Origin of the sequence: Kitasatospora cystarginea (assembly GCF_039533515.1) — a bacterium.
In the GTDB taxonomy this organism is placed as follows: domain Bacteria; phylum Actinomycetota; class Actinomycetes; order Streptomycetales; family Streptomycetaceae; genus Kitasatospora; species Kitasatospora cystarginea.
Genome location: NZ_BAAATR010000006.1, coordinates 1 through 43,417 on the forward strand (window position 1 = coordinate 1; position 43,417 = coordinate 43,417).

38 protein-coding genes, 1 pseudogene and 1 riboswitch are annotated in these 43,417 nt (G+C 71.3%); of the genes and pseudogenes, 18 read left to right on the forward strand and 21 right to left on the reverse strand.

The features are described from left to right. Positions 1 to 306 precede the first annotated feature (306 nt). The 3 genes from ABD369_RS08910 to ABD369_RS08920 are packed head-to-tail and all read right to left on the reverse strand — an operon-like array spanning position 307 to position 3,556. Positions 307 to 1,395 carry a threonine aldolase family protein gene (locus tag ABD369_RS08910; RefSeq protein ID WP_344635957.1) on the reverse strand — a complete coding sequence of 363 codons (1,089 nt, stop codon included), beginning with the start codon at positions 1,393 to 1,395 and terminating at the stop codon, positions 307 to 309. After that, a complete protein-coding gene (locus tag ABD369_RS08915; protein ID WP_344635727.1) occupies positions 1,392 to 2,138 on the reverse strand; it encodes an SDR family NAD(P)-dependent oxidoreductase in 747 nt (248 codons plus the stop codon). Before ABD369_RS08915 ends, ABD369_RS08910 begins: the two co-directional genes overlap by 4 nt. Next, entirely contained in the window at positions 2,135 to 3,556 is a 1,422-nt protein-coding gene (locus ABD369_RS08920; RefSeq protein WP_344635728.1) for a DUF6421 family protein, read from the reverse strand. Before ABD369_RS08920 ends, ABD369_RS08915 begins: the two co-directional genes overlap by 4 nt. Positions 3,557 to 3,989: 433 nt before the next feature. On the opposite strand from ABD369_RS08920, the gene ABD369_RS08925 reads away from it, so the two are divergent. From ABD369_RS08925 to ABD369_RS08950, 6 genes are all read left to right on the forward strand, one after another. After that, positions 3,990 to 4,892 carry an ABC transporter substrate-binding protein gene (locus ABD369_RS08925; protein WP_344635729.1) on the forward strand — a complete coding sequence of 301 codons (903 nt, stop codon included), beginning with the start codon at positions 3,990 to 3,992 and terminating at the stop codon, positions 4,890 to 4,892. Positions 4,893 to 4,915: 23 nt separating this feature from the next. Continuing rightward, a complete protein-coding gene (locus tag ABD369_RS08930; protein WP_425557571.1) occupies positions 4,916 to 5,800 on the forward strand; it encodes an amino acid ABC transporter permease in 885 nt (294 codons plus the stop codon). Continuing rightward, a complete protein-coding gene (locus tag ABD369_RS08935; RefSeq protein WP_344635731.1) occupies positions 5,797 to 6,552 on the forward strand; it encodes an amino acid ABC transporter ATP-binding protein in 756 nt (251 codons plus the stop codon). Before ABD369_RS08930 ends, ABD369_RS08935 begins: the two co-directional genes overlap by 4 nt. A gap of 243 nt (positions 6,553 to 6,795) precedes the next feature. Further along, positions 6,796 to 7,377: a DUF5134 domain-containing protein gene (locus ABD369_RS08940; RefSeq protein ID WP_344635732.1), complete on the forward strand. Its 582-nt coding sequence runs from the start codon at positions 6,796 to 6,798 to the stop codon at positions 7,375 to 7,377. A 595-nt stretch (positions 7,378 to 7,972) separates the two neighbouring features. After that, positions 7,973 to 8,929, forward strand: coding sequence for a M56 family metallopeptidase (locus ABD369_RS08945; protein ID WP_344635733.1), 957 nt, complete (start codon positions 7,973 to 7,975; stop codon positions 8,927 to 8,929). A 332-nt stretch (positions 8,930 to 9,261) separates the two neighbouring features. After that, positions 9,262 to 9,900 (forward strand): TetR/AcrR family transcriptional regulator, encoded by a 639-nt coding sequence (locus ABD369_RS08950; protein WP_344635734.1) that lies wholly within the window; start codon positions 9,262 to 9,264, stop codon positions 9,898 to 9,900. 127 nt (positions 9,901 to 10,027) lie between these two features. Here ABD369_RS08950 and ABD369_RS08955 read toward each other — a convergent pair whose 3' ends face one another. After that, positions 10,028 to 10,894: a helix-turn-helix domain-containing protein gene (locus ABD369_RS08955; protein WP_344635735.1), complete on the reverse strand. Its 867-nt coding sequence runs from the start codon at positions 10,892 to 10,894 to the stop codon at positions 10,028 to 10,030. 418 nt (positions 10,895 to 11,312) lie between these two features. On the opposite strand from ABD369_RS08955, the gene ABD369_RS08960 reads away from it, so the two are divergent. Further along, the gene (locus tag ABD369_RS08960) at positions 11,313 to 11,846 is read left to right on the forward strand and encodes an ATP-binding protein (RefSeq protein ID WP_344635958.1); all 534 of its coding nucleotides are present in this window, start codon (positions 11,313 to 11,315) and stop codon (positions 11,844 to 11,846) included. A gap of 426 nt (positions 11,847 to 12,272) precedes the next feature. Here ABD369_RS08960 and ABD369_RS08965 read toward each other — a convergent pair whose 3' ends face one another. After that, positions 12,273 to 12,509 carry a DUF397 domain-containing protein gene (locus ABD369_RS08965; RefSeq protein ID WP_344635959.1) on the reverse strand — a complete coding sequence of 79 codons (237 nt, stop codon included), beginning with the start codon at positions 12,507 to 12,509 and terminating at the stop codon, positions 12,273 to 12,275. Between the two features lie 449 nt (positions 12,510 to 12,958). Between ABD369_RS08965 and ABD369_RS08970 the strand changes: the two genes are divergently transcribed. The 3 genes from ABD369_RS08970 (at position 12,959) to ABD369_RS08980 (ending at position 16,156) form a co-directional block, all read left to right on the forward strand. Further along, positions 12,959 to 13,876 carry a sirohydrochlorin chelatase gene (locus tag ABD369_RS08970; RefSeq protein ID WP_344635736.1) on the forward strand — a complete coding sequence of 306 codons (918 nt, stop codon included), beginning with the start codon at positions 12,959 to 12,961 and terminating at the stop codon, positions 13,874 to 13,876. Between the two features lie 522 nt (positions 13,877 to 14,398). Further along, a riboswitch (cyclic di-AMP (ydaO/yuaA leader) is annotated at positions 14,399 to 14,571 on the forward strand. 5 nt (positions 14,572 to 14,576) lie between these two features. Further along, a complete protein-coding gene (locus ABD369_RS08975) occupies positions 14,577 to 15,707 on the forward strand; it encodes a transglycosylase family protein (RefSeq protein ID WP_344635737.1) in 1,131 nt (376 codons plus the stop codon). Between the two features lie 248 nt (positions 15,708 to 15,955). Beyond that, positions 15,956 to 16,156 (forward strand): hypothetical protein, encoded by a 201-nt coding sequence (locus ABD369_RS08980; RefSeq protein ID WP_344635738.1) that lies wholly within the window; start codon positions 15,956 to 15,958, stop codon positions 16,154 to 16,156. Between the two features lie 7 nt (positions 16,157 to 16,163). Here the strand turns inward: ABD369_RS08980 and ABD369_RS08985 are convergent, their stop codons facing one another. The 6 genes from ABD369_RS08985 to ABD369_RS09010 form a co-directional block, all read right to left on the reverse strand. Beyond that, a complete protein-coding gene (locus ABD369_RS08985) occupies positions 16,164 to 16,730 on the reverse strand; it encodes a hypothetical protein (RefSeq protein ID WP_344635739.1) in 567 nt (188 codons plus the stop codon). A 326-nt stretch (positions 16,731 to 17,056) separates the two neighbouring features. Then, positions 17,057 to 18,100 (reverse strand): LacI family DNA-binding transcriptional regulator, encoded by a 1,044-nt coding sequence (locus ABD369_RS08990; RefSeq protein WP_344635740.1) that lies wholly within the window; start codon positions 18,098 to 18,100, stop codon positions 17,057 to 17,059. 1 nt (position 18,101) lies between these two features. After that, complete coding sequence (locus tag ABD369_RS08995) at positions 18,102 to 19,811, reverse strand: glycoside hydrolase family 13 protein (RefSeq protein WP_344635741.1); 1,710 nt, start codon at positions 19,809 to 19,811, stop codon at positions 18,102 to 18,104. A 75-nt stretch (positions 19,812 to 19,886) separates the two neighbouring features. Beyond that, positions 19,887 to 20,792 carry a sugar ABC transporter permease gene (locus ABD369_RS09000; RefSeq protein ID WP_344635742.1) on the reverse strand — a complete coding sequence of 302 codons (906 nt, stop codon included), beginning with the start codon at positions 20,790 to 20,792 and terminating at the stop codon, positions 19,887 to 19,889. Between the two features lie 52 nt (positions 20,793 to 20,844). Beyond that, positions 20,845 to 21,837 carry a carbohydrate ABC transporter permease gene (locus tag ABD369_RS09005; protein WP_344635743.1) on the reverse strand — a complete coding sequence of 331 codons (993 nt, stop codon included), beginning with the start codon at positions 21,835 to 21,837 and terminating at the stop codon, positions 20,845 to 20,847. A 105-nt stretch (positions 21,838 to 21,942) separates the two neighbouring features. Then, on the reverse strand, positions 21,943 to 23,226 hold the full coding sequence (locus ABD369_RS09010) for an extracellular solute-binding protein (RefSeq protein ID WP_344635744.1): 1,284 nt from the start codon (positions 23,224 to 23,226) through the stop codon (positions 21,943 to 21,945). A 376-nt stretch (positions 23,227 to 23,602) separates the two neighbouring features. Between ABD369_RS09010 and ABD369_RS09015 the strand changes: the two genes are divergently transcribed. Continuing rightward, a complete protein-coding gene (locus ABD369_RS09015) occupies positions 23,603 to 24,802 on the forward strand; it encodes a globin domain-containing protein (RefSeq protein ID WP_344635960.1) in 1,200 nt (399 codons plus the stop codon). 143 nt (positions 24,803 to 24,945) lie between these two features. On the opposite strand, the gene ABD369_RS09020 is transcribed toward ABD369_RS09015, so the two are convergent. The 3 genes from ABD369_RS09020 to ABD369_RS09030 form a co-directional block, all read right to left on the reverse strand. Further along, positions 24,946 to 25,599, reverse strand: coding sequence for a helix-turn-helix transcriptional regulator (locus ABD369_RS09020; protein WP_344635745.1), 654 nt, complete (start codon positions 25,597 to 25,599; stop codon positions 24,946 to 24,948). Between the two features lie 93 nt (positions 25,600 to 25,692). Continuing rightward, positions 25,693 to 26,760, reverse strand: a complete 1,068-nt coding sequence (locus ABD369_RS09025; protein ID WP_344635746.1) for an aldose epimerase family protein — start codon at positions 26,758 to 26,760, stop codon at positions 25,693 to 25,695. Between the two features lie 124 nt (positions 26,761 to 26,884). Further along, positions 26,885 to 29,911, reverse strand: coding sequence for an ATP-binding protein (locus ABD369_RS09030; RefSeq protein ID WP_344635747.1), 3,027 nt, complete (start codon positions 29,909 to 29,911; stop codon positions 26,885 to 26,887). Between the two features lie 279 nt (positions 29,912 to 30,190). Here ABD369_RS09030 and ABD369_RS09035 point away from each other — a divergent pair, with 279 nt between their 5' ends. From ABD369_RS09035 to ABD369_RS09045, 3 genes are all read left to right on the forward strand, one after another. After that, positions 30,191 to 31,141: a terpene synthase family protein gene (locus tag ABD369_RS09035; protein ID WP_344635748.1), complete on the forward strand. Its 951-nt coding sequence runs from the start codon at positions 30,191 to 30,193 to the stop codon at positions 31,139 to 31,141. Between the two features lie 965 nt (positions 31,142 to 32,106). After that, a complete protein-coding gene (exaC, locus tag ABD369_RS09040) occupies positions 32,107 to 33,630 on the forward strand; it encodes an acetaldehyde dehydrogenase ExaC (RefSeq protein WP_344635749.1) in 1,524 nt (507 codons plus the stop codon). 1 nt (position 33,631) lies between these two features. Beyond that, entirely contained in the window at positions 33,632 to 34,009 is a 378-nt protein-coding gene (locus ABD369_RS09045; protein ID WP_344635750.1) for a DUF779 domain-containing protein, read from the forward strand. Between the two features lie 59 nt (positions 34,010 to 34,068). On the opposite strand, the gene ABD369_RS09050 is transcribed toward ABD369_RS09045, so the two are convergent. Together ABD369_RS09050 and ABD369_RS09055 are read right to left on the reverse strand one after the other, a co-directional pair. Then, positions 34,069 to 34,194, reverse strand: a complete 126-nt coding sequence (locus tag ABD369_RS09050; protein WP_344635751.1) for an SHOCT domain-containing protein — start codon at positions 34,192 to 34,194, stop codon at positions 34,069 to 34,071. Positions 34,195 to 34,273: 79 nt separating this feature from the next. Beyond that, positions 34,274 to 34,708 carry a DUF6325 family protein gene (locus tag ABD369_RS09055; RefSeq protein WP_344635752.1) on the reverse strand — a complete coding sequence of 145 codons (435 nt, stop codon included), beginning with the start codon at positions 34,706 to 34,708 and terminating at the stop codon, positions 34,274 to 34,276. A 176-nt stretch (positions 34,709 to 34,884) separates the two neighbouring features. Between ABD369_RS09055 and ABD369_RS09060 the strand changes: the two genes are divergently transcribed. Next, positions 34,885 to 35,208, forward strand: coding sequence for a nuclear transport factor 2-like protein (locus ABD369_RS09060; protein WP_344635753.1), 324 nt, complete (start codon positions 34,885 to 34,887; stop codon positions 35,206 to 35,208). Between the two features lie 185 nt (positions 35,209 to 35,393). Here ABD369_RS09060 and ABD369_RS09065 read toward each other — a convergent pair whose 3' ends face one another. The 3 genes from ABD369_RS09065 to ABD369_RS09075 form a co-directional block, all read right to left on the reverse strand. Next, on the reverse strand, positions 35,394 to 36,062 hold the full coding sequence (locus ABD369_RS09065; protein ID WP_344635754.1) for an NlpC/P60 family protein: 669 nt from the start codon (positions 36,060 to 36,062) through the stop codon (positions 35,394 to 35,396). A gap of 38 nt (positions 36,063 to 36,100) precedes the next feature. Beyond that, complete coding sequence (locus ABD369_RS09070; RefSeq protein WP_344635755.1) at positions 36,101 to 36,823, reverse strand: hypothetical protein; 723 nt, start codon at positions 36,821 to 36,823, stop codon at positions 36,101 to 36,103. A gap of 730 nt (positions 36,824 to 37,553) precedes the next feature. Next, on the reverse strand, positions 37,554 to 38,774 hold the full coding sequence (locus ABD369_RS09075; RefSeq protein WP_344635756.1) for a serine hydrolase domain-containing protein: 1,221 nt from the start codon (positions 38,772 to 38,774) through the stop codon (positions 37,554 to 37,556). A 109-nt stretch (positions 38,775 to 38,883) separates the two neighbouring features. Between ABD369_RS09075 and ABD369_RS09080 the strand changes: the two genes are divergently transcribed. Further along, complete coding sequence (locus tag ABD369_RS09080) at positions 38,884 to 39,402, forward strand: NUDIX hydrolase (RefSeq protein WP_344635757.1); 519 nt, start codon at positions 38,884 to 38,886, stop codon at positions 39,400 to 39,402. Positions 39,403 to 39,582: 180 nt separating this feature from the next. Here ABD369_RS09080 and ABD369_RS09085 read toward each other — a convergent pair whose 3' ends face one another. After that, positions 39,583 to 40,230: a cytochrome b/b6 domain-containing protein gene (locus ABD369_RS09085; RefSeq protein ID WP_344635758.1), complete on the reverse strand. Its 648-nt coding sequence runs from the start codon at positions 40,228 to 40,230 to the stop codon at positions 39,583 to 39,585. Further along, the gene (locus ABD369_RS09090; protein ID WP_344635759.1) at positions 40,172 to 40,876 is read right to left on the reverse strand and encodes a molybdopterin-dependent oxidoreductase; all 705 of its coding nucleotides are present in this window, start codon (positions 40,874 to 40,876) and stop codon (positions 40,172 to 40,174) included. The genes ABD369_RS09085 and ABD369_RS09090 overlap by 59 nt, the downstream gene beginning before the upstream one ends. Before the next feature lie 116 nt (positions 40,877 to 40,992). Here ABD369_RS09090 and ABD369_RS09095 point away from each other — a divergent pair, with 116 nt between their 5' ends. Next, entirely contained in the window at positions 40,993 to 41,814 is an 822-nt protein-coding gene (locus ABD369_RS09095) for a TetR/AcrR family transcriptional regulator (RefSeq protein WP_344635760.1), read from the forward strand. 209 nt (positions 41,815 to 42,023) lie between these two features. Further along, a pseudogene (locus tag ABD369_RS09100) lies at positions 42,024 to 43,417 on the forward strand (hypothetical protein); the annotation flags it as partial.

Genomic DNA, 43,417 nt, shown 5'->3' on the forward strand with positions numbered 1-43,417 from the left:
TCCGAGGCCGGGGATGTCAACATATCTGGCGTTGACTTTTGGCACGCTGTTGAGTTCTCAAGGAACGGACGCTTCCTTCGGACCGCCTTCCAGCGGATCCTCCGGGCGCTTCGTTCTTTCGTGTTTCCAGCTTATCAGATGCTTTTCGCTCCGTTTTCCGGAGCGAATTCCATCGAACTCGCTTTTTGTCGCCCCTCTCGGTGCGACTCCGGAACTCTACGGGTCCGGTCCCCGACAAGCAAATCGCCCCCGCCCGGAGCCCCCCACGGGTCCCGGACAGGGGCGACGACGAGCCCGGCCGCTTGGTCAGACCCGGCCCATCTCCTCCGCGATCGCTGCCGCGAAGGCGTCGATGTCGGCCTCGGTCGTGTCGAAAGCGGCCATCCAGCGCACCTCGCCGGTGTGCTCATCCCAGAAGTAGAAGCGGTAACGCTTCTGCAGGCGCTCGCTGACCTCGCGCGGGAGCACGGCGAAGACCGCGTTGGCCTCGGCCGGCCGGACGACGGTCACACCGTCGATCCCGCGGACGGCGGCCTCGAGGCGCTTGGCCATCGCGTTGGCGTGGCCGGCATTGCGCAGCCAGAGGTCTCCGGTGAGCAGCGCCTCGAACTGGACCGAGACGAAACGCATCTTCGAGGCGAGTTGCATCGACATCTTGCGGAGGTACTTGATGTCGCGGACCCGGTCCGGGTTGAGGACGACGACGGCTTCACCGAAGAGCAGGCCGTTCTTGGTACCGCCGAAGGACAGGACGTCGACGCCCGCGTCCGTGGTGAAGGCGCGGAACGGCAGGTCCAGCGAGGCGGCGGCGTTGGCCAGGCGCGAGCCGTCCATGTGGACGAGCATGCCGCGCTCGTGGGCGTGCTCGCAGATCGCCCGGACCTCCTCGGCGGTGTAGCAGGTGCCGAGCTCGGTGCTCTGGGTGATGGAAACGGCGAGCGGCTGGGCGCGGTGCTCGTCGCCCCAGCCCCAGGCCTGCTGGTCGATCAGCTCGGGGGTGAGCTTGCCGTCCGGGGTGATGATGGTGAGGAGCTTGATGCCCCCCATCTTCTCGGGGGCGCCGCACTCGTCCACGTTGATGTGGGCGGTCCCGGCAGCGATCACCGCGCCCCAGCGCGGGAGCAGGGCCTGCAGGGCCACGACGTTGGCGCCGGTGCCGTTGAAGACGGGGTACGCCTCGGCGCGGTCGCCGAAGTGCTTGCGGAAGACCGTCTGGAGGTGCTCGGTGTACTGGTCCTCGCCGTACGCGATCTGGTGGCCCTCGTTGGCCAGGGCTATCGCGGCGAGGATCTCGGGGTGCACCCCCGCGTAGTTGTCGCTCGCGAAACCGCGGACGGCGGGATCGTGCCGCCGTACCGCGTCCGTCGCGCCGGCGAAGACGCCGGTGGTGCTCATCGGGCTGTCAGCCACAGGTGCTGTCCGTTCAGTTCTGCTGCGGGGCGGTCCCAGAGGCCCGCCAGGGTGTCGGCCAGGTCGGCGGTGTCGGTGAAACCGGCGAACTTCGCCTCCGGCTTATCGGCACGCATCTCGGGGCTGACCAGGGCCTTGATCACCAGGATGGCAGCTGCGGCGGTGGGCTCGCCGTCGTCGGCGGTGGTCTCCTTCTTGAAGGAGTCGGCCATGGCCAGGGTCCAGGCCTCGGTGGCGGCCTTGGCGGCCGCGTAGGCGGCGCCGCCGGCGGTGGGCTTGTGGGCCGCGGCCGCGGAGACCATGGCGTACCGGCCGGCCGGGCTGCGGACCAGGGCGGGCTGGAAGGCCAGCGAAGTGTGCTGCAGGGTGCGCACCACGCGGTCGTGCAGGAAGTCCCAGTCGTCGATGCGGCTGTCGAAGAAGGTCTTGCTGCCGCGCCAGCCGCCGACCAGGTGGAGCAGGCCGTCGACGTGGCCGTGCTCGGCCTCCAGGTGGTCGGCCCAGTCGTGGACCTCCTGCGGGTCGAGCAGGTCTATCACCTGACCGGTCACCTTGGCGCCGGGCACGGCTACGCGGATGGACTCGACCAGCGAGTCGAGCCGCTGCTGGTCGATGTCGGCGGCGATGACGGTGGCGCCGTCGGCGGCGAGACGGCGGACGACGGCCGGACCGCCGAGACCGCTGGCCCCGGCAACCGCGATGACCTTGCCTTCGAGTCGGGTGCTCACGCGGCGGCCCCCTGGATGCCGGCGCCGGTGATACCGGTGGTGGCGGCGATGACGCCGCTGAGCTTCTTGCTCAGGGCCTCGTAGAACATCGACAACGGGAACTCGTCGGGCAGGACTGCGTCACACAGTGCCTTGTTGAGGGCCTTGCCGTCGGCGATGTCGAGCGGCAGCGCCTCGGGGCCCTTGGCCCAGGTGGAGGCCGGGTGCGGGGTGAGGTAGCGGGAGACCAGCTGGTAGGCGGCGATCCAGTGGGCGGTCTTGGGCCGGTCGATGCCGTCGCGGTAGAGGGTCTCGATCTCACCGCAGAGCTGGTTGGTGACCTCGGCGACGCGGGCCCAGTCGATGCTGAGGCGGTTGTCGCGCCAGCGGAGCGCGTCGTGCTTGTGCAGGTAGGCGAAGAGCAGCTGGCCGCCCATGCCGTCGTAGTTGCGCACCCGGTCGCCGCTGACCGGGAAGCGGAAGAGGCGGTCGAAGAGGATCGCGTACTGGACGTCGCGGCCCTGCGGGTAGCCCTCGCCCTCCAGGCGGACGGCCTCCTTGAAGGCGGTCAGGTCGCAGCGGAGCTCTTCGAGGCCGTACATCCAGAACGGGCTGCGCTGCTTGATCATGAACGGGTCGAAGGGCAGGTCGCCGTGGCTGTGGGTGCGGTCGTGGACCAGGTCCCACAGGACGAAGGTCTGCTGGGCGCGCTCCTGGTCGGCGAGCAGCTCCTGGGCGTCGGCCGGGATCTCCAGGCCGAGCAGCTCGACGGCGCTGGTGGAGACGGCGCGGAAGCGGGCGGCCTCGCGGTCGCAGAAGATGCCACCCCAGGTGAAGCGCTCGGGGGCCTTGCGGACGGCGACGGTCTCGGGGAACAGCACGGCCGAGTTGGTGTCGTACCCGGCGGTGAAGTCGGTGAAGGTGATCGGCACGAACATCGGGTTGTCGAACCGGGTGCGCTCGAGCTCGGCGAGCCACTCGGGCCAGACCACCTTGAGCAGGACGGCCTCGAGGTTGCGGTTCGGGTTGCCGTTCTGGGTGTACATCGGGAAGACCACGAGGTGCTCGAGGCCGTCGGCGCGCTGCGCGGCGGGCTGGAATGCCAGCAGCGAGTCGAGGAAGTCGGGCTCGCGGTAGCCGGTGTCGGCCCACTTGCGCAGGTCGGCCTGGACCGCGGTGAGGTACTCCGCGTCGTGCGGGAAGAAGGGTGCGAGCTCCTCGATCGCCCCGAGCACGGTGTCGATCAGCGGGTCGACCGTGTGGCGCTGGACGGCCGCGAGGTCGATGGAGCCGTCCTTGGACTGGAGCGGGCGCAGAGCCTCGACGGCGTCCTTGAGTCGCAGCCAGGCGGGGTTGGCCGCGTGGCCGGTGGGCTCGGTGGTCGAGGTCGCTGCGGGAAGGTCGGCCGCTACAGCGAGCCTAGGCGAAAGATTCTGCATCTGAGACTCACTTCGACAGAAGTTATTTCGACACGGACACCATAGGTTCGAAAGGTTCTCCTGTTCAAGGGGGGTCGGCGGGGAAGGGATGCGAAGGTGCCGGCTGTCCGGCATCCGGACATCTGGCGAACGGCTGTGGACAGACGTCCCGGTGGGGTGCGAACCTCCCGCCATGCTCCCGGCGGATCTTGTGGCGTCCTGCCACCGCGACCTGCTCCGGGTGTGCTCCTGTCGCCGCGCGCACGACCGCTGCTGTCGCCGCTGACGCCGGTCCGGGAGGCACCGCGGAGACGGTGCCGTACGCCGACCATGCCTCGCGCCCCGCAGCGCCGCCACCGGGAGCTTCCGGTGTGTTCACCGCGCGCGGTGGGCACCTTGTCCCGAGGGCACGCGTCCGTGATCCCGCTTCTTCGCCCTCCCCTGGAGTCCAGCCATGATCCATGCCCCCGGCTCGCGTGCCGCCCGCCGGGCGCCGTTCGCCGCACTGCTCGTCGCGGCCTCGGTGCTCACCGCCTGCGCCCCGCAGGAGGCGGGCGCCGGCGGCGCCTCCTCGGCCACCGCCTCCGCTTCGGCGGGAACCGCGGCCGGGTGCCCGAAGGGCGCGCTGGCGACCAGGAAGGCGGGCACGCTGACCGTCGGCACCGACAAGCCGGCGTACGCCCCCTGGTTCTCCGACGACCGGCCGGAGAACGGGAACGGCTTCGAGTCCGCCGTGGCGTACGCCGTCGCGGACCGGCTCGGCTACCCCAAGGACAAGGTCAGCTGGGTGGTCAGTCCGTTCAACAGGGCCTTCGCACCGGGCGCCAAGGACTTCGACTTCGACATCAACCAGGTCTCGATCAACGAGGACCGCAGGAAGACGGTGGACTTCTCCTCGGGCTACTACGACGTGCGGCAGGCGGTGGTGGCGCTGAAGAGCTCCAGGTTCGCGTCGGCCGCCGGCCTGGCCGGCCTCAAGGGCGCCAAGCTGGGCGCCCAGGTCGGCACCACGAGTCTGGCGAGCATCAACGACGTCATCAAGCCCGGCCAGGGGCCGGCAGTCTTCGACGACAACGACCTGGCGAAGGCAGCGCTGAAGAACGGTCAGATCGACGCGCTGGTGGTCGATCTGCCGACCGCCCTCTACATCACCGCTGCCGAGATCACGGACGCGAAGGTGGTCGGGCAGCTGGAAGGCGGCAGCAGCGCCGAGCAGTTCGGCCTGGTGCTGGACAAGGGCAGCGCGCTGACCGGCTGCGTCAGCCGGGCGGTGGACGGGCTGCGCTCCGACGGCACGCTGGCCGGGCTGGAGAAGCGGTGGCTGTCCGACGCCGTCTCGGCACCGGTGCTCACGTGACCGCCCGCACGGCGGCGGGCGAACTGTCCGACGGCGGGACGCGCGGCGACGGTGCGGACGAGCCGTACCGCCCGTCCGCCCGCCGGCTGGCCCGTGAGGCGTACCACCGGCGGCGGGCCAGGAACTCGGCGCTGATCGCCGCGCTCAGCACGACCGGCACCGCGCTGGTGCTCTACCTGGTGGTGGTCAACTCGCCAGGCTGGCAACGCACTCGGGACACCTTCTTCAACGCGCACTACGCCTGGCAGGCGCTGCCCGAGGTGCTCAGGGGCCTGCGGATCAACCTCGAACTGATGGCGGTCTGCGGGGTGTTGATCCTGGTCTTCGGCCTGTTGCTGGCGGTGCTGCGCACCCTGCGCGGGCCGGTCTTCCTGCCGGTGCGGCTGCTGGCCGCCGCGTACGTGGACTTCTTCCTCGGCCTGCCGATGATCATCTGCCTGCTGATCATGATCACCGGCGTGCCCGCACTGCGGTTGACCGGGGTGATCACCGACCCGCTGCTGCTCGGAGGCGCGGCGTTGGTGCTCACCTACTCCGCGTACGTCTCCGAGGTGTTCCGCGCCGGGATCCAGTCGGTCCACCCCAGCCAGCGCGCCGCCGCCCGTTCGCTGGGCCTCAGCAACGCGCAGACGATGCGGTACGTGGTGCTCCCGCAGGCCGTCCGCCGGGTGGTGCCGCCACTGCTCAACAACCTGATCTCGCTGCAGAAGGACACCGGCCTGGTCTCCATCGGCGGTGTGGTCGACGCGGTCTACGCTGCGAAGATCATCACCTCGCAGACCTTCAACTACACGCCCTACCTGGTCTCGGCACTGGTCTTCATCGTCCTGACCATCCCGATGACCCGGTTCACCGACTGGACGACGGCCCGGATGAACCGCCGCCGGCACCAGGGAGGAACGGTATGACCGAGCCCGTGCTCCGGCTGGAGGCCGTCCGCAAGAGCTTCGGCGGCCACCTGGTGCTGCGCGACGTCGAACTCGCCGTACCCGCCCACTCGGTGACCGCGCTGATCGGCGCCTCCGGTTCCGGCAAGTCCACGCTGATGCGCTGCGCCAACCTGCTGGAGGAGATCGACGACGGCGCGATCTTCCTGGACGGCGAGGAGATCACCGACCCGCGCGCCGACCAGGACGGCGTCCGGCGCCGGATCGGCGTGGTCTTCCAGGCGTACAACCTCTTCCCGCACATGACCGTGCTGGACAACATCACCCTCGCCCCGCGCCGGGTGCACGGGGTGGGAAGGGTCGAGGCGGAGGACCGGGCGCGGGAACTGCTCGACCGGCTCGGCCTGGCCGCCAAGGCCGGGGAGTACCCCGACCGGCTGTCCGGCGGGCAGCAGCAACGGGTCGCCATCGTCCGGGCCCTGGCCACCGGGCCGCGGCTGCTGCTCCTGGACGAGATCACGGCGGCGCTGGACCCCGAACTCGTCGGTGAGGTGCTCGCGGTGGTCCGGGACCTCAAGGAGCAGGGCATGACCATGGTGCTCTCCACCCACGAGATGGGCTTCGCCCGCGAAGTCGCCGACCAGGTCTGCTTCCTGGACAACGGGGCCGTCCTCGAACAGGGCCCGCCCGAGCAGGTCTTCGGCGACCCGCGGCAGGACCGCACCCGCCGGTTCCTCAGCCGTATCGTCGCCACCGGCCGCCTCGCGCCCTGACCCTCCGGAAACCCGGGTGGCGAGCGGAACCGCGCGAGCCGCGCTTCCTCTCGCCACCGATGAGTTGTCCGGCGAACCGCTCCGCGCCATCCGGTGACCCGCGCGGTCTCCCGCGCTCCCGGGGAGTTGCCCCGCGGGCCACAGGCCCGAACACCTCTATGCGCCCCCGCACGCGCCCTGCTACGCCCATCCCTGATCGGTGATCGTGGACGGGAACAACGTGATCGGCCGAGAGGTGCACCGATGCACGGACCCGCACTCGTCACCTGGTTACTGGCCGCACTGGCCCTCGCGTCCAGCGGGTACTGCCTGGTCCGCCTGTGCGGACCAGCTCCGTCCTGCGCCGCTCAAAGCGGCACCGGCCGCCGCACCGGCCACCGGACCGAGGCCACCGAGGCGTTGATGGGCATCGGCATGGCGGGCATGGCCCTGCGCCCGGGCGTTCTCTGGGGTTGGCTGTTCGCGCTGCTCGCCGCCGCCCAGGTGTTCGCGGCACTGCGCCGCGGCAGTCCGGCCCTCCGGGCGCACCGGCTGCACCACGGGATAGGCGCGCTCGCGATGACGTACATGGCGCTCGCCATGGCCGACGCGCCGGCGCACGACCACGCACACGCCCACCACGGCGCGCCATCCGGACTGCCGCTGCTGACTGGCGCGTTGCTGCTCTACTTCGGCTGCTACGCGCTCTGGAGCGGCAGCCGGCTGCTGACCACACCGCACGGGGCGGTTGTGGCAGCGGGCGACGCCGGGACGACCGACGGCGTCTCCCGGGCCTGCCGACTGGCCATGGGTGTCGGGATGTTCGCGATGCTGCTGTCGATGTGACTCCGGGAAGGCCGCTCGTGCGGTGCATGCGGCTCGGCGGACGGGCTTGGACTTTCGGCGGTTCCGGTCGCACCGGCGGTCCGCCTACCGTCGCAACCAAAGATGATCACCCGAGCACTGCCGGCCCCGGACATCGCCGTCCCCGCGGCCACCGTCGCCGAGACCGCACTGACGGTGGCCGGCCCTTGGTGGGGGCTGCCGCCCGCGGTGGGTGCGCGGCCCGCTCGACGCGGCCCGGGGCCAGGGCACGACGGATGGTCGGGTGGCCGGGCCCCGGTGCCTGTGCCGCTCCCCCGTCGGCGGGTCGGCCCGGGAGGCCGAACCGCGCTCGGTCCGCCGGAGGGCGCCGGGAGGAGGGCACGACTGCTGATCCTCATGTCCGATCCCTGACCTGTTGCCCGGCCCCGCCCCATCCGCCGGCAAGCCCCACCTACCCCGAGGAGTCCACCCGCCGCCGCTGACAGGCGTTCAGTGCTGGCCGCCCAGTGGTGTTGGTCACCTGCGTGTCAAGGACGTTCCCCGAGGACTTGGCAGCGCATAGGTTGGGGGCAGCGCGATGCCGCGCTCCCGCGCGTCCTTGGGGGAGCATTTCGACATGACGGCCCTGCTCAGCCTGCTGCTGCTCGGAACACTGCTGGCCACCGTCGCTCCTGGGCGGCTGGCCCGGGCGCGCTGGGCCGAGCGAGAACCCGTGCTCGCCCTGTGGGCCTGGCAGTGTCTGGTGGTCGCCGTCCTGCTGTGCTGTGTGCTCGGCCTGCTGCTGGCCGCATCGGCCGCGCTGCCGGAACTGCGCGCACTGCTCTTCACGGGGGCACCGAGGGAGGTCGAGGCGGCGTACGGCCTGTCGGGCTCGGAGGGCTGGGGACGGCTGTGCGCCGGGCTGCTGGCACTCGGCGGGGTGTGGACGGCGGTCTCCTTCACCCGCGAGGTGCGTGCCGCCCGTGCGCTGCGCGACCACCGACATGCCGAACTCCGCCACCGGGCCCCCGAGTTGCCCGCCGAACTGACCGCTGACCGGGCCAGGAGTGCCCGCGAGCGGCTGGTGGTGCTGGAGAACGCGCGCCCCGAGGCGTGGTCCCTGCCGGGCCCCGGCGCCCGGCTGGTGGTGACCACGGGCGCCCTCCGGCAGCTGAGCGACCACGAGCTGGCCGCCGTGCTGAGCCACGAACGCGGCCATGTCCGGGCCAGGCACCACTGGCTGGCCCAGTGCGCCGAGGCACTGGCCACCGGCTTCCCCGGGGTGGGGGTCTTCAGCGCCTTCCGCGCCCAGGTCGGGGAGCTGGTCGAACTGGCCGCAGACGACCGTGCGGCCCGCCGTCACGGCCGGGTGACCACGGCCCTCGCCCTGGTCGAACTCAACTCCGGCCGCGGGCTGTTCGGGTCCTGCCTGCCACAGCAACTGGCCCAGTCACCGCGCCGGGTGGACCGCCTACTGGCCGGCGAACCGCGCCTGCCCGTCCACCACCGCCTGCGGCTGACCATCACCGCCCTCGCGGCCCCGGCCGCCGTCGTTCTGCTGGCCGTCGCACCGGGACTGGCCACCCTGTTCTGACGCCCCGTCCCGACCGCCCCTGCGTCGCCCCACGGACGGCGATGCCCCGGCAGGCGGGATCAGGAACACCAGGCGTCCGCGGCAATGACGCTCAGGACCGCTCATCGGCGATCGGGCACGAACAGGAAGCGCTCCAACACCGGGCGAGTGCGGTGCCGTTGAGAGCCGACTCCACCAAACCCCCGTGTTGGTGGAGTCGACTCGCCGTACGGGTCCGCCCGCTGGGAAGCAGCGGGGGTGGTCCGGACACGGATCTCCCCGGGTTCGGGCACGGCGGACCTGGCCCCGCCAGTATATTGGCCGAGAGCCAGTCAACGTACGGAGCAGACACGATGGCACCTCGCGGGGAATCGGTCAACGAGGAGATGCGTGCGCGCTCCCGCCGGCGCATCATGCGGGCGACCATCGAGCTGGTGGACGAGAACGGATACGTCGGGACGACGCTCAGCGACATCGCCGCACGTGCCGGGCTCGCCCGGGGGCTGCTGTCGTACTACTTCGACGGCAAACGGCTGTTGATGCAGGCCGCCACCCACCGGCTGATGCACCTGGAGCTCGCCGCGGTACTGGCCGAACTACCCCCCGGCACAGGCCCCGAGGCCCGGTTGGCACGTGCCATCGACGCCGTGCTCGGCCTGGCCCTGGACCACCCGCGGGTGATGCGCTCGCATCTCGCACTGATCCTCGATCCGGACGCCGGCACCTTCGTCCAGGACCCGGAACAGCAGCGACTCGGGGCGATCCTGCGGGAGTTACTGCAGGACTGGGGTGCGGAGGATCCGGTCGCGGAGCACGCGGTGCTGCGCAGTGCGCTGATGGGCGGCTGCATCGGCGTGCTGCTGCCGGGCGCCGCACTACCGTTGGCCCCGATCCGGGCCGACCTCTTCGCACGTTACGGGCTCGCCTGGGAACTCGGCGTCCCGCCACAGCCGCAGGCCCCGCTCCGGCCCCAGCTGTCCGTCCGCGTCTGAGCATCCGCTCGGCGACCGGGGCGACGGGCCCTACTCGCCCGCGCGACCGGCCCGCTGCGAAGCGACCGAAGTCTTTCTTGTCCCCGTTCGCCGGGCACCTGCGCCCCGGAGCCGCTCCGGGCTCGGATCAGCTCTCGGCGAGGATCGACCTGAAGAGGTCGATGGTCTGGTCGGGGGTCAGGCTGTCGACGCAGAGCCGTTCCATGACCTGGACGTAGGAGTCGACGTCGTCACGCTTGTCGAGGTAGAGCGCGCTGGTGAGCTGTTCCAGGTAGACCACGTCGGCCAGGTCCTGTTCGGGGAAGCGCAGGATGCTGAACGCGCCGCTCTCGCCGGCGTGCACCCCGAACCGGAACGGCATCACCTGGATCACCACGTTGGACGTCTCGGCCACGTCGATCAGGTACTGAACCTGACGGCGCATCACACCGTGCCCACCGACCGGGCGTCGCAGCGCGGCCTCGTCGATGACCGCCCACAACCGGGGGCTCTGGCCTTCGGTGAGCAGCTTCTGGCGGCGCATCCGCAGGCTGAGCCGGCGTTCGAGCTCCTCGTTGCTGAGTACGGGCCGGGTCTGCCCGAAGACGGCACGCGCGTACTCCTCGGACTGGAGCAGGCCGGGGATGAACTGCACCTCGTACGTGCGGATCAGTGTGGCGGCCTCCTCCAGGCCGACGTACGTCTGGAACCAGCCGGGCAGCACATCGTTGTAACTGTGCCACCAGCCCGGCTTGTTGGCCTCGCGGACCAGGCCGAGCAACGCCTCCCGCTCGGCTCCGTCGTGCACACCGTAGAGGGTGAGCAGATCGGCCACGTCGCGTTCCTTGAAGCTGACCCGGCCGAGCTCCATACGACTGATCTTCGACTCGGAAGCGCGGATCTGGTAGCCGGCATCCTCGCGAGTGATCCCGTGCCCCTCGCGCAGCCTGCGCAGTTGGGAGCCCAGGAGGATGCGGCGCACCATCGAACCACCGTTGGGCTGGACTGTGGTCATGCCGTCGAAACCTCCGCCTAGGGCAAACAGGGCACAGTCTGCCATCAGTTGAGCGCTCTGGGTGCCGGTACTGGCAGAACGATCTATCAGATCTATCACCGGAACACCATCATGCACGTGCATTCGGCGCTTGCATATGCCAATAGTGCGACTGCACGTGAATCGACTCTTGCATCTGCAGTGAGCGCAGAGGACCATGGTGCACGTGCACCTGCACATCCCTGGCAATCCCGCGGGCTCCACGTTCGACCCCGCGCGCGACTCCGCACACCCACTCGGCCGCACAGCAGCACGGTCGGGCGCGCGTGCGCGCGTGTGGGCCGTCGAGGAGGCTGGCGCGCGGCCGAGCGAGTCGGAGGTGACCGGCATGACCCCCCTGGGTCCAGCCGTGTCCGCCCCCTTATGGGAGGAGCTCTTCATGGGCACCGGTACGGCTGTCCTGGCCGACCCCCACGTGGTCACCTGCACGCTCGCACCACGCTTCGAAGCCGTCAGAACCGCTCGCGAGTTCGCCAGATCGACCTTGAACGGCTGGGGCCTCGGTGAGCTGTTCGACGATGTCTCCCTGGTCGCCTCGGAGTTGGTGACCAACGCCCTTCGGCACGCGCTCGGCGCCCGCCGGGACGAGTGGTCGGCCATCGCCCCCGGCCTGGCGCCGACGGGTGCGCCACAGGCCGCCGACGAGTCACTGCCGATCCGAATAAGCCTGGTGCACCGCGCACCTCAGCTGGTCTGCGCGGTGAGCGACCCGAGTTGCGCCGGCCCGATCGCCCGCGAGCCCGACTTCGTCGCCGAGTCCGGCCGGGGGCTGCACCTGGTCGACTCCTTCAGCCGCTCCTGGGGCTGGCACCCGCTGGCCGGTGCGGGCAAGGTGGTCTGGGCCCTGTTCGAGGCCAAGGCTCAGCCCGAGCCGGCACTGGCACCGTCCGGTCGGCATCGCCGCTCCGCCTGAACCGCCCGGCCCGGCCGATCGAGCCGAGCATCCCCGGGTGGGCCGCCGCTCCGCCGCCACCCACCGCATCCGAGCGACCCGGCCACCCCTCAGCCGCCGGTCGCATCCCGCCGGTTCACCACCCGGCCTCGGGACCCACCGCACATCCGGGCGGACGGCCACATCCACCGACTCCCGAGCCACGGTCCCGCCGACCCCGCAGGTCTCATGGCGGCAACCACGGACCAGCGGCAACCACGAACCGGCAGCAACCGTGGACCGGTGCGAGTCCGCGAGCGACCCCGAACCACTCGGCTCCGCACTCCTCCGACCAGCCCCCTGCGGGCCGCGACGGCCCGGACGGCCCCTGAATGCCCGCGAAGACGATGAAGGCCGTCGTGGCTGACGGTCCCACGACGGCCTGTTAGCCGCAGAGCTGACGGCGGTTCAGGCCGTCAGATGGTCGAACTCCCCGTCCTTCACGCCGAGCAGCATCGCGGCGATCTCGGCCCGGGTGTATATCAGCGCCGGCCCCTCGGGGAAGCGCGAGTTGCGCATCGCCACCTCACCGCCCGGCAGAGCGGCGAACTCGACGCAGTTACCCTGCGAATTGCTGTGCCGGCTCTTCTGCCACACCACACCTTCGAGGTCCGCAGCCGCCATGCCGTTGTACGTTTCCTGCATCTCCTGCACCGAATTCTCCCGACCTGCCGGGCTTACGCCCTACTTGACGCGATGATAGCTCCAGTGCACGTGCATCAGCACGGGACATTGCCCGTGCAGTCAAGCGTGTCGGAATGTGTGCCAACCACTCCACTTGGTTCGGCTTTGACGGAACGTAAGTGGACATAGTCCAGCGAATCACAGTTCGTCCGATGACTGCCCGTACCGGGCCCGCGCCACCGTGTTGATCTTCGTGCGCCCGGCACCGGACACCCGCGCCGCACCCCGCGATCACCTGTGAGGCACGTCACCCAGGACGGCAACTGACTGCTTTTCGGTTGCGCGGAGCAACAGGTCGTCAGCAAGGATTGGGTAATTTGATGGCAATTGTCCAGATTTTGCGCGGGTTAGGCGCCCACTCTGGGGATCCGGATGCAGTCCCGCCTGCCGAATGTCCTACGATCTCCGCCATGAGCACCGCAGCCATCCCGGGCGCGCCACTGCCCGTCCGCACTCCAGGCTCCCGTGCGCGGGGGCGCCACCGCCGTCCCGAGCGCCCCGAGATCCCGGCCGGTTCCCCGGCACTGGTGCTTGCCGTCCCCGCTGCGGCCGGGCCCGAGGCGAGCCCGATCGTCGAGGAACTGCTGTCCATCGTGCGCGGCGAGCAGCCCGGCATCGAGACCGCGGCCGGCTACCTGGCCGGCGAACAGGCCGACGCCAACACGGCGGAGGACGTCGCGGACGGAGACGGCCAGGCCGCCCCGACCGTGGCCGAGGTACTCGCCCAGGCCACCGAGGCGGGCATGCCCACGCCGGTCGTGATTCCGCTGCTGGCCGGCCCGCACGGCTTCCTGACCTCCCTGCACAAGCTCGCCGGCGAGACCGGGGCGACCGTCACCGATGTGCTCGGCCCGCACCCGCTGCTGGCCGAGGCGGTGCACGTACGGCTCTCCGAGGCCGGCCTGGCCCGCGCCGACCGGGCGCGCCTGTTCGCCATCACCACTGCGGCGGACGGCGTGGTCCTGACCACCGTCGGCGGCGAGGAGTCCGCCGCGGCGGCCGGGATCACCGGCGTACTGCTGGCCGCCCGGCTCGCGGTACCCGTGGTGGCCGCCGCCCTGGACGTGCCGGGTTCGGTCGCCGCCGCGGTCGAGCACCTGAAGGCCACCGGATCCCAGCGGCCGGCACTGGCCCCGCTGGTGATCGGCCCCGAGGCCGATCCCGAGCTGCTGGCCGCGGCAGCCGAGGAGACCGGCTGCCCGAGCGCGGCCCCGCTCGGCGCCTACCCGACCGTCGGTCAGCTGATCGCGTCCACCTACCTGGCCGCACTCAACATCCCGGGCCCGGGCGAGGCCCCGGCCGTCGTCGCGGAGCAGCCCGCCGACTGAGCACCCGACAAGACCGTACGAGAGGCCCCCGCGAGGGGCCTCTCGGCGTTTCCGGGATCCCCAGGGGTCCGCGGCCCCGCTCGGCCCAGGTCGAGCGGGGTGCGGACCCCTGGAGCCGTGCGGCCGGAGTCGGATGGCGAATTGGCAAACCCCCGCGCGACATTTGCCGCATCGACTCGCAATTCGGACATTTGCCATCACCCTCTCCAGTGGGCCGCATTGACCCGGACCCCACTCCCCATCATGGCTTTTCAAAACCTTCACAACTGGTCGCCCCGACCCCCCGAAAATGCCGCGGCATCACCTGAAAGGAAGGCAGATTCCCACTCGGGCCGCATACCTGAAAGAGCCCCATCGGATTCCCTGGAAATGCCGGCGTGCATTCGATCTTGAGGAATCCGCGAATGGCCTGTGAGGGAACTCACAGGTGTTTGCGGATTCAACTTAAGTCTGCTTAACGTGCTCTCCGTTCGTTGACACACGGACCCAGCTCTTCCGGAACGCCGAGTCCTGCCGCCGGAGCAGCTGGCACCGCAGAACGCACCGACGGCAGGGGCGGGGGAACCAGGTAAGTCGCCCGAGAGCCGGCCAGTATTCGGCCGGTTCCGGGCTAGGGGTGAAGCCGTGCGCAGCACGGCCGGGCAACTCCAGCCCGAATCCGACAGCTCACCTCGCAGGCGTGGGAGAGGAACGCACCTTCATGCTGCCCATCAACGCCAACAAGCGTGCTCGCCGTCTGATCGCCGCCACGGGTGTGGTCGGTCTCGGCCTGTCGATCCCCGCCCTCGCTGCCTCCGGTGCCTCCGCCGCTTCCGTCTCCACCTGGGACAAGGTCGCCCAGTGCGAGAGTGGCGGCAACTGGAGCATCAACACCGGCAACGGCTTCTACGGTGGCCTGCAGTTCACCGCCTCCACCTGGGCCGCCTTCGGTGGCACCCAGTACGCCCCGCAGGCCAACCTGGCGACCAAGGCGCAGCAGATCGCCATCGCCGAGAAGGTCCTCGCCTCGCAGGGCCCCGGCGCCTGGCCGGTCTGCTCGGTCAAGGCCGGTCTGACCAAGGACAGCGCTCCTGCCCAGGTCGACACCTCCGCGCCAGCCGCTGCCCCGGCTCCCGCCGCCCCGGCTACCCCGGCTCCGGCCGCCACGCCGAAGAGCGCCCCGGCCGCCGCCCCGCAGGCCGCGAGCGGCGCCAAGTACACCGTGGTGGCGGGCGACTGGCTGTCGTCCATCGCGACCAAGAACAATGTCGATGGCGGCTGGCAGAAGCTGTACGACCTCAACAAGTCGGTGCTGCCCCAGGGTCCGGACATGATCTTCCCCGGCCAGCAACTGGCGCTCGGCAGCACCTCGGCCGCCGCTCCGAAGCAGGACACCCAGAAGCCGGCCGCCAAGCCGAGCAGCTCCAGCACCCCGGCTCCGGCGCCGGCTCCGGCCAAGCCCGCCACCCCGGCTCCGGCCGCGACCGCGACCGGCAGCAAGGCCGCCGCGGTCAACTTCGCGCTCTCCAAGGTCGGCCAGGCCTACGTCTACGGCGGCAGCAGCGACGGCGGCTGGGACTGCTCCGGTCTGACCCAGGCCGCCTACCGCCAGGCCGGCATCTCGCTGCCGCGCGTCGCCGCCGACCAGGCCGACGTCACCACCAAGGTGTCGCTGGACAAGCTGCAGCCGGGCGACCTGCTGTTCTGGTCCAACAACGGCAGCAACTCGGGTGTCTACCACGTCGCCATCTACATCGGTGACGGCAAGTACGTCGAGGCCGCCAACCCGAAGGCGGGCGTGAAGGTCGAGACCATCGCGAACTACGCCCCGGACTTCGCCGGCCGCGTCTGACGGTCCCGGCTCTCCGCGTGAGGCCGCTGTCCCCGGTGCTCTGGTCGGCGCCGGGGACAGCGGCCTCACCGGATCCCGAGTGCACGGGGCGGCTCGGTCGCACGGTCCCCCGCCCGCTCGTGGTTCCCCGCGCCGCCGGGCGGGCACCGCATCAGATGCTCGGAGAACCCGTGTGCCGCGCGGGCTGGTGGCTCGGTTCCCCACCCTCTAACGTCGGTTGCGCCTGCAGCCACAGGAAGGGGAACGCCATGACGAAGGTCACCGTCAGTCTCGACAGCGATCTGGCGATCGAGGCGATGCTGCTGTCCGGCACCAGGAGTCCGCAGGACGCGGTTGAGTTGATCGTCCGCGACTACCTGGCCACCGGCCGCCGTACCGAGGCCCGTACCGGCGACGCCGCCGACGCGCACCGGGTCGGCCAGGGACGGCCCGCCACCGAGGAGGGCTGAGGGACGGTCACCCCGCGCTGCCCGGTTCGTCGGCCGCACTCTCGCCGTGGTCCTTGCCGTTGCCCCTACCCTTGCCCGGCTTCTTGCCGCGCCCGGGCCAGCGTGCACGGGTGAAGACCATCAGTCCCGCGAAGATCACGGCCGCGATGATCGCGCCGATCAGGGTCGAGCCGCGGAACCAGGGCGCCCGGACGTCCATCACCCGCTCTCCGGCATGCGCTGCGCTGCCGCTGCCCACCGCGATGCCGAGCGTCCAGAGGTTCGGCATCGCCAGCAGCAGGGCGAGCACCAACCAGGCCAGCGTCACCTTCCAGGGCCGCCGCCGGTGCAGGCCGGCCCACGCCGCCAGCAGCGGCAGCAGGGTGAAGCAGATCCCGAAGACGAGCCCCAGCAGCAGTCCCGCGCTCAGGTGCCCGTTGACCATGTTGCCCACCCGCTGCGCCCACCAGCGCGGGATCGTCGCGGCCCAGGCGAAGTAGACGACCGCCCCGGCGACCAGCAGTCCACCGCCGAGCAGCAACCGCCTGCGCCAGATCGGTGCCGCTGCGTTCTCCCCCGTCCGACCAGCTCTCATGTCTCGATGCTGGCGACCGGCGGGCCCACTCGCAGCGCGAGCCGAGACCCCCTTGCCCGCCGGTGTCCGGCAGACGGGCTCAACGGACGGTCGATGGCCCTCGGACCCGGCATTGCTCCATCCGGGGGACGGTGCAGGCCCCAGCACGGGCACCGGCCCGTGACTGCGCACCAGAACAGGCACCGGCCCCGTGGCAGCGCGCACTTCCATGACGGCGCGCCCCTCGAACCCCGAAACGGCAGCGCGTCGGCCCGCCGGGCAGAACCCGACGGGCCGACGCACACCCGGAGCCTCACTACCTCCGGGTCTTCAGCCTTCCCAGCCCCTCAGTGCGCCCGGGCCCCGGTGGAGCCCCGCATCACCAGCTCCGGCTGGAACATGAACTCGGCACGCTGCCCGGGGTTCCCCCCGACCTCCTCCAGCAGCGCGTCCACCGCGGCCGTGGCCATCGCCTCGACCGGCTGACGGATGGTGGTCAGCGGCGGCTCGGTGAAAGCTATCAGCGGCGAATCGTCGAAGCCGACCACCGAGATGTCCTGCGGGACCGAGAGACCGCGCTGGCGGACCGCGCGGATCGCGCCGAGCGCCATCATGTCGCTGCCGCAGACGATCGCGGTGCAGCCCTGGTCCAGCAGGGCGCCCGCGGCCGCGTGTCCACCCTCGACGCTGAACAGCGTGTGGTGGACCAGGGATTCGGCCTCCTCCTCGGTCCTGCCGAGCAGTTCCCGGACGGCCGCGGTGAAGCCCTCGATCTTCCGCATCACCGGGACGTACCGGCGCTGGCCGACCGCCAGTCCGATCCGCTCGTGGCCGAGCTCGACCAGGTGCTGCACGGCCATCCACATCGCGGCCCGGTCGTCCGGCGAGATGAACGGTGCGGAGATCTTCTCGCTGTAGCCGTTGATCAGCACGAACGGCACCTGGCGGCCAGTCAGCTTGGCGTAGCGGTCGTGGTCGGCGGTGGTGTCGGCGTGCAGCCCGGAGACGAAGACGATGCCGGCCACGCCGCGGTCGACCAGCATCTCGACCAGTTCGTCCTCGGTGGACCCGCCCGGCGTCTGGGTGCACAGCACCGGGGTGTACCCGTGGCGGCTGAGCACCTGCTCGATCACCTGGGCCAGCGCGGGGAAGATCGGGTTGCTCAGCTCGGGAGTGATCAGACCGATCAGGCCCGCACTGCGCTGGCGCAGCCGGGTCGGCCGCTCGTAGCCGAGCACGTCGAGCGCCGCCAGCACGTTCTGCCGTGTGGTGGCGGAGACGCCCGCCTTGCCGTTGAGGACGCGGCTGACGGTGGCCTCGCTGACCCCCGCCTGCGCCGCGATGTCCGAGAGTCGCGCCGTAGTCACGGTCCCGAAGCCTATTGCAACCATCTCAGACCGCCCACCACGTGGTGCTGTCCGGTTCCAGCACGGCCTGACCGCCGGTGACCTCGGTGCTCCCGACCGAGCTGAGCAGGACCCTGCCGGGGGCGGTGACGGTGACGGGTTCGGCGGTGGTGTTCACGGTGCACACGAAGGAGGCGCCCTCGGCGCTGTCCCGGCGGAAGGCCAGGGTGCCTTCGGGGCTGTCCAGCCAGGTCACCTCGCTGCCCGCGCCGAGCGCGGACTGGGCCCTGCGGACGGCGAGGGCGGAGCGGTAGAGCTCCAGGGTGGAGGTCGGGTCCCCGGTCTGCGCCTCGACGCTGAGTTCGGCCCACTCGGCGGGCTGCGGCAGCCAGGACGGCCCGCCCGCCACCGGCCCGAAGCCGTACGGGGCCTCGGTGCCGGACCACGGGATCGGCACCCGGCAACCGTCGCGGAAGCCGTCCTGACCGGCCTGGCGGAAGAAGGACGGGTCCTGGCGGACCTCGTCCGGCAGGTCGGTGACGTCCGGCAGGCCGAGTTCCTCGCCCTGGTACAGGTAGGCGGAGCCGGGCAGGGCGAGCATCAGCAGGGTGGCGGCGCGGGCGCGGCGCAGGCCCAGTTCGCGGTCGCCGGGGGTGCGGATCTGGGTGCCGCCGGGCGGGTTGCCGAAGCGGGTGGCGTGCCGGGTGACGTCGTGGTTGGAGAGCACCCAGGTGGTGGGGGCGTCGACCGGGCGCATCGAGTCCAGCGAGGTGTCGATGACCTCGCGCAGGGCCGCGGCATCCCAGTAGGTGCTCAGGTACTGGAAGTTGAAGGCCTGGTGCAGCTCGTCGGAGCGGACGTAGTTGGCGGTGCGCTCGACGGTGGGGGTCCAGGCCTCGGCGACGCCGATCCGCATCCCCGGGTACTCGTCGAGGATCTTCCGCCAGGAGCGGTAGATCTCGTGCACGCCGTCCTGGTCGAAGAACGGCATGATGTCGTTGCCGAGCAGCTTGAGCTGGTCGCCCGAGCCTATGTCCGGCAGTCCGTCGGCCTTGACCAGGCCGTGCGCCACGTCGATCCGGAAGCCGTCGACGCCCATGTCCAGCCAGAACCGCAGAATCGAGCGGAACTCGTCGGCGACCGCCGGGTTATCCCAGTTGAAGTCGGGCTGCTCGGGGGCGAACAGGTGCAGGTACCAGTCGCCGGGGGTGCCGTCGGGGTTCTTCGTCCGGGTCCAGGCCGGGCCGCCGAAGATGGACTCCCAGTCGTTGGGCGGGAGTTCACCCGTCTCGCCCTTGCCGGGGCGGAAGTGGTAGCGGTCGCGCAGCGGGGAGGCCGGGCCCTCGCGCAGCGCGCGCTGGAACCACTCGTGCTGGTCCGAGGAGTGGTTGGGCACCAGGTCGACGATGATCCGCAGGCCCAGCTCGTGGGCGTCGCGGATCAGCGCGTCGGCGTCCAGCAGGGTGCCGAACATCGGGTCCACCGCGCGGTAGTCGGCCACGTCGTACCCGGCGTCGGCCTGCGGGGAGGCGTAGAACGGCGAGAGCCAGACCGCGTCCACGCCGAGGTCGCGCAGGTACGGCAGGCGGCTGCGGATACCGGGCAGGTCGCCCATGCCGTCGCCGTTGGAGTCGGCGAAGCTGCGCGGGTACACCTGGTAGATGACCGCGTCACGCCACCAGCCTCTGCTCTCACCGGCGTTCGCGGCGGTCGGCGCTGCGGCGGGCCGGGAGGTGTCGGCCAGGTTCTGGGTCATCGGACAAGTCATCCTTTGAGGAATCAGAGGAAACGGTTGCTGATCAGGTGGGGTGGCGATCAGGCCAGGTACGGGTCAGGACTTCGCGGCACCGGCGGTCAGGCCGGTGACCAGGTGCTTCTGGACCAGGTAGAAGAACAGCGCGGCGGGCAGCGCGATCAGCACCGAGGTGGCGGCCATCAGGTGCCACTGCGCGTCGTGCTCGCTGATGTAGGTCTGCAGGCCCACCGCCAGCGTGTACTTGTCGGAGCTGAGCATGAAGGTCGAGGCGAACGGCACCTCGGCCCAGGCGGTGAGGAAGGAGTAGAACGCGGCGACGGCCAGGCCGGGACGGGCCAGCGGCATGATCAGCCGCCAGAACGTCCCGAACGGGGTGAGCCCGTCCACCCGGCCGGCCTCGTCGATCTCCACCGGGATGGTGTCGAAGTAGCCCTTCATCAGCCAGGCGCAGTACGGGACGATGGTGCCCGCGTAGGTGAGGATCAGGCCGAGGTAGTTGTCCAGCAGGTTGAGGCTGGACAGGATGGTGTACATGGGCACGATCACCACGGCGATCGGGAACATCTGGGTGAGCAGCAGGGTCCACATCAACTGGCGGTGGCCGGGGAAGCGCATCCGGGACACCGCGTAGCCGGTGGTGGCGGCGACCAGCACCGAGAACACCGTGGTGCCGAGCGCGACCAGCAGCGAGTTGCCGAACCAGACGAGGAAGTCGGTGTGCTGCAGCACGAAGCCGTAGTTGCCCAGGCTCATCTTGCCGAGGATGTCGCCGGGGTGCAGGTAGTCGGTCTTGTCCGGGCCGAGCGAGATCCAGGCGATCCACAGCACCGGGAAGAGCGCCACCAGCGAGGCGACGGTGAGCAGCCCGTGCAGCAGTGCCGTGCGGAGCGGACCACGCTCGCCGCGCGCCCTTCGGTGGGGCTCGGCGGCCGGCGCGGACTGCGCTGCAGTGGTGGGGAGTTCGGTGGTGGTGGCGCTCATTCGCTGGCCTGCCTCGTCGTGGTCGGTGGGGTGACTGCGCCGGTCCGCGGCATCACGCGTTCTCCTCGTTGCGGACCTGCCAGCGGCGGTAGAAGCTGGTGAAGACGACCAGGATGGAGAGCAGCAGCACCCCGTAGGTGGCCGACTCGGCGTAGGCACGGGGCTGTTGGCCGAAGCCGAGGCGGTAGGCCCAGGTGACCAGGATCTGGGTGTCCGGCGAGCCGTCGCCCAGCAGCAGGAAGATGATCGCGAACTGGTTGAAGGTCCAGATCACGCCGAGCAGGATGACGGTGCTGCTGACGGTGCGCAGCCCGGGCAGGGTGACGTAGCGGAAGCGCTGCCAGGGGGTGGCGCCGTCCATCTCGGCCGCCTCGTAGAGCTCGGCCGGGATGGACTGCAGTCCGCCGAGCAGCGAGACCATCATGAACGGCACGCCGCACCAGGTGTTGACGATGACGACGGCGAACTTGGAGGCGAGCGGGTCGCTGAGCCAGGACGGCTGCGGCAGGTGCAGGAAGCCGAGGAAGCTGTTGACCACTCCGCTGTCGGAGAGCATCAGCCGCCAGGAGAAGACGGTGACGAAGGTGGGCACGGCCCAGGGCAGGATCAGCAGCATCCGGTAGGCGAGGCGGCCGCGCAGCTTCTGGTTCAGCAGCATGGCGAGGCCCAGGCCGAGGGTGTAGTGCAGGGCGACGCAGAAGACGGTCCACAGGACCGTCCAGATGAAGTGCGACCAGAACCGGTCGTACGACCCGGGGCCCCAGAGCACGTCGGCGTAGTTGTGCAGGCCGACGAAGTTGAAGCTGTCCGGGATGTGGTTGACGCCGATCTGGCGGCCCACGTTGAGGCTGTTGGCGTCGGTGAGGGTCAGGTAGACGCCCCGTGCCAGCGGGTAGCCGACCAGTACGCCGAGCACGATGACCACCGGCGCGACCATCGCATAGGCGTACCAGTGCTTGCTGTACGAGAGCTTGAGGCGCTGGAGCAGGCCGGGCCGCTGTTCGCGGCTGCCTTGGCTGGGAGCGCCCTGCACGGCGACTGCCATCTTTGACACCTTCTCGGGAGGTCCGCCGCCTCGCTGCGGCGACTGCTGTGCATACGGGAGGCCGCCCGGCCCACCGGTGGTGCGGTGGGCCGGGCGGCTGGGGACTTACTTGCTGAAGCCGGGGAGCAGCTTGGCGAAGTCGGTGGCGGCGGTGTCCAGGCCGGCCTGGGTGCTGGCCTGGTCCTGGGCGACCTTGGTCAGGTCGGTGCCGAGCGGGGTGAACATCGAGCTGTACTCGGGCAGTTCGGGGCGCGGCTGGGCGACCGGCAGGATGGCCTGGAAGCCGGCGATGCCCGGGTCGGCCTTGACGTCGGCGGTGTAGGCGTCGGCACGGGTCGGCAGGGTGGAGTTCTTCTGCGCGAGGAAGGTCTGGCTCTCGGCAGAGGTCAGGAAGGCGGCCAGCTTCTCGGCGGCCTCCTGGTGGGCCTTGTCGGAGCCGGCGTAGACCGAGACGTTGTGGCCGCCGGTCGGCGCGCCGGCCTTGCCGGAGGAGCCGGCCGGGACGGGGGCGATGCCGAGGTTCTTCTTGTCGGTGAAGGCGGCGCCCTTGTAGATGTTGGTGATCTCCCAGGGGCCCTGGATGATCATCGCGGCCTTGCCGTTGTTGAACGCGTCCATCATGTGCGCGTACGAGTCGGTGGTCACGTCGGCCTTGACGGTGCCGGGCGAGGTGAACATCGACTTGTAGGTGTCGATCGCCTTGACGGCCTCGGGCGAGTTGATGGTGATCTTCTTGTTGGCGGCGTCCACCAGGTTGGTGCCCTCGCCGTAGAGGAACGGCATCGCGTAGTAGCCGTCACCGGCCCGCATGAACAGGCCGTCCACGCCGGCCTTGTCCTTGATCTGGGCGGCGTCGGCCTTCAGCTCGTCCCAGGTGGTGGGGGCCTTGTCGATGCCCGCCTTGGCGAAGATCTCCTTGTTGTAGAGCAGGCCGAGGGTGTCGGTGACCAGCGGCACGCCGTACAGCTTGCCCTCGTAGGTGGCCTGCTTGATCAGGCTGGACTGGAAGGCGGAGACGTCCTTGGCGGCGGCGGTCCCGTCCAGCGGCGCCAGGAAGCCGGCCTTGGCGAAGGCGGCGGTCCAGCCGACCTCGGAGCGGAAGACGTCCGGCGCGCCCTTGGCGCCCATCGCGGTCTGCAGCTTGTTCTGCGCCTGGTCGAACGGCACGTTGACGAAGTTGACCTTGATGTCGGGGTTCGCGGTCTGGAACTTGTCGACCAGCGCCTTGTAGTTCGGTGCCTCGTTGGTGGCGTTGGAGGTGTCCCAGTAGGTGATGGTCACCGGGCCGTCGGCCTTGCCGTCCGAACCGGAACCGCCGCTGCTGCCGCACGCAGCAGTCGTGACCGCGAGGGCCGCGATGAGGGCGGAGGCCGCGATGCCACGCCGCATGAGAACTCCTAGAAGGTGGGGGTGCCCGAGATGGTGGGGGGAGCGCGCATAATGGCTGTCCCGTGCCGACTGCGCCGTTGCGGCCGTCGGGCTTGGGCAGGAACGTAACAGGCGCGCAATCAGCAACGAAAGTCCTTGCAGCAACTTTCTGCAACATCTTGCGATCGTTACGCCCGCGTGTCCTCCGCGTTGCCGCAAGGTAGTCGACCTGTGGCCATTCTCTTAGCAATTGTCCGATTTGCAGGGCATATTCCGGCCTGTGCGCAGCCTCACAAGGCCCCAGATGGCATCCCCTGCATTTAAAAGGATGATCCTCCTATATATTGATGGCGCTGCCGAACGCAGCCAGATCCGTCAGACCGTGTTGGAGGAACCCGTGCTCTCCCCCGAATCGACCGCGATCGTCCGCGCCACCCTGCCCGCCGTCGGGGCCGCCATCGGCGAGATCACCACGCTGTTCTACGGCCGGATGTTCGCCGACCACCCCGAGCTGGAGCGCGACCTCTTCAACCGCGGCAACCAGGCCGCCGGCGAGCAGCCCAAGGCGCTGGCCGGGGCCGTCGCCGGCTACGCGACCATGCTGGTCGAGCAGCCGGAGGTGCGTCCGGCTGCGATGCTGGCCCGCATCGCCCACAAGCACGTCTCGCTGGGCATCACCGAGGACCAGTACAAGATCGTGCACAAGTACCTCTTCGCCGCGATCGTCGAGGTACTCGGCGCCGCCGTCACCCCCGAGGTGGCCACCGCCTGGGACGAGGTCTACTGGCTGATGGCCGGTGAACTCATCGCCCTGGAAGCCAAGTTGTACGCCGAGGCGGGTGTGGCCCCGGGCGAGACCTGGCGCCCGGTGACCGTGGTCGCCCGCACCCAGGAGTCCCGCGGCGCCGTCTCCTTCACCCTCCGCCCGGCCGACGGCAGCCCCGCCCCCGAGTTCCGGCCCGGCCAGTACGTCAGCGTCGCCGTCCACCTGGCCGACGGCGCACGGCAGATCCGCCAGTACAGCCTGTCCGCCGCCCCCGGCGGCAGCCACTGGCGGATCACCGTGAAGCGGGTGCACGGCGGGGACACCCCGGACGGCGAGGTCTCCAACTGGCTGCACGCCAACGTCCAGCCCGGCGACCAGCTCACCGTCTCGCTCCCGTTCGGCGACCTCACCCTGGCCGAGGGCGCCGAGCCGCTGCTGCTCGCCTCCGCCGGGATCGGCTGCACCCCGATGATCGGCATGCTCGACCACCTGGTGGCCAGCGGCTCGAAGCGCCCGGTCATCGTGGTGCACGGCGACCGCTCCCCCGCCGACCACGCCCACGCCGAGCAGCTGCGCACCCTCGTCGCCGCCCTGCCCGGCGCCGAGCTGCACCGCTGGTACCAGCAGCCGGCCGAGGACGACGCCCAGGCGCGGACCGGCCTGGTCGACCTGGCACAGATCGAGGTACCGGAGGGTGTGCGCGCCTACCTGTGCGGACCGCTGCCCTTCATGCGCGCGACCCGGGCCGAACTGCTGCGGCGCGGCGTCCCGGCCCAGTCGGTCCACTACGAGGTCTTCGGCCCCGACCTCTGGCTGGCCTCGGGCAACTGAACCGGCTCGCGACGGGCAGCACCCCGGTGACACGGGGTGCTGCCCGTCCGGCATGTTCGCGACCGGCCGCCCGGCGCGCTCATGACCAGCCGCCCAAAGCGCGCGGCGGCCTCCGCAACACCCCGGAAGGCCGCCGACTCAGCTCAATTCCCGCGACGGCCGATCGAGATGCTGCAGACGTGGGGGCCGACGAAGGGGTGCAGCCGGAGCGCGCCCGGCTGTCCGGCACGCTCCGCGATCGCGTCCAGCAGGCCCTGGTGCACCGAGCACACCACCTCGGGGTTGCGCTCCGCGTTGTGCTGGAACGGGCAGCCGTGCAGCAGCACCTCACCGCCGCCCGCGTCGCCGTCCGTGCGGAGTTCCGGCTCGAAGCCCCAGCCGTCGGCGGCCGCCATCACCTGCTCGGTGAGCGAGCCGTCCGCCGCCTGCTCGGTGGCACCCCACAGCCGGCCGGCCTCCCCGGCCCGCTGGGCCCGCTCACCCCTGCTGTCGCCGAGGCCCAGTGCCAGCACGTCCACCAGCGTCCGGTAGGCGACCAGCTGCTCGCGTACGGGAGCAGCCGCGTACAGCAGCCGGGGCCGGCCGCGGCCGCCCGTCGGCTCCTCCTGGCGCACCTCGACCAGACCCGCCTGCACCAGTGCGGTCAGGTGGTGGCGGACGGTGGTGATGTGTTGCCCGACCAGTTCGGCCAGCTGCCGGTTGTCCAGTGGCTCGGCCGCGTCGGTCAGTGCCGCCAGCAGCGCCCGCCGCGCGGGCACCGCGAGGGCCTTGTGCACACCGGGGTCCGAGCTCTCCATTCACCCAATACTACGGCCGGACGTGCGAAGCCCCGGGAGACCGCCCGCCCCGGCCCCGGCACTGCGATCCCACGCCCCGCCCGTGCGGTCCGGCTACCCGCTCACGCCCAGGCGCAGCACGGTGGTCGAGCGGAACTCCTCCCCCGGCCGCAGCTCGGTGGAGGGGTAGGAGGGCTGGTGCGGGGAGTCCGGGTGGTGCTGGGTCTCCAGGGCGACACCCGCGTACGGACCGTACGGGACGCCGCTCGGACCGGTGACCGCGCCGTGGAAGGTGTTGGCGGTGAAGACCTGGATGCCCGGTTCGGTGGTGAGCACCTCCAGGGTGCGGCCGCTGACCGGGTCCTCCAGAAACGCCGCACGGGCCGGCGTGCCGTCCGCGGGGCGGGGCCTGAGCACCCAGTTGTGGTCGTAGCCGCCCGCCCGCAGCTGCGGGTGCTCGTCGTGGATGTCCTTGCCGATCGGCCGGGGGGAGGTGAAGTCGAACGGCGTTCCGGCGACGGGCTCGTACGGGCCGTAGGGGATCAGCCGGTCGTCGACCGGGGTGTACTGGTCGGCCTCCAGGGTGAGCAGATGGCCGAGGATGTCGCCGTTGCCCTCGCCGGAGAGGTTGAAGTAGGCGTGGTTGGTGAGGTTGACGACGGTGGGGCGGTTGGTGGTGGCCCGGTAGTCGATGGTGAGGGTGTCACCGTCGAGGGTGTAGCCGACCCGGACCTCCAGTGCGCCGGGGAAGCCCTGGTCCCCGTCGGCGCTGTGCAGGTGGAGCCGGACTCCGCCGGGTACCTCCTCGGCCGTCCAGATCCGGTGGGCGAAGCCGTCGGGGCCGCCGTGCAGGGTGACACCGCCGCCGGTGGAGGCGAGTTGGTGCTCCTCGCCGTCGATGGTGATCCGGCTGTCGGCGATGCGGTTGGCGTAGCGGCCGACGACGCTGCCGTAGGTGCGCGCGGGACCGAGGAGCGCGCCGAGGTCCTCCGTGCTGAGCAGGATCTGCGCATCGGCGCCGGCCCGGTCGGGTGCGGTGAGGGCGTGCAGGGTCGCCCCCAGGGTGAGCACGCCGGCCGTGATCGGGCCACTGCGCAGCGTCCAGCGCTCGATCGCGGCTCCGGCGCCGCTGGCGGCGAACGGCGCCCGGCTGACCTCGGTCGTCCCGGCCGACCCCGTCATGACTCGCTCCTCCCGGCGGCCCTTCGCCCGAGGACCGCCCCTGCTTGGGGATCTGTACGCTCGCCAGGTTAGCCCTGGCCTCCGTGCCCGGATCGGCTGCGACCCTCCCGCACCCGGTGGTTCGTCAGTCTTCCTTTCCCGGTCGTCCCTCCGTCGATCCCGGCTCGCCGTCCGGCTCCGGCCCTGCGGTCAGCCCGAGCGCCGCCGCCAGACCCTCCGGGCCGCTGCCTGCCTTGCGGTGCACGGCGGCCAGCCGTCGGTGCACCAGGCTGAGCGGGAGGTCCAGCCGTTCGGCGATCCGCTGCGGCGGGACGCCCCGGACTGCCAACCTGGCGACGTCCCACTCGGGCTCGCTGAGGCCCTCCTTGCTCAGGGTGCGCAGGCGGTTGGGACGCAGCACCGAGGTGGCCAGTTCGGTCCTGGCCCGGTCGACCAGGCCGTCGGCGCCGCAGGTCTGGGCCAGCTCCATGCCCTGGTACAGGTACTCGGCGGCGTCGGTGAGCTGTCCGACCCTGCGCAGCGCGGCACCCAAGTCCACCAGGGCGCAGGCGAGTTCGAAGCCGGCCGGGGACTGCGAGAGCCAGCGGACGGCCTGTTCGAGCAGGTCCACGGCGCGCTGGCCGTCCCAGAGTTCGGCCTGCATCCGCAGCGCGGTGCCGATCGCGGACGCCGAGCCGAAGTCCCTGGCCAGCACGACGGCCTCGGCGGCCAGCTTGCGCGCCCGGTCGGGCTCGGTGGGGAAGAGTGCCTGGGCGAGGTGTCCGACCCAGGGCGCCCAGATCGTGTTGCGCCAGCCCCGCCTGGTGAGCTGCTCACCGACCTCCTCGAAGACCTCGGCCGCGGCGGCGTGCTCGCCGATGGCCAGCAGCAGCTTGCCGTAGAGGGTGGGCGCGTCGGGCAGCACCATCGCGGTGGGGTGGTACGGCGGTCCGAAGCGGTACTTCTGGGCCAGCTCCCAGGCCTCGTCGACGCGGCCGCGGGCGAGCAGGGTGTCGGCCAGCACGCCGACGATGTCCCACTGCAGCGGGATGTCCGGGGCGATCCGCTCGGAGATCCGCAGGCCCTGGCGCAGGTAGTCCTCGGCCTCCATCAGGAAGCCGCGCCGGAACCGGGTGAGCCCCATCAGGAAGTACCCGAAGCCCTTGTGCGCGCCGCTCCAGCCGGCCATCTCGAAGCCGAGCACGGCGTCGGAGAACAGCTTCTCGGCGCGGGCGAGCTGGTCGGTGTAGGTGTAGGTCAGGCCGATCAGCGCGGGCAGTTCGAAGCCCCAGGTCGTGTTGGTCCAGCCGATCTCCTTGGGCAGCCGGCCGTTCTCCAGGGCCTTGTCGGCCAGGTCGATCGCCTCGGCCACGGGCCTGCCGCGCAGGGTGAGGTCCCAGGCGCGCATCACCCGGATCACCCGTTCGGGGACGGTGCTGCCGGTCAGGGTGGTGGTCAGCTCCTTCAGCCTGCGGGAGCGGCCGGGGCCGTCCTCCTCGTCGCGCCGCCACGCCACCCACATGTAGTGCAGGGCCTGGAGCCGCAGCCTGCCGGGCCCGGGCTCGGTGTTCTCGGCCTCGCGGCGGCAGACCTCGGCGGCCTCGACCAGCTCTCCCGCGTGCGCGAGCACCTCGGAGAGCCGGAAGGTGGCGTCCACCCGGAGGCCGGGGCTGAGTCCCGGATTGAGCGACAGCGCCAGCTTCAGCTGGTTGACGGTGGTCTTCGGGTCGGTGAGCAGCGCGGCGCAGCCCGCCTCGTACAGCACCTCGGCCCGGTCGTCGTCGTCCGGTGGCTCGTCCAGGGCGCGGGCCAGACAGCGCTGGGCGGCCTCGGGCGCGCCGATCGCCAGGTGCTCGGCGGCGGCAGCGCGCAGCTTGCGGACCATCCGGTCGTCGCCCTCGGGGTGGGTCTCCAGCAGGTGGCGGGAGGCTTCCAGCAGGGAGCCGCCGTTGTTCTCGATGATGGTGGCGGCCATCCCGTGCATCCCGGTGCGGGTGCCGGCCGGCATGGACTGGTAGATCGAGGTGGCGATCAGCGGATGGACGAACTCCAGCCGGCCGTTGGGCGTGCTGGTGAGGATCCGGTGCTTGCGCAGCTGGCGGACGGACTCGTCGGCCTCGGCCGCGCCCTGGGCCGAGATGCTGGCCGCGAAGCTCTGCTTGATCTCGGTGCCGAGCAGGGCCGCGGCCCAGGCGAACCGCAGGGTGCTCGGACCGAGCTTGGCCAGCCAGTGCTGGAGCGTCATGCCCTTGGCGGCGGCGGCCAGGTCGCGCAGCTGCGGGCTGTTGGCCTCGATCGGGTCGAGGCACTGGTCGCGGACCTCGCGCAGCAGCGCGGTGGTGTCGTACGGGTTGCCCGCGGTGACGGCCCAGACCTGGCGGCAGAACGCGTCCTCGGCCTCCTCGCCGAGGGCGGCGCGGACCAGCCGGGCGACGGACGCGGGGTTGAGCGGGCGCAGTTCGTGGCTGCGGGTGGCCTGCTCCTGGATCTGCTGCTGGAGGGCCTGGGCCTCCTCCTGGAACTCGTCGCGGTAGGCGAAGACCAGCAGGACGGGCAGGTGGCGGGTGCGGGCCGCGAAGGAGGCCAACCAGCCGAGCGACTCCTGGTCGGCCCAGTGCAGGTCGTCCACCACCATCACCAACGGCGCACGACGCGGCGCGAGTTGGCTGAGCAGGTAGTCCAGGCCGTCCTGCACGCCCTGCGGGTCGAGCCGCTCGACCTCGCCGGAGGGCGGGACCAGGCCGATGGCCGGGCCGACGATGCCGTACCAGGCGCCGAAGACCTCGGCCAGCTCGTCCTTGTCGAGCGTGCCCAGCACCGGGAGCAGCAACTGCCGCAGCACGTGGAAGGGTTCCGTGGTCTGCCGCTCGCCGCCGCGACCGGAGAGCACGGTGCAGTCCTCGCGCAGCCCGGCCAGCCGGCGGACCTGGTCCAGGATGCTGGTCTTGCCGCCGCCGGCCGGGGCGGAGAAGACCAGCAGCTCGCCGATCTCGGTGCCGCCGGCCGCGAAGCGGCGGCAGAGCCGGTCCAACGCGTGCTCGGCGGAACGGAGTTCGGCCTCGCGTTCGTGCAGCGTCTGCGGCTCCGCGGCACCGGACGCCGCGGTACCGATCGGCGGGACACCTCCTTCCGGCGCAGCCTCGCCCGCTGGTCCGTGCTGCTGTTCAGCCACCGCTGCCCCTCCGCGTCACCTGATGGTCTGTCCGCTGCCGAGACTATCCCCGCAAACCTCCGAGTGTGGTCCATTCCCGCAGGCTGCGGTGGTCTTATGGGGTTCGGAGCCCTCGCCGGGGGCAAATGCCCTGTTATCTCTAACACCTGATGATCAGATCGACTACTGTTCCGCCCGTCAATGGCAATTGATCAGCGCTATTCGACCACCGCCAGCAGGAGTTCAGCACAGGTCCGCCAGCACACAGCACCACTGTTCCCCAGCAGCACCGGGAGTCCGATGTCCGACGACACCTTTCTTGAGCTTCCGTTCACCCACCGCCGCAACCCCCACCAGACCGAGGCCGCCGACCGCCACCTCGAATGGCTCCGGCGCCACCGGGAGCTGGTCACCGTCGTCAGCGAGCCGACCTACACCGGCTGGGACATCACGGAACTCGCCTCCCTGGTCTACCCCGAGAGCTCCGCCGAGGACCTGGCACTCGCCGCTGACCTCATGGGGTTCTACTTCCTGTTCGACGACCAGTTCGACGGCCCGCTCGGGCGCCGCCCCGACCAGGTCGCCCTGGTCTGCGAGCGCCTCACCGCCATCGCGTACGGCGCCCACCCGGCCGGCACCTCACCCGCCGAGCGCGCCTTCGCCGACCTGTGGCGGCGCATCAGCCGCGGCATGACGGATCGCTGGAGGGCGCGCGCCGCCTACAACTGGGAGTTCTACTTCGCCTGCCACCCCGCCGAGGCCGCCGGCCGGAACATCGGACAGCCGCCGGACCGGGAGAGCTATCTGACCCTCAGACGCGGGACCGCAGCGATGGAGAGCATCTTCGACATGATCGAGCGGCTCGGCCGCTTCGAGGTGCCCCAGCAGGTGATGCACCACCCGCTGCTCCGGCAGATGCGCCAACTAGCCGCCGACATACCGTCGTTCACCAACGATGTGCGCTCCTACCCGCAGGAGGCCAGGCGCGGCGACGTCGCCAACCTGGTGATGATCGTCCAACGGGACCGCAGCTGCTCCGCCGAGGAGGCCTGCGCGGTGGTCTGGGACGAGGCCCAGCGGATGGCCGACCGGTTCTGCGGCCTCCGGGACGAGCTCGCCGACCTCTGCCGCTGGATGGCGCTGGACGAGGCGCAGCAGCGGGCCGCGCGGCGCTACGCCGACGGGATGGCGTTCTGGATCGCGGGCTACCTCCGCTGGGAGTCCCGCACCCTCCGCTACCACCACGACTGAGCCGGACGCCCCGGATCCACAGCGGGGCGCTCCGCGCACCCCGAGCCGCAGGGCGCGCTGGTACCAAGGGCGACGAGCGACAGCGGGCGCAGGGCCCCCATCCCCAGGCCTTCGGCCGGGTCCCCGGGCCCGGAGGCTGGGGGGAGTGCCGGAGCCAGGGCCCCTCGCCCCCAGGCCTTCGGGCGGGGGCGCCCCCGCCCGAGGTCGGGCAACGAGGGCGAGTGCCGGCGCCGACTCCGTCGATCGGCGGCTCCGCCGCGGGGAGCGCCCGGAGACGAACGGGCGAGGAGCAACGGGCTACCGCGTGGCCGGCTCGCCCCGGCCCGCGGCACATGTCGCGGACACTCCCCGCGCCCGCCGCTCCAACGACGGCATCGGGCGCGCAACTCCCGTTGCACGCCCCTTCTTTGATCAAGTGCGCGCCATGGCGGCCCGAGCCGAGCGCGGCTAGGGTGCAGTGCGAGGACACCCCGCCCCGGCGACCGAGCGTTCTCCGAGCACGTTCCCGACTGTCCGCGCGGGCCCGCGAACCGGGCCCGTGCGCCGTCCCGCCGTCCCGCGGACGGCAACCCGACGCAGCGAGGAGCACTACCCAGCTGGCCTCCTCCCCCTCGCGAACGAGGGGATTCCAACCCTCGCGGGTCGGGCTTTCTGCTTCACGGCCGACGGCCGACCTGGAGTTACCAGCGGAGGGACGGTGTACCGCCCATCGGCCTTAGATCAGCTCCACAGACCTGACTTCCCGCCAGCCCGGCGGTAGGCCCGGCCAGCTTGGTTGTCGCCCACCGGGCACCACGAAGCCTACCATCCGCTCAAAACCACTTACTGTCAGTAGTGGGGGTGGCGGTCCGCCTTGACGTCGAAACGCCGCTTCCTGACCTGCTGCGCAGGAGGTCCGATTCCTCCCCCGCAAGCGGGGGCACCCCACCCCCGGCTGAAGCCGGGGGTCTCCTCGGAGGTATCAGATGACCGTGTACCAGCCCCCCGGCCGGCCCGGCAGCATCGTCCGCTACCACCCCCGCTACGAGCACTGGATCGGCGGCGCCTGGACGCCGCCCGTCCGCGGCCAGTACTTCGAGAACCCCACGCCGGTGACCGGGCAGCCGTTCACCGAGATCGCCCGGGGCACCGCCGAGGACGTCGAGGCGGCCCTGGACGCGGCGCACGCCGCCGCACCCGCCTGGGGCCGCACCGGCCCGGCCGAGCGGGCCGGGCTGCTGCTGCGGATCGCCGACCGGATGGAGCAGCACCTGGAGGAGTTGGCGGTCGCCGAGAGCTGGGAGAACGGCAAGCCGGTCCGCGAGACCCTGGCCGCCGACCTGCCACTGGCCGTCGACCACCTGCGCTACTTCGCCGGTGCGCTGCGCGCTCAGGAGGGCGGCCTCTCCCAGCTCGACGAGGACACCGTCGCGTACCACTTCCACGAACCGCTGGGCGTGGTCGGCCAGATCATCCCGTGGAACTTCCCGCTGCTGATGGCGATGTGGAAGCTGGCCCCGGCGCTGGCGGCGGGCAACGCCGTGGTGCTCAAGCCCGCCGAGCAGACCCCGGCCTCGATCATGCTGCTGATGGAGCTGATCGCCGACCTGGTGCCGCCGGGTGTGATCAACGTGGTGAACGGCTTCGGCGTCGAGGCGGGCAAGCCGCTGGCCTCCAGCTCGCGGATCCGGAAGATCTCCTTCACCGGCGAGACCACCACCGGCCGCCTGATCATGCAGTACGCCAGCGGCAACCTGATCCCGGTCAGCCTGGAGCTGGGCGGCAAGAGCCCCAACCTCTTCTTCGCCGACGTCGCCGACCGGCGCGACGCCTTCTACGACAAGGCTCTTGAGGGGTTCGCCATGTTCGCCCTCAACCAGGGCGAGGTGTGCACCTGTCCGAGCCGGGCGCTGATCCAGTCGTCGATCTACGACTCCTTCCTCGGCGACGGCCTGGAGCGGGTCCGCGCGATGCGCCAGGGCAACCCGCTGGACACCGGGACCATGGTCGGCGCCCAGGCCAGCAACGACCAGCTGGAGAAGATCCTCTCCTACATCGACATCGGCCAGGCCGAGGGTGCCAAGGTGCTGGCCGGCGGCCAGCGGGTGGACCTCGGCGGCGAACTGTCCGGCGGCTACTACGTCGCCCCGACCGTCTTCGAGGGCACCAACGACATGCGGATCTTCCAGGAGGAGATCTTCGGCCCGGTCGTCGCGGTCACCCGCTTCGAGGACTTCGCGGAGGCCGTCGACATCGCCAACGACACCCTGTACGGGCTCGGCGCGGGCGTCTGGAGCCGCGACGGCTCGACCGCCTACCGGGCAGGACGGGCCATCCAGGCCGGCCGGGTGTGGACCAACTGCTACCACCACTACCCCGCCCACGCCGCGTTCGGCGGCTACAAGAACTCCGGTATCGGCCGCGAGACCCACAAGGTGCTGCTCGAGCACTACCAGCAGACCAAGAACCTGCTGGTCAGCTACAGCGGACAGGCGCAGGGATTCTTCTAGGATGCGCCCCTCCCAGGTCTCGGTGACCCCGCAGGCCGCCGAGCTGCTGCGGCAGCTCGGCGGCGAGCACGGACCGCTGATGTTCCACCAGTCCGGCGGCTGCTGCGACGGCTCGGCACCGATGTGCTACCCGGCCGGAGAGCTGCACGTCTCGCCGGAGACCGACCGGCTGCTCGGCGAGCTCGAGGTGGACGGGCTGGACCCGGTCCCGGTCTGGATGGCCAGGGACCAGTACGCGTACTGGTCGCACACCCACCTCACCATCGACGTGGTGCCCGGCCGGGGCAGCGGGTTCTCCCTGGAGGCACCCACCGGCCTTCGCTTCCTGACCCGCTCCCGCCTCCTCACCGACGAGGAGTCCGCGGCCCTGGGACGGTAGCCCGGGGCCGCGGGCCCCGCGGCGCCGTCCGCACGCACGGCACCGCACCCGCGGGTGGCTCACCCCGCCAGGAGCCTCGCCTTCACCACCGCGAACTCCTCCGGGGTGAGCACCCCTCGCTCCACCAGCCTGCCGAGCTCGCCCAGGACCTGTCCGGCCAGGTCGCCACCGCCCGGAGGCCGCATCAACGGAGTCCCCGCCGGCCTGGCGGCCCCCAGCGCACGGACCGACCGCACCGGATACGGCGTACGGACCATCACACCCTCACTTCCCGGCCGCCGCACGAGCCTTGGCCACGCGCACGGCCTCCTCGATGTTCTCCGGCGGAATCCGCACACCCGAGGCGATCCGTCCGCCGACCCCGCGCAGCGCGTCCGCCGCGGCCTGTGCCCACACGTGCTCGATCAGCACCAGCAGCGCCACCGTGCCGGGTTCCAGCAGTCCGGCGGCCTCCTGAGCGTCCTCGGGACCGATCAGCGGGAGCACCTGTGCGTGACCGCCGCCCCCGACGACGCCCCTGAGGTGTTCGAAGTCGGCGAGCTCCCCGTAGCTGGCCTCGCCGTCGGGGTGCCGGGTGACGACCAGTGAGTCGATCACCCGGATGTCACCGCCGGTCCGCAGCTTGCACAGGGCCGACGCCGCCTCGACGGTGATGGTCTCCTGCGGAAACGTCAGGACGAGCAGTTCGGCCGGCCCCATCCGAGGCTCCCTTCCGGTCGGAATTGCCCCATATCGGGATCTAAGCACACCGCCACGCCGATTCACCGGAGGCGTCGGCCGCCCCCCGAGCGACACCCTCGACGGAGAGTGCGCAGTCCGCCACATTGTGCGACAGTGCTGCCGACCCATCCACCCACGATCTGAGGACCCGTCAGATGACCATCGCCGTAGCCAAACTGTCCGACCCGACCGTCCGCGCCGCGGTCACCGCGATCAACGCCAACGACCGCAAGGCCTTCCTGGCCCTGCTGGCCGAGGACGCGACGATGTCCGACGACGGCTCGGACCGCGATCTGCTGCCGTGGCTCGACAAGGAGATCTTCTCCTCCCACGGCCACATGGAGGTCCAGACCGAGTCCGACGGCGGCCGCGCGCTGATCGCCAACTTCACCAACGAGACCTGGGGCGAGATGCGCACCGCCTGGCGGTTCATGGTCAGCGACGGCAGGATCAGCCGCTTCGAGACCGGCCAGGCCTGACCTTCCGACCGGTCGGCGCATCCCCGCTCCAGGCCCGGACCGTAAGCGACCTCACACCTCGCCGTCTCACCTCGTGAACCGCCCACCGCACCTTCCCGCACCGGACACCGTCGAGGCCGGCCCCCGCAGTGCGGGGGCCGGCCTCGACGGTGCTGTTCCTCACGGGGCCGTACGGTGCGCTCCTGTCACCAGCGGCCGCCGTGGTGCCAGCTGGGCTCGCGAGCCGGCGCGGTGGACGTGGTCGGCGCGGTGGACGTGGTCGACGTGGTTGAGGTCGTCGAGGTGGACGACGTGGTCGACGCGGTCGAGGTGGACGACGTGGTCCCGGTGCCCGTGATCTTGTTGTAGCGGAGCGGCGTGTAGTAGCTGGTCGGCCAGCCGGCCAGCGAGCTGGCGTTGGTGTTGCCCTGGTACTCGCTGGTGCGCACGCTCGGGTTCTGCTCGGAGTAGTAGTTGAAGGTTCCGGCCGACTGGTTGATCCAGTTGCCGAAGAGGATCACGTGATCGGCCGTGTAGTCGAGGGCGTCGCCGCTCTGGAGCTGGGAGATGGCGATCTTGGTGGCGACGTTCGGGAGGGTGGAGGTGACCATGCTGGAGCCGAGGTGCCAGGCCATGGAGATGAAGCCGGAGCAGTCCTCGCGATAGGTGCCGTTGGCGTCGGTGTGGCTGGCGCCCTGGTTGTAGGGCACACCCTCGGTGACCCAGCTCTTCGCCCGCTGGATCACCTCGTCGCGTGAGATGCTGCCGCCGACGGACGAGGCGGCGTGCGCCGGAGCGGCGATGGCGACGGAGGCGGCACCGGCTCCGAGGAGACCGGCGAGGCAGCGGCGAAGGAACGGTCCGTACTTGGGCATGGGAGTCTCCGGGGATGTGCTGGTGGCAGGCGTGCGGCTCAGCCGAGCTGCTGGGCGACCGAGGTGAGCAGGTCGCCGTCTGATCGGGTGCTGTAGGGGGCGGCGTGGGTGCCGGCCCACTCGTCGTAGTGGACGACCGCAAGGCGGGTGCCCTGCAGGACGGCGTACAGGTGGTCGGTCTGCGGACCGGCCGCGGACAGGCCCTCGACACCCGTCCACTGACGCGACCAGGAGGTACCCCGGTCGGTCACGGCGGTCTTGGCGACCTGTGCGTCGGCGAGGCCGAGGGCCTTGGCCTGAACGGCGCGGGACTGGTTCTGGCACCCGTCCATCTGCGTGAGCAGGCCCTGGTAGGCGGCCTGCGCGGCAGCGGCGTCCCGGAAGGTGAACAGGTCCTGCTCCGCTGGAGTGCGGTGGACGCCGACGTAGCCCTGCTGCCACCAGGTGGCGGCACCGGACACGGACGCGCACTCGTTGAGCTGGATGTCACCGGTCACGGCCTGGACGCGGGGCTGGGAGAGCGGCTGCCAGCCTTCGGCGACACCGTTGGGCAGTTGCTCCGCCGAGAGTCGCGCCGCGGCGGTGGACCCGGGCTGTCCGACGGCGGACGCCGTCGAGGCACTGCCGGCCGGGACGGCGGACAGCTGGCCGGTGGTGCCACCGCAGCCGGTGGCGACCAGGGCCGCCATTACGCCGAGCGCCCCGAGGGCGACCGCGCGGACAGGTGGGGCGAGGGACGGTGGACGGGTCGAGGCAGGCATCGAGCGCTTTCTGGCAAAGGCCTCCGGGTCGCTGGGCGGACACGGCGGGACAGGCAGGACGGAACTGGGCAGGAGGGTTCGAGGAGGGGTTCTCTTTGGACCCGGCGCACGTCACGCGACACAGCTACCACGGAGGCGATCGAACGATCTGACCTGCAGCGCAGTAGCTGGCTTCGGAAGCGAGGCGGCGCCGGGTGACCGGATTTTTTCCCGACGCTTCGCATACTGTCTATGGCCGCCGTCACACCGGGAATATGGCTGACCCGCGATAGGGAGCTTGGGAGAAGCGGGGGGCACCCCATCCCCCGGCCTTCGGCCGGGGGGACCCCCAGGCCGAAGGCTGGGGGAAGAGCGCAGCGGCGCTGCGCGCGGCGGGGGATATGCGCCGGAGAGCCCCTCACCCCCGCCCGATGGCGGGCAAGGACTGCCCCTCGCCCCCAGCCTCCGGCCGGGGGTGCCCCCGCCCGATGGCGGGCAAGGAGGGAGAGGGAGCTATCGGCACGCGACGACGGGAGACGGGCGGTACCGGAGGCTCCACCGCCTCCGCTCCACCCCGTCCGGGTCCAGCTGCAGCTGTCTCGACCGAGGCCGACCGCCTCAGCCGGCCGCTTCGATCGCCGGTTTCCACCCCGCGTCCCAGACCGACTGTCCGCCCTCGCCGCCGCGACGAATCATCAACTGACACGCCATCAGATCACCTTGATCGACCGCCGGTTACCAGGCGCCACGGTCACACGCCGAGGCACTTCAGCACCGCCTTGATCAGCGTCTTCGACCGGATGTCACCCGTGATCCCGGGCTGCATCCCGTTGGTGACGTAGCCGAACCCGATCCCGAGCTCGGGATCCGCGAAGCCCAGCGAGCCGCCGCGCCCTGGATGGCCGAACGCGGCCGGGGAGGACATCGGCGAGGTCGCGCCGTGCCGGAAGAAGCCCAGGCCGAAGGTGGTCTTGATGACCAGCACCCGGTCCGGACCGCTGACCGCCGGCCCCATCGCCTCGTCCAGCAGTTCGGCGCTGAGCAGCGGAGACAGCAACTCTCCAGGCGTGCCGCCGTACCGATCCGCCGCACCGATCAGCGCCGCGTAGAACCGGGCCACCGACCGCGCGGTGCCGATCCCGCCCGCGCCGGGGATCTCCACCGCCTGCACCGCCGGGTCGTTGAAGTCGACCGTCGGGCGCACCGAGGAGAAGGCGCGGGCGGTGAGCGAGTGCGGGTCCCGGTAGGCGTCCACCACGGACTGCTTGGGCCGCATCCTGAGCCCGGCCGGACCGCTGTGCGCCGCCGTGGGCGCCGGCAGGTCCACCAGCCGTCCGACCCTGGGGCTCGCCCCGGCCGGGAGGCCGATCCACAGGTCCAGGCCGAGCGGACGGGCGATCTCCTCGGCGAAGTACTGGCCGACCGAGCGCCCGCTCGCCCGCCGGATCACCTCGCCGACCAGCCAGCCGAAGGTGAAGGGGTGGTAGCCGTGCGCGGTGCCCGGCTCCCAGGCGGGCGCCTGGGCGGCGACCGCGGCGGCGGCGGGCTCCCAGGCGATCACGTCCTCGAGCCGCAGCGGGGTGTCCAGGGCGGGCAGGCCGGCCTGGTGCGAGAGCAGCCAGCGCACCGGCACCCGTTCCTTGCCCTCGGCCTTGAACTCCGGCCAGTACGAGGCGACCGGCGCGTCCAGGTCGAGCTTGCCCTGCTGGACCAGGTGCAGCGCGGTGGCCGCCGTCAGCCCCTTGGTGACCGAGCGCAACACCTGCACCGTGTCCGCCGTCCAGGGCACGGCCGGGGCCGGGAGCTCGCCGACCTCGGGGCGGGCGTCGCCTCCCCACAGGTCGACCACCTTGCGGCCGTCGACGTAGAGCGCGAAGGCCGCACCGAGCTCGCCGTGCTCGCGGAAGTTCTGCGCGAACGCCTCCCGGACCGGCTCGAAGCCCTCCGCCGCCTCGCCCCAGATCTCGACCACCGCGCGTCACCTTCTCGCTCGTACGTCTCCCTTCCGAACGATAGTCGGATCATCGAAACCTCGCCGAGCCGGTGTCAGGTGGCTCCCGGCCCCCACTACCGTGAACGGCATGACGAACCCTGCCGAAGAAGTGCTCGACGTGGTGGACGCCCAGGACCACGTCATCGGAACCGCCACCCGCGCCGAGGTGTACCGCGAGGGGTTGACACACCGTTGCGTCTTCATCCTCGTCCGTGACCCGCAGGGCCGGATCTTCACCCACCGCAGGACCGGCACCAAGCTCTTCGCCCCCGGCGCCTACGACTGCTTCGTCGGCGGCGTGGTCGGCAGCGGCGAGACGTACGCGAGTGCCGCCGTACGGGAGGCGGAGGAAGAACTGGGGGTGAGCGGCATCAGGCCGCTACCACTGTTCAAGTTCCTCTTCCAGGCCGAACCCCGGCTCTCCTGGTGGTGTGACATGTACGAGGCCCGCTGGGACGGCCCGGTCTCCCCCCAGGCCGAGGAGGTCGCCTGGCACGGCTGGCTCACCGAGGACGAACTCGCACAACGGCTCGCCGACGACGGCTGGGACTTCGTCCCGGACGGCCGCGAGGCCTACCACCGCTATCTGGAGTACCGCTCGGCCTGAGCCCCGGCAGCCGGTGGGGCGGCCGGTCCGGCGCCACGGACCTCCGGCCCGGCGTGAGCCGGTTGCCCGGCCGGGCGCGCCGAGCAGCGTGGGCCCAGCGCCCCGGCTGCTCGGCGCGGAGTCCCGGACCTCCGCCCGGGCCGCGCCCGCAGTCCCCCGCACCGCCCGGACGGTACCCGGCTATCGGCCCTCCCAGTGGGGGTGTTCCCGGGCGGCCCAGCCCTCGTCCACCAGCCCCGTCCGCATTCCGCGCCGTGCCTCCGGGTCCTTCCCGGCCCGGTACAGGTGCCCCGCGACGCCGGTCGCGACTGCCACCGCCAGCCAGTCGTGGACGAAGGTGGCCCCGGTCCGCCAGACCAGCGGCGCCAGCCGCGTGAACCACATCAGCAGCCCGGTCCCCAGCATCACCAGGACCGCACCGCCCGTCCACGCCGCGTACAGTTTCTGGCCGGCGTTGAACTTGCCCGCCGGCCGCCGGTAGGAGCGCTGCCGCACCGCCCGCAGCCACTCCCGGTCGTACGGGGCGAAACGGTTCAGCCGAGAGAGGTCCGCACGCAGCGCCCTGGAGCCGAGCCCCAGCAGCAACGGCACCGGCAACGCCACCCCGCACCACTCGTGCACCGTCATCACCAGCCTGCGCCGGCCGACCAGTTCGGCGAGCGGCGGGTAGTACAGGCAGGCCGCGGTGGCCAGGCAGACCAGCATCAGCACCGCACTCGCCCAGTGCACCCACCGCTCGGCCCTGGTGAAGCGGAGCAGCGGGCCTCGGTCAGCCGGTCGGGGCGTCGTCGCGTCCGTTGGAGCGTCCGACCCAGGCGTCGACGTCATATCCGAAGTGCTCCCAGTAGCCGGGTTGGACGGTGGAGGTGAGGGTGATCGAGTCGAGCCACTTGGCCGACTTGTAGAAGTACATCGGCGCGACGTACAGCCGGACCGGACCGCCGTGCGCGTGGCCGAGCGGCTGGTCCTGCATCCGCAGTGCCACCAGGACGTCCTCCCGCTGGGCCTGATCGAGCGTCAGGCTCTCGGTGTAGCTGCCGTCGAAGCAGCCGAAGGAGACGGCGGTCGCCTCCGGCCGCACCCCCGCCGCCTGCAGCAGGTCCGCGAGCGGGACCCCCTCGAACGGGGTGCCCGGCACCCGCCAGCCGGTGACGCACTGCACGTCGTGCACGATCCGGCGCTGACGCAACGCCTGGAGGTCGGCGAGCCGGTAGGTGGTCGGCCGATCGACCAGGCCGCCCACGGTCAGGGTGTAGTCGGCCGCGGTCCTGACCGGCACCGATCCGGTCACCGAGTAGTACCTGAACCCGCCGCCACCCGGCAGCAGGTCGCTCAGCCCCGTCGGATCCTTGCTGGCCACGCCCTCGACCGCGCGCTGCAGGTACGGCCCGGCCGCAACCCCGGCGGCCCCGAGCCCGAGCATGCCGAGCACCACCCGCCGCCCGACCGGAGGTCCCTCGCCGCCCGCTCTCATGGCCTGCCTCCCATCGCTGTCATGCCGCCATTCGAGCAGGTCGGCGCCGCTCTTCCCAGGGTCCGGGGCCGGACGTCAGGGTTTCGTCATCTTCCCGCACGGATAGGGTGGCGGGCATGGCTTCCTCCCGTACACCGGCGGTAACGGACCACCGCGCCGAGGGCGAGCATGCCGCGGGCCGGGCCGGGCGAGCCGGACGTGCCGCCGGCGAGCGCGCGCCGCGGCGCAGGCTCAGCGTGGACGAGCGCCGGGAACAGCTGATCGGGGTCGCCCTGGACCTCTTCAGCAAGTACCCGCCCGAGGAGGTGTCCATCGACGACATCGCCGCGGCGGCCGGCGCCTCGCGCCCGCTGGTCTACCACTACTTCCCGGGCAAGCAGGCACTGTACGAGGAGTCGCTGCGGCGCGCCGGGCAGGAACTGGCCGGACGCTTCGAGGAGGAGACCGAGGGCCCGCTCTCCGAGCGGCTGTACCGGGTGATGGGCCGCTACCTGGACTTCGTGGACAGCCACGGGCCCGGCTTCGCGGCCCTGCTGCGCGGCGGTTCGGTGGCCGCCAGCCCCGGAACGACGGCGGTCATCGACGAGGTGCGGCGGGCCGCGCACGACCAGATCCTGCGGCACCTGGCGGTCGCCGAGCCCAGTGCCGGACTGCGGCGCACCGTACGGGCCTGGATCGCCAACGCGGAGATCACCTCTCTCGACTGGCTGACCGACCGGTCGGTGCCACGCGAGGAACTCCAGCTCCAGCTGGTCCAGGAGTTCGTGGCCGCGCTGGCGCTGACCGCGGCCCGGGAGCCGGCCCTCGCCCTCGAACTCGCGGACTTCTTCGCCGCTGAACGCCCCGAGGGACCCACCGGCCAACTGGTCAGGGAACTGGCCGGTCTCCTCTCCGTCCCCGGCCTCGGCGTCCAGCTCACCCGGCTCGCCGCCTGCTGACCCGTGCCTGCCGGCGGCCCGCCCGGCCACCCGCACTTCGGTACCGGCCCCGACTCCGCACCCCGCACCCCGTCCACCGGCCCCGCCCCGGCTTCCAACACCGACTCGGCACAGCACCCGCCCCCGCCCACCACCGGTCTCGGACTGTCAGAGGTTTCTGATAGAAAGTGGACGGAATTCCAGCATTCGGGTGAGGGGGGCTCAGTACCATGAGTCAGCACGATTTCGCAGCCGCGGAGCAGGTCGGAGCCACACTCGACGTACTCGCCGCTGCCCTGCTCGACGAGCGCGCGACCCACTACCCGATCGCCTCGCTGACGGGCTTCCGCCGCAACGCCCACCCGTCCGCCTCCGCGCTCTTCGGCCTGCGATTGAGCGCCAAGGGTCCGGGCACCCTGACGGTCCGTGGCCTGGGCACCGTGGTCGAGGGCAGCACCAAGCGCCCGACCGCCCCGGACCCCGCCGTGGCCACCGAGTTGCTGACCCGCTTCGGCGGCGGTGCCGTCCGAGGCGTCTTCGGCTCGGCCCGCGGCCTGGACGCGGAGCAGTTCCAGCTGCCGGTCGGTGTGGAGCGTACGGAGGACAAGCTCCGCCCGGCCTTCCCCGCAGTCCTCGCCGAGTTGGCCGCCGACCGCCCCACGGTCGCTCCGGAGGAGCTGTCCACCGGCACCGGCACCGAGGTTCGGCTCGTACTGCCCTCGGTCTTCCACGCGCTCGCCGCCCGAGGTGGCACCCCCGCCCGCACGGCACAGCTCGCCGAGGTCGCCGAGGAGCTCTTCGCGGGGGCCGACGTTCGGGCCCGCAAGGAGTGGGCCGTGCTGACGGCCGCGCTGGACACATGGTTGAGTGCCGCAGGAGTGCTGTTCGCCGGGGTCTCCGCGCTCCGTGTGGCCGACCGGCCGAGCCACGCCTCACTGGTGATATCGATGGCACACCGTCCGGTCCAGATCGCCGAACTCGCCGCCCAGCTCGCCGATTCCCGGCCGCAGGCGGAGGTCTGGACGGTCCTGCTGCCCGCCGGCCCGGCCGCCGTCCTGGTCGAGGGGCGGACGTCCCCGGTCCCGGCCGTGCTCTCCAACGACGGGCAGCCGTACCGGACTTCCAGCTCGGTGGCCCAGGCTTTCGTACCGCTCCCGGACAGCTCCTCCGTCCTGGTCATCCAGCTCTCCGTCGCGCAGCCGGAGGACTGGGAGCTGTACATGACCTCGTTCGCCGAGGTCCTGAAGAGCGTCCAGCTCGGCTGGGACGGCGTCTACGCCACCCAGGCCGCTACTCCCGCCCAGGCCCAGGCGCCCGCCGCTGCCCCGCACAGCTCTGCCCAGCCGCAGCCGCAGCCGCAGCCGCAGCCGACCAGTGTTTCCCCTTCCCAGGCCCCGACCGCTACCCCACCGGTTACCGCTACCCCGCCGGTTACCGCTGCCCCGCCCGCACCCGCGCCCGCACTGGCGGCGCCCGCCGAGCAGCCCGCAGCGCGGAAGGGCACCTCGGTCGCGGTACCTCCGGCGGACTTCGACCCCTTCGCACCCCCGGCACCCGCCGCCACCACCACCGCCGACGCACCCGCCTCCACCAAGGGCACCCCGGTCGCAGTACCCCCAGCCGA

What these genes read in the sequence shown, in the direction of transcription:
- ABD369_RS08910 (WP_344635957.1), bottom strand. Translation starts at nt 1,395, where the DNA reads ATGAGCACCACCGGCGTCTTCGCCGGCGCGACGGACGCGGTACGGCGG.
- ABD369_RS08920 (WP_344635728.1), bottom strand. Translation starts at nt 3,556, where the DNA reads ATGCAGAATCTTTCGCCTAGGCTCGCTGTAGCGGCCGACCTTCCCGCA.
- ABD369_RS08925 (WP_344635729.1), top strand. Translation starts at nt 3,990, where the DNA reads ATGATCCATGCCCCCGGCTCGCGTGCCGCCCGCCGGGCGCCGTTCGCC.
- ABD369_RS08935 (WP_344635731.1), top strand. Translation starts at nt 5,797, where the DNA reads ATGACCGAGCCCGTGCTCCGGCTGGAGGCCGTCCGCAAGAGCTTCGGC.
- ABD369_RS08940 (WP_344635732.1), top strand. Translation starts at nt 6,796, where the DNA reads ATGCACGGACCCGCACTCGTCACCTGGTTACTGGCCGCACTGGCCCTC.
- ABD369_RS08945 (WP_344635733.1), top strand. Translation starts at nt 7,973, where the DNA reads ATGACGGCCCTGCTCAGCCTGCTGCTGCTCGGAACACTGCTGGCCACC.
- ABD369_RS08950 (WP_344635734.1), top strand. Translation starts at nt 9,262, where the DNA reads ATGGCACCTCGCGGGGAATCGGTCAACGAGGAGATGCGTGCGCGCTCC.
- ABD369_RS08955 (WP_344635735.1), bottom strand. Translation starts at nt 10,894, where the DNA reads ATGACCACAGTCCAGCCCAACGGTGGTTCGATGGTGCGCCGCATCCTC.
- ABD369_RS08960 (WP_344635958.1), top strand. Translation starts at nt 11,313, where the DNA reads ATGGGCACCGGTACGGCTGTCCTGGCCGACCCCCACGTGGTCACCTGC.
- ABD369_RS08965 (WP_344635959.1), bottom strand. Translation starts at nt 12,509, where the DNA reads ATGCAGGAAACGTACAACGGCATGGCGGCTGCGGACCTCGAAGGTGTG.
- ABD369_RS08970 (WP_344635736.1), top strand. Translation starts at nt 12,959, where the DNA reads ATGAGCACCGCAGCCATCCCGGGCGCGCCACTGCCCGTCCGCACTCCA.
- ABD369_RS08975 (WP_344635737.1), top strand. Translation starts at nt 14,577, where the DNA reads ATGCTGCCCATCAACGCCAACAAGCGTGCTCGCCGTCTGATCGCCGCC.
- ABD369_RS08980 (WP_344635738.1), top strand. Translation starts at nt 15,956, where the DNA reads ATGACGAAGGTCACCGTCAGTCTCGACAGCGATCTGGCGATCGAGGCG.
- ABD369_RS08985 (WP_344635739.1), bottom strand. Translation starts at nt 16,730, where the DNA reads ATGAGAGCTGGTCGGACGGGGGAGAACGCAGCGGCACCGATCTGGCGC.
- ABD369_RS08990 (WP_344635740.1), bottom strand. Translation starts at nt 18,100, where the DNA reads ATGGTTGCAATAGGCTTCGGGACCGTGACTACGGCGCGACTCTCGGAC.
- ABD369_RS08995 (WP_344635741.1), bottom strand. Translation starts at nt 19,811, where the DNA reads ATGACCCAGAACCTGGCCGACACCTCCCGGCCCGCCGCAGCGCCGACC.
- ABD369_RS09000 (WP_344635742.1), bottom strand. Translation starts at nt 20,792, where the DNA reads ATGAGCGCCACCACCACCGAACTCCCCACCACTGCAGCGCAGTCCGCG.
- ABD369_RS09005 (WP_344635743.1), bottom strand. Translation starts at nt 21,837, where the DNA reads ATGGCAGTCGCCGTGCAGGGCGCTCCCAGCCAAGGCAGCCGCGAACAG.
- ABD369_RS09010 (WP_344635744.1), bottom strand. Translation starts at nt 23,226, where the DNA reads ATGCGGCGTGGCATCGCGGCCTCCGCCCTCATCGCGGCCCTCGCGGTC.
- ABD369_RS09020 (WP_344635745.1), bottom strand. Translation starts at nt 25,599, where the DNA reads ATGGAGAGCTCGGACCCCGGTGTGCACAAGGCCCTCGCGGTGCCCGCG.
- ABD369_RS09025 (WP_344635746.1), bottom strand. Translation starts at nt 26,760, where the DNA reads ATGACGGGGTCGGCCGGGACGACCGAGGTCAGCCGGGCGCCGTTCGCC.
- ABD369_RS09035 (WP_344635748.1), top strand. Translation starts at nt 30,191, where the DNA reads ATGTCCGACGACACCTTTCTTGAGCTTCCGTTCACCCACCGCCGCAAC.
- exaC (WP_344635749.1), top strand. Translation starts at nt 32,107, where the DNA reads ATGACCGTGTACCAGCCCCCCGGCCGGCCCGGCAGCATCGTCCGCTAC.
- ABD369_RS09045 (WP_344635750.1), top strand. Translation starts at nt 33,632, where the DNA reads ATGCGCCCCTCCCAGGTCTCGGTGACCCCGCAGGCCGCCGAGCTGCTG.
- ABD369_RS09050 (WP_344635751.1), bottom strand. Translation starts at nt 34,194, where the DNA reads ATGCGGCCTCCGGGCGGTGGCGACCTGGCCGGACAGGTCCTGGGCGAG.
- ABD369_RS09055 (WP_344635752.1), bottom strand. Translation starts at nt 34,708, where the DNA reads ATGGGGCCGGCCGAACTGCTCGTCCTGACGTTTCCGCAGGAGACCATC.
- ABD369_RS09060 (WP_344635753.1), top strand. Translation starts at nt 34,885, where the DNA reads ATGACCATCGCCGTAGCCAAACTGTCCGACCCGACCGTCCGCGCCGCG.
- ABD369_RS09065 (WP_344635754.1), bottom strand. Translation starts at nt 36,062, where the DNA reads ATGCCCAAGTACGGACCGTTCCTTCGCCGCTGCCTCGCCGGTCTCCTC.
- ABD369_RS09070 (WP_344635755.1), bottom strand. Translation starts at nt 36,823, where the DNA reads ATGCCTGCCTCGACCCGTCCACCGTCCCTCGCCCCACCTGTCCGCGCG.
- ABD369_RS09080 (WP_344635757.1), top strand. Translation starts at nt 38,884, where the DNA reads ATGACGAACCCTGCCGAAGAAGTGCTCGACGTGGTGGACGCCCAGGAC.
- ABD369_RS09085 (WP_344635758.1), bottom strand. Translation starts at nt 40,230, where the DNA reads ATGACGTCGACGCCTGGGTCGGACGCTCCAACGGACGCGACGACGCCC.
- ABD369_RS09090 (WP_344635759.1), bottom strand. Translation starts at nt 40,876, where the DNA reads ATGAGAGCGGGCGGCGAGGGACCTCCGGTCGGGCGGCGGGTGGTGCTC.
- ABD369_RS09095 (WP_344635760.1), top strand. Translation starts at nt 40,993, where the DNA reads ATGGCTTCCTCCCGTACACCGGCGGTAACGGACCACCGCGCCGAGGGC.